We start from the raw sequence: 56,829 nt of genomic DNA, 5'->3' as shown, positions 1-56,829 counted from the left end.
GCGGAAGCGGACTCTCGCCACGCGACTCGACCTGACCGCGCAGGAGCTGCACATCGCCCGTCTGGCGACCCAGGGATTGTCCAATCCGGAGATCGGCGCCGAGCTGTTCATCAGCCCCCGCACCGTGGAATGGCACATGCGCAAGGTGTTCGCGAAGCTCGGGATCAACGCGCGCAGGCACCTGCGCGACGCACTCGGGACGACGGAGTCGGTGTGAATCGCAGCGCCAGGTACAGCGACCTACCGCCGGGCCAGTACGTCACCCACGAGTTCCCGGTGTTCTCCGCGGGACCGACGCCACGCGTGCCACTCGACCAGTGGCGGCTGGAGATCAGCGGCGCCGACGGTGTCGTGCGGAGTTGGAACTGGGACGAGTTCCAGTCCCTCGACGCCGTCCAGATCACGGTGAACCTCCACTGCGTGACCAGGTGGAGCAAGCTCGACACGACCTGGACCGGCGTCCCGGTCGACGCGCTGCTCGCGGATGTGAACCTCCCGGGTGACTTCCTGGTCGCGTCGTCGTACGGCGGGTACACCACCAACCTCCCGCTCCAGGACCTGCTCGGCGGCAAGGCTTGGGTGGCCTTCGAGTACGAGGACCGGCCGCTCGCCCTCGAGCATGGTGGTCCGGCGCGGCTGCTCGTCCCGCATCTCTACTTCTGGAAGAGCGCCAAGTGGCTGCGCGGCCTGCGCGTGCAAGAGCGCGACGAACTGGGGTTCTGGGAACAGATCGGCTACCACGAGTACGGCGACCCCTGGCGGGAGCAGCGGCACTGGGACGACTGACGACCAGACCAGGGACTCGTGCGGGCGCGAAGATCGCCGTACCCGGGCCACCCTGCCGTTACGGAGAGACTCATGACGGCAGAGGAGATGACGATGCGCGTTTTCGTCGCAGGGGGCACGGGGGTTGTAGGCCGGCCGGTCGTCGAAGCCCTGGCCGGTCAAGGTCACCACGTCGTGGCCAGCACGCAGCGACCCGACAACCTCCGGATCGCGGAGAAACTCGGGGCGACCGCAGTCCTCATGGATGGGCTCGACGACGCATCCGTGCGGCAGGCGGTTCTCGATGCCGAGCCGGACGTCGTGGTCAACCTGATGACCGCGCTCTCGGTGCCGTCGAACGACTACGGCAAGTGGCTGACGATCACCAACCGCCTGCGGAGTGAGGGCACGAAGGTGCTGATGAGTGCAGCGCATGACGCCGGCGCTCACCGGGTGGTCGCCCAGAGCGCGAGCTTCATGACCCGGCCCGGATCGGGGCCGACCGACGAGACCGCACCGCCGTACCTGGACGCTCCCGGACCGATCGGGAGCCACATTCAGGCGAACATCGCGGCCGAAGAGATGGTGCTGGACACCCCGGGCGTCGACGGCGTCGTCCTTCGCTACGGCTTCCTGTACGGCGACCACACGGCGATCGGACCTGGCGGGGACATCGCGAAGGCGGTCGAGGCGGGCACGATGCCGATCGTCGGCACCGGAGCCGGCTACTACCCGTTCGTCCACGTCGACGACGCGGCCTGGGCCACGGTACGGGCGGTGAGCGCCGGAGCGCCTGGGGTCTACAACATCCTCGACGACGAGCCTGCGCCTCAGGCGGAGTGGTTGCCGTACCTGGCCGGGATCCTGGGCGGTCCGGCGCCGGACCGGATATCCGAGCAGGAGGCCGCCGAACGGTTCGGGATCCAGAGCGTGTACTACGGCAGTCAGTTGCCTGCAGCAAGCAATGCGAAGGTCAAGGCGGAGCTGGGATTGGTCTTCGCGTATCCGTCGTGGCGGGCGGGCTTCGGTTCGGTGTTCGGCGGTCGGGAGGCGTCCTGAACGCGCTGCAGTTCATCGACGGACGGCTGGTGGGGTCGGCGCACGAGACCAAGTCGATCGCCCCGGCGGACGGTACGGCCTGGTCGCGTCCGTCTGGACCCGCGACGTCGATCGGCCGCGGAGAGTCGGGCGCCGGCTACGGGTCGGCACGGTCTGGACCAACACCTGGGCCGTGGTGACCGACGAGTTCGAGGAGGGCGGTTTCAAGCAGAGCGGGATCGGCCGGCTCAACGGTCTGCGGGGATTGGAGGAGTTCCAGGAGTACAAGACCTACGCACACTTCACCGGCTGACCCCGGCGACCAGGGGTTTCGACGGGTGCGAGCGCGACTGCAGGGTTGGAGGGTGGACACAGGAGCCGTGGGGGAACCGATTGAGCTTCGCTGCCGGCGGGCGGCGCGGAGTGATTGAGGAGGCATCGTGAGAGGCGAGGCAGTGGTCGCGGAGGCTCGGACGCAGTTCGTCGTCGACGAGGTGTCACCGTCGTACTGGAGGGTGACGTTCTGCAACGGGCCGGTCAACCTGCTGGACGCGGAATCGGTCGAGGAGTTGGCCGGCCTGGTCAGCCGGATCGAGGAGGCGCCGGCGCTGACCGTGGTGGTCTTCGGCAGCGCCAATCCCGAGTACTTCATGGCGCACTGGGATCTGCGCGCCGATCGCGCCCGGCTGGCGGCGATGCCGCCCGGCCCGACCGGCCTGCACCCGTTCCTCGACGGTCTGATCCGGCTGAGCAAGGCGCCGGCGGTGACGATCTGCGCTATCCGGGGCCGTGTCCGTGGGGCGGGCAGCGAGTTCGCGCTGGCGACCGACGTGCGGTTCGCCGGTGACAAGGCGGTCCTCGGGCACTTCGAGGTCGGCGTGGGCACGGTGCCGGGCGGTGGGTCGATGGCTCGGCTCGCCCGGCTGGTCGGACGGGGGAGGGCGGCGGAGATCCTGCTCGGCGCCGACGACATCCCCGCTGACTTGGCCGAACGGTACGGCTACGTCAATCGTGTGCTGCCCGACGCCGAGCTGGACGCGTTCGTCGACGGGTTCGCCCGGCGCATCGGCGGCTTCGACAAGACTGCGGTCGCCGACACCAAGGCCTTGCTGGACTTGGCATCGCTGCCACCGGACGACGAGTTCGCCCCCGGACTGACCGCGTTCTTCCGTACGTCACGCCGCCCGGAGAACGCAGCCCGCATCCGCTACCTCTTCGACCACGGCCTGCAAACCCCCACCGGAGTCGAGCAGAACCTCGGACAGGTAGTAGGCGACCTCCCGAACGCAATCCACCACTGGCTCAACGACTGAGGCCCCGCTGACGAAAGCGGGGCCCCTCCGGTCACACGCGTTCGTAGGTGACGCGCCAGCCTTCGGACGGGTCGGGTGGCGTGAGGACGAGCTTGTCGCCCGTGACCTCGAAGACCCGGGTCAGGCGCTGTCCGATGAGGTCGCGGACCAGTGAGGACTCGACGGTCACGTCGAACGTCCCGGCCGGGCGGTCGACCTCGAAGGTCCCGTAGAAGGCTTCGTACCCGTTCAGCGTGTACGGCGTGTCCGCGGCGTCGGCATCGGGGTTGAGTGCCTGCACGGACATCGTGCCCGCCTTGGTGAACACGATCTGACCGGAGTACGGCACCGGCTGAAGGTTGCCTTCGGCACCGGTCTCCAAGGAGGTCATGCGCCACGCACCGATCAGCGCGCCGGCACCGCGATCAGCCACGCTCTGCTGGACGAACGGAGGCGCGAGCCCCAGCAGGGCAAGCGCGAGCAGGACCACCACCGGAAGTCGAGCGCTCTTGAGCTTTGTCGTCATGTTTGATCAGTTCCTCTTCTTCAGGGGCAGGGAGAAGGTTCGCCGCCGCGGTCGTGATCGCTGCCAGTACGGCGGCGATCAGCAGGCTGGTGTGAAGTCCGGCGAGAAAGGACTCGCGGTCGGTGAGAAGGGCTCCGAAGACGGCCACCGCGAGGGCGCCGCCGAGTTGGCGGCTGGTGTGAAAGATGCCGGTGGCAACGCCGGCCTGGGTTGGTGGGACGTGATCGAGCAGTACGGCGGTGGCCGGCGGGATGATGAGTGGTCCGGCGAGACCGATCAGCACCATGAGCGCTGCCAGCGCCGGCGTCGGCGCCGAATCGGCCGTGACACCGAGGATGAGCAGGCCGGCGGACATCGTCGCCAGCCCGGTCACGATGACTGCCCGGGGACCCGCGCGCTCGACGATCCGTGCTGCACAAGGCGTGAGCAGTGCTCCACTGATCATCATCGGCAAGAACGTCGCGCCGGTCGCGAGCGCGGTGAGACCACGCTCTTGCTGCAGATACAAGCTCATGACGAAGGGCAGCCCGTAGTAGCCGACCATGAAGGTGAAGCCGACGAGCATGGTGACGGCAACGGTGCGGTCCTTGACGACTGCCGGCGGAACCATCGCGTGGACGCCGCGGCACTGAGCGACGACGAAGGTCGCGGTTGCGACGGCCGCTATCGCGAAGGCCGCCAGTACGTGAGGCGAAGTGATCCCGGCGGCGCCGACCTCGATCACGCCGTACGTGAGGGCGCCCATCGCCGGCACCACGCTGAGTTGACCCATCCAGTCGAACGGCACGTGATGCCGAGGCGAAGCGTCCGTACGGGCGAGCAGCACGAGCGCTGCGATGCCGATCGGGAGGTTGACGAAGAAGATCAGTCGCCAGGAGATTTCGCTGAGCAAACCACCGATGACCGGACCGGACACCGAGGCGACGGCCCCGCCCATCGCCCAGACACCGATGGCGCGCGCCCGCTGCGCTGAATCGCCGTAGGCGTGGCGGATCAGACTCAGTGACGCCGGCATCATCACCGCAGCCGCAGCGCCCTGCAGGAATCGTGCCGCCACCAAGGCAGGCATCGTCGGCGCAAGGCCGCACGCTGTGGATGCAATCACGAACACCCCGACGCCGACGGCGAATGAGCGGCGTGCGCCGATCCGGTCCGAGATAGATCCGGCGGACAGCAGCAGGGCCGCGAACATCAAGGTGTAGCCGTCCACCACCCATTGCAGGCCGCTGATTCCGCCGCCGAGGTCGGCCTGGATCGGCGGCAAGGCGACGTTGACGATGACCGCATCCAGCGTGATGACGAAGAAGCCGATGACGGCCGCGAGGAGTGCGCTCACTACGCCGACACCTGGTGCGATCGGCGCCTCGCGACGACCAGGAGCCCGATGATCGAGGTGGCGGCACCGGCGATCATCAACGTGGCCATGGGTACGGCGGTGTGCTCGCCGCCGAGACCGGCGATGGGCGCGATCGTGCCGGCCGCGACCCATTGGACGAAGCCTTGGACAGCGGATCCAGTACCGGGATGATCCGGTACGGCGGCCGACGCGAGCGCACCGCCGTTCGGAATGATCAGGCCCTGGGCGGTCATCAGGACGAAGAAGCAGATCATCGCCAGGCCCAGTGGGGTGTCGAACCACAACGCGCCGATCAGCATCGCGAGACCTGCGGAGAGGGCGGCGAGTTGGCCGGTGAGGATGACCTTGCGCGTGGAGACGCGTCCGGCGAGCCGGGCCGCGGCGAGGGCGGCGAGGGTCATGCCACCGGCGTTGGCGGCGAAGTCGATCGAGTAGGAGACCGGAGACAGGCCGTTCATGGACTGCAGGACGAAGGCCGACGTGGCGACGTACGCGAAGAGGGCGCCCATGGCCGATCCGGCGACGATGACGTAGCCGACGTACTCGCGGTTGCCGAGGACGACCCGGCCTGCGGCGCGGAAGTTGCGCAGCCCGCCACCGTGGCGGCGCTCAGGTGGGAGTGACTCGGGTACGGCGACCAGGACCGCCAGGATCATGGCGACACCGAGGGCGGCGACAGCCCAGAACGAAACGCGCCAATGTGACAGTTGCAGGATGGCGGCGCCGAGCAGCGGACCGACGATCGGAGCGATGCCGCCGACGGCGGCGATGAGGTTGAGAACGCGGACCAGTTGGGCGCCGCGGGCGAGGTCGACGATGACGGCGCGGCCGATGACCATCGCCCAGCCGCCGGCGAAACCTTGGACGAACCGCGCCACGGTCATCACGCCGATGGTGGGGGTGAGGGCGCAAACGATCGAGGCGACGGTCATCGCGAGGATCGCCGCGAGCAATGGCCGACGGCGGCCTCGTTGATCCGAGACCGGCCCGCCGACCAGCTGTCCGACCGCCATCCCGACGAAGAACGTCGTCAGCGTCAGCTGGACCTGGGTCGCCGTAGTGCTCAGCTCACCGGCGACCTGAGGAAACGCCGGCACATACATGTCCGTGGCCAGCGGTGCGATCGCGGTCAAGAACACCACGGTCGCCACCAGCCCCGCTGTCAGGCGAGCCTCGCGCCGCACACCAGGTGGAGTCGCCAACGAAGTGGTCACGGGCGGAGCAGGACCTTGATGGCCTTGCGAGTGTCCATGGCCTGGTAGCCGGCGGCCGCATCGTCGAGCGGGAGCTCGAGATCGAAGACCCGGCCGGGGCGGATGACGCGGTTGGAGATCCGGTCCATCAGGTCCGGCAGGTACTGGCGCACCGGGGCCGGTCCGCCGTGCAGGTGCACGTGGGAGAAGAACAGTTCGTCGCCGTTCAGGGTCACGTCGTGGGTGACGCCGACGTACCCGACGTGACCGCCCGGCCGGGTCGAACCGATCGCCTGGTGCATCGACTCCTGGGTGCCGACCGCCTCGATCACCGAGTGCGCGCCCAGCCCGTTGGTGAGCGCCTTGATCTGTTCGACCCCGGCGGCACCGCGTTCGGTGACGATGTCGGTGGCGCCGAACTCCAGCGCCAGCTTCTGCCGGTCCGCGTGCCGGCTCATCGCGATGATCCGCTCGGCACCCAACTGCTGAGCAGCCAGCACCCCGAGCAGCCCGACCGCGCCGTCACCCACGATCGCGACCGTCTTCCCCGGACCGACCTGAGCGGCGACGGCCGCGAACCAGCCCGTCCCGAGTACGTCGGAAGCCGCCAGGAAGTCCGGCACCAGGTCGGCGTCCGGGACCTCCGGGGTCGCGACCAGCGTCCCGTCGGCCAGCGGGACCCGCATCCGTTGCGACTGCGCGGCGCCCGAGGTGCCCAGGATCTCCCGGTTGACGCAGGACGTCTGGTACCCGGACCGGCAGATCTCGCAGGTGTTGTCCGAGGCGAAGAACGATCCGACCACGAACTGGCCGGGCTTGACCGTGGTCACGGCGGAGCCGACTTCCTCGACGATTCCGGCGTACTCGTGACCCATCGGCATCGGCTCGTCGAACGTGTCCGCGCCGCGGTACGGCCACAGGTCGGAACCGCAGATGCAGGTCGCCGACAGCCGGATGATCGCGTCCGTCGGTTGCAGGATGGCCGGCTCGGGCCGGTCCTCGACCCGGACGTCGCCGGGTGCGTACAGGACGACACCACGCATGGGTGGAACTCTCCTTGGATCAGGTGGGGCTTGCCGATTCCAGGCAACCTGACCTCACCGCGCTGAGGGAGTCTCTGTCGTGAGGTGTACTGACAGTGCATCCCAGCCGGCCGGAGTACGTCGTACCGTCGTTGCTATGGACAATCGTGCCGAGGTCCGCGAGTTCCTGGTCTCGCGCCGAGCCAAGGTGACCCCGCAGCAGGCGGGGCTGCCGGACGTGGGCTCTCGCCGGGTGCCGGGACTGCGCCGGGTCGAGGTGGCGGCGCTCGCCGGGGTGAGCGTCGAGTATTACTCGAAGCTCGAACGCGGTGCGCTCGGTGGTGTCTCCGCGTCCGTGCTGGACGCGATCGCCCGGGCGCTGCAGCTCGACGACGCCGAACGGGCGCACCTGTTCCACCTGGCCCACGCGGCCGATGGCACCAGCGCCGGCATGCGTCCACGCCGCCGCGCCGGCAAGCGTTGGACCCCGCGACCGAGTCTGCAATGGGTGCTCGACAAGTTCACCGCGCCGGCGATCGTCCGCAACGGCCGGATGGATCTCCTGGCCTGCAACCACCTCGGACGGGCGATGCACGAAGCGGTGTACCAGTCCGCGGCCGGTGCGCCGCCGAACTTCGCCAGGTTCACCTTCCTCGATCTCGACGCCGCCCGCGACTTCTACCCGGACTGGGACACCGCGGCCGACACCTGCGTCGCCATCCTGCGCACCGAAGCCGGCCGCGACCCGCACGACAAGGAGCTCCACGACCTGGTCGGTGAGTTGTCCACCCGTAGCGAGGTCTTCCGTCGCCTCTGGAGTGCTCACAACGTCCGTCAGCACGGCGCCGGCACCAAGCACTTCCACCACCACGACGTCGGCGACCTCGAGCTCGCCTACGAGAGCGTCGACATGATCTCCGATCCCGGCCTGACGCTGACCCTGTACGCCGCCGAGCCCGGCTCCCCGACGGCTCAAGCCCTCGACCTGCTCGCCTCCTGGGTCGCCCCGGCGACACCCGCACATCCGGCCGGCTGAGGCCGGGCCGCCCGCGTGACGAGCGTGTTTCCGGCGGATTTGTTTTGCGCTGAGCCCTTGACCTGACCCCTCGATGCGCGTCACCTTTGTCCGCATCGGATTTACGAGTCACTTCCGAACCTAGTTCGTAAAGGGGTGCCGTGGCGATTGTGATCGGGGTCGTGACCCACTCGACCCACCGGGTGCTGTTCCGGGAGGCGGCCAGCACGCTCGGTGGCGTCGACCTGGAATGGGTCAGCTACGACCACGAGGAGGAGATCCGCGACAAGGTCGCCGAGTTCCTCGCCAGCACGCGCGTCGACGGCTTCCTGGCCGGACCGGTTCCGTACACGGCCAGCCGCGAGCTCCTGCCACCCGGCCTACCGGTCGGCGTGATCAGGTCGTCCGCGCTGGACCTGACCCTGGCCCTCTACCGTGCGCAGGAACGCGGTTGGGGGCGTACCCCGGTCAGCATCGACACGTTCCCGGCCGAGGCGGTCGAGGCGGTGGCCACCGCGCTCGAGCTCGACCAGGACGCGATCGACTGCTTGCCCTACGCACCGACCCAGAGCGTCGAGGACATCGTCGACTTCCACCGGACGGCGTTCCACCGGTTCGGTGACCGCAGCTACGTGATCAGCGTGCGGGCCGCCGTCCGGGAGCAGTTGCGCGACGAGATCCCGATCATGAGCGGGATGCCGGTGCCGGCCACGATCCGGACCGAGCTGCACGAGCTGGCGTTGCGGATCGAGTCGGAGCGGGCGAGCGCGCAGCGGTTCGCGGCCGGGGTGTTCCTGATCGCGCGCTCGGCCGACGAGGAGCGGGCCCGGGTCGGCCTGATGAACCTGCTGCTCAACACCCCCGAGTTCGCCGGTGCGTGGATCGAGGACCGGGGGCCGCGGGGTGTCGTCGTGTTCGCCCACAAGGCGTTGTTCGAACGCGTGACCCGCAACTGGGTCGCCGTACCGGCACTGGCCGAAGCTGCCACCGCGCTCGGTGTCCAGGTGTCGGCCGGGTTCGGCGTCGGCGTGTCCGCCCGCAACTGCGTGCTGCTCGCGGAGCAGGCCGCCAAGCGCGCGGAGGTCGAGGACGAGCCGTGCGCGTACCTGATCGAGGACAGCGGCGTGATCATCGGCCCGATGGGGCCGGTGCGGGAGGCGCCGCTCAGCTACTCCTACCGCGAGCACGGGGACGAGGTGGAACAGCTCGCGAAGAACGTCGGCCTCAGCGCCGCCACGGTCTCCCGGCTCGCGGCGCTGGACCACGAACTGCAGGGTCGCGCGATCTCGCCCGGCGAGCTCGCCGACCATCTCGGCATCACGGATCAGAGCGGGCGCCGGCTGATCCGCACTCTCGACGCTGGGGGCCTGGTGAGCGTCGAAGGCACTGCTCAGCACCACCCGAAAGGACGCCCAACGCGTCTGTACCGGCTTCGCATCTCCCAAGCATTGAAGGGAAAACCATGGAGCTCAACCGCCGCCAGGTCCTGAAGCTCGCCGGCCTCGGCATCGCCCTGCCCAGCGCGTCAACACTGCTCTCCGCCTGCTCCAACGACGACTCCTCCGGCGGTGGCGCCGGCGACGGCACCGTGAAGTTCGAGGGCTGGGACTACGAGGCAGCCCTGGTCCAGAAGAACCTCGACCGGTTCAGCCAGCAGAACAGCATCAAGGTCGACTACACCCCGATCACGAGTGCGCAGTACGTCCAGAAGGTCGTCGCCGAGTTCACCGGTGGCGGCGGGCCCGACGCGCTCTACGTGTACGACGACTCGCTCGCGGCCTGGGTCGAGGGCGACTACCTGCAGCCGCTGGACGGGATGCCAGGGGTCGACGAGGTGTACGACGCGATCTACCCGGGCAACGCGACCGCGATGACGTACCAGGGCAAACGGTACGGCCTGCCGTACTACACCGACGCGAACTCGCTGACGTACAACTCCGAGATCCTGGCCAAGGCCGGGATCACCAAGCCGCCGGCCAGCCTCGAGGAGCTGGAGGCGCAGGCGCTGAAGATCAAGAACGCCGGCCTGCTCGAGTACCCGATCGGCGTGCCCGCGCAGCTGTCCGACACCTGGTGGTCCTGGGTCTGGGCGCTGGTGTTCGCCAGTGGCGGCAACATGTTCGACGACCAGCAGAACGCGGTGATGAACACCTCCGACACCGTGGTGAAGGACGTCTTCGCCTGGTTGCAGCAGGCAGCGAACAAGTCGAAGGTGATCGACCCGGCCTGCCTGCAGCTGCTGCCGGTCCCGATCGACAACGCGATGAAGGCCGCCCGGTACGCCTATACGATCGGCGCCCGGTACGCGAACCGCGACTACAACGACCCGGCCAAGTCGAAGGCGGCCGGCAAGATCAAGATGGCGCTCGTCCCGAGCCTGGACGGCCAGGTGCACGGCACCGTCAGCAACACCCGGCTGTACGGGCTGGCCAAGGACACCGAGGTCAAGGACAACGCGTTCAAGCTGCTCACCTACCTCGGCGGGCTGGACGCGGACAAGAAGCCGTACACCGCGCGGTACTGGTTCCTCGAGCGCGGCCTCGGCTTCGCCTACAAGTCGATGGCGACCGACCCGGAGATCGTCGCGTCGCTGAAGAAGTTCGCCGACCCGGCCGTCTACGCCCAGCTGGCCGAGATCGCCAAGCCCCGCAACGTGCTCGGCGTGCCCTGGTACACCGAGTTCGAGACCGAGATGCACAAGGTCGTGCAGGGCGTGCTGAGTAACCAGACCCAGCCGTCCGCGGCGGTCGGCAGCCTGGCCCAGACGGTCGACACCCTGAAGAAGAAGTACAACTGAGGATGAGTGTCCTCGCCGAACGACGGCCGCTGGACGACAGCGCCAAGGCCTGGGCGCTGAACGCGCCGGCCATGATCGTGATCGCCCTGCTGGTCGCCTACCCGATCATCTACTCGTTCTGGGTCAGCCTGCAGCGCAACAACCTGAAACGCCCGCGGGCGAAGAAGTTCATCGGGTTCGACAACTACAAGGCGCTGCTGTCGGACCAGGCGTTCCTGTCCGCGCTCAAGGTGTCCGCACTGTTCGTCCTGGTGGTGCTCGGGCTGACCGTCGTACTCGCGCTGATCCTGGCGCTGGTGCTGAACGAGCGGTTCCGCGGCCGCGGGTTGCTGCTCAGCCTGGCCTTGTTGCCCTGGGCAATGCCGGGGGTGGTGAACGGGCTGATGTGGCGGACCATCTTCGACGCGAAGACCGGTGCGCTGAACGGGTTGCTCACCCAGCTCGGGCTGATCGACAGCTACCACGCCTGGCTGACGTCCGGGACCGGCGCGTTCCTGTTCACCGCGCTCGCCCAGGTGTGGAACACCTTGCCGTTCTCGGTCATCATTCTGCTCGCCGGATTGTCGACAATCCCATCGGAGTTGTACGACGCCGCCACCGTCGACCGGGCCGGGGCGTTCCAGCGGTTCGCCCAGGTCACGGTGCCGTGGTTGCTGCATCCACTGCTGATCGTGCTGATCCTCGAGACGATGAACGCGTTCCGGGCCTTCGACACGATCTACGTGCTGACCGGTGGCGGTCCGGGGGACGCGACCACCACCATCGCCCTGCTCGACGTGCAGACCGTGCTCACCTTCACCGACTTCGGCCTCGGCTCCGCCTACGCCTGGGTGATCACCGCGATCACACTGCTGATCTCCGTCGGCTACATCGGCCTCCTCTACCGGAAGGGAAACTTCGAGGTTTGACGTCCTCCCCGCCCTGAATGGCGAGGATTCCCACTCGGCTACGCGGAGGTAGTGAGTTGAGGTTCACGCTTCACAGACAGCGCTCCAGGCCTGTCTCGGCGCGCACTGACCGCCCGTCCGGCGGCGATGTTGACAGCGGCATTCACGTCGGCGTGGTCACTGTGCCCGCAGGACTGGCAGCGGAACGCTTGGTTCTTGCGATTTCCGGGTGCGCAATGCCCGCACAGCGAACAGGTCTGACTGGTGTACGCAGGGTTGACCCGTTCGACTCGGCCTACAGCTTTGTGCTCGAGCCGTTGCGCGAGCAAGCCCCAGCCCGCGGCCAGGATGCCTCGGTTGAGCGCGGCCTTGGCGTGTCGCTGGTTCGGCAGGTAGCCACCCTTCTTCGCGGGGTCCGGCTTCGGCCTCGGCCGTCTGGTCAACTGCGGGATGCGGAGGTCTTCGACGCGGATCATGTCGAATCGGCGGGCAAGGTCGGTGGACGTCTTCTCGACCCAGTCCTTGCGCCGATCCGCTGCTCTGGCGTGCAGTTTCGCGATGGCGGCCTTGACTCGCTGCCGACGGTTCGAGCCGCGCTGTGCTCTGGCGAGTCGCCGCTGAAGCTGCCCCAGTCGCCGGTGTTCGAACTCGGACAGTCCTGGGCAGTCGAGCAGTTCCCCGGTGGAGAGTGCGGCGGCCACGCTCAGACCGCGATCGACGCCGACGACCCGACCGGTGCCAGGCGGAGGGATCGGCTCCGGTACGACGGCGAAGGCTATGTGCCAGCGGCCCGCACTGTCCCGGGTGACTCGGTACGACCTCGCATCGGGCGGTCTGCGGGTGACGCGGAGTCGCACCCACCCGACCTTGGGGACATTTACTCTCGCCCACTTGCGACTCAATCGCTCAACACGACCTGCCTGGGGGCCAACGATCCGGAACCCCTCGCGCCGGCCTGCTTTCCGCCAGCGCGGGCGGCCGTGGCTGCCGGCGCCGAAGTTTCGCCGCGCTTGATCGAAGTCGCGCAACGCCTGCTGCTGCACGGTTTGCGACCCACCGCGCAACCAGTCGAACGCGGCGCGCGCTTCAGTCAGCTGCCGGGCTTGCTCGACGTATCCCGGTGTGGCGCCCTTGTCGCGCTTCCACATCGACCACTGCTCGAGGGCAAGATTCCACACATAGCGCGCATGCCCGCACTGCGTCAGCAGCCCAGCGGCCTGCGCCGGCGACGGATACAAGCGATATCGGGACACGGCACGTATCCAACCAGCCACCGCCGACAGTTTGGCAATCACCGTGAAGGGAGGGAGTCGGGGTTTCTGCCCAGCCGGAGGGGCGAGCGATCTTGGCGACCGGTCCGATGACGACGACCACCATCGCGACACCAAAGTCACCGACGACCCGAACGCGTTCTGTTGTGAAAGCTCCGCTCCGGTACCGGGTTCCGTGGAAGAAGATTGTGTTGTACGTGCTGGCGATCGGGTTCGCGCTGTACCTGGTGCTGCCGTTCTACTGGATTGTCGCGATGAGCTTCATGCACGAGGTGGACGCGATCTCGGTGCCGCCGCACTGGATCCCGACCAGCCCGACGCTGGAGAACTACCTCGGCTTCGTCAAGCCGACCGAGGCGCAGGCCCTGGTCGGTGGGCGGGCGATCGAGGAGACGCCGTACTCGTTGCGGAACAGCCTGATCGTGGCCACCGCGACGGCGGTGCTGAACCTCGCGCTGGCGACGTTCGCGGCGTACTCGTTCAGCCGACTGAAGTTCCGCGGCAGCCAGGTGCTGCTGGTGCTCTACCTGCTCACCCGGATGGTGCCGGGGATCGCGATCATCATCCCGTTCTACCTGCTGATGCGGTCGTTCGGGCTGCTGGACACCTACCTGGCGCTGATCCTGTCGTACACCACGTTCGCGCTGCCGATCACGATCTGGATCCTGAAGGACTTCTTCCGGTCGGTGCCGCGCGAACTGGAGGAGGCGGCCCGGGTCGACCGGTGCGGCTGGTTCCGGACCATGTGGTCGGTGTTCCTGCCGGTGGCCGCGCCCGGCCTGGTTGCCGCCGCGGTCTTCGCGTTCATGACCGCGTGGAACGAGTTCATGTTCGCGCTGTTCCTGACCAGCACCAAGGCCGCCAAGACGATCCCGGTGGTAGCGGCGAACTTCGCCACCGACTTCAACACCCAGTTCACCGTGATGGCCGCGGCCGGTGTGCTCGCGGTCGTCCCACCCCTGGTACTGGCCCTGCTCTTCCAGCGCAAGCTGGTCCAGGGCATGGCCGCCGGATCCGTGAAGGGCTGACAGATGGCAGAGGTACAACTCGAAGGCGTGACCAAGTCGTTCGGCGGCAAGGTCGCCGTGAACGACCTGAACCTGACCATCCAGGATCAGGAGTTCCTCACCCTGGTCGGCCCGTCCGGCTGCGGGAAGTCCACCACGCTGCGGATGATCTGCGGCCTGGAGCGGGCCACCGAGGGCAACATCTTCTTCGACGGCAAGCCGGTCAGCTGGCTGCCGGCGAACAAGCGGGACGTCGCGATGGTGTTCCAGAGCTACGCGCTCTACCCGCACAAGACGGTCCGGCAGAACATCGGCTTCGCGCTCAGGATGATGCGGGTGCCGAAGGCAACGATCGCCGAGCAGGTCCAGCAGGCGGCCCGCACGCTGGACATCGAGGACCTGCTGGACCGCAAGCCGCGCGAGCTGTCCGGCGGCCAGCGGCAACGGGTCGCGCTCGGGCGGGCGATCGTCCGCGACGCCGGCGCGTACCTGCTCGACGAGCCGCTGTCGAACCTGGACGCGCAGCTGCGGGTGCTGATGCGGGCCGAGATCAAGCGGCTGCACGTCGACGTCGCCCGGACCTTCATCTACGTCACGCACGACCAGGTCGAGGCGATGACGATGTCGGACCGGATCGCGGTGATGCGCGACGGCGTCGTCCAGCAGTGCGCGACCCCGGAGGAGATCTACGAGCGCCCGGCGAACCGGTTCGTCGCATCGTTCATGGGGTCGCCGCCGATGAACTTCGTCACCGGTGAGCTGGTCGATGCCGACGGCAAACGTTCGTTCCGGAGCAGCGCGATCAGCCAGGAGATCCAGTTGTACGGCGCGCTGCCGGACGACCCCGCGGTCGTCCTCGGGGTCCGGCCGGAGGACGTGTCGCTGTCGCCGGAGCCCTTGCCCGGCTATCGGCCCGGCAAGGTCTTCGTCTCCGAGCCGCTCGGGCCGGATGTGCTGGTCACGGTGCGGATCGACGGCGAGCTGATCAAGGCCCGGGTCCCGGTTCCGTTCCGGCTCGGGCACGACAGCACGGTGTACGTCGGCTTCAACCCGGAGCGACTGCACTTGTTCACCGCCTCCGACGGCGCCGCTCTGCACGCACCCCAGGCCGTGTAAGCACCCGAATCGAGAGGAATGCTCTTGAGAGACCCTCAGAACGCGACCGTCGAGGTCGAGCGGCCGGCTGATTTCGACGACTTCTGGGCGGCCGGCCTAGCGGACTGTGCGTCGTACCCGCTGGATCCTTCGCTGACCGAGATGCCGTCGCTGTCCACGGAGAAGGTGATTGTCTACGACCTGCGGTACACCAGCTACGGCGGTCTGCGGGTGGCGGGCTGGTACACCGTGCCGCGGGGCGGGTCTGCGCCGTACCCGGCCTTGATCACGATCCCCGGGTACATCTCCGAGCCGACGATCCCGAAGGAGTGGTCCGAGCTCGGGTATGCCGCGCTGGCCGTGGCGCCGCGGGGGAAGCTCCGGTCGAACAGCGTGTTCAACCCGGGGTATCCGGGGTTGCTGACGCACAACATCGTCGACCACAACACCTACGGGTATCGCGGGTTCTACCTCGACGTGGTGCGGGCGGTCGACGTGCTGCTCCGTCGTCCCGAGGTCGACGATCAGCGGATCGGCCTGCAGGGGTCGAGTCAGGGCGGTGGGCTCGGGATCTCCACGGCTGCTTTGCGATCCGAAGCGATCGCGTGCGTCGCGGCCGGGGCGCCGTACCTGTGCGGGATCATGACGGCGCCGACGCTGACCCGGTCGTACCCGTACGAGGAGATCAACGAGTACCTGCGGGTGCATCCGAAGGATGTGGACCGGGTGCGGGAGACGGTCGCGTACTACGACGGGCTGAACTTCGCGGCGCAGGTGACGGCGCCGGCGTTGCTGTATCTCGGGCTGGAGGACGACGTGTGCCCGCCGGAGACCGGGTTCGCGCTGCATCGGGCGTTGACCTGCGAGAAGACGCTGCACACGTTCCCGCACTGCGCCCACCACGCCGGGCTGCCGGGCGTGATGCGGATCGTCGAGGACTTCCTTGCCGACCACCTGAAGCCGGGACGGTGACTCTCATGGACTTCGACGGCTACTGGACTGCGGTCGACGCCGAACTGGACGCGATTCCGTCCCGTCCGGTCCTCGATCTGGTGCCGGCGCGGACGACCAAGGAGGCGACCAGTTACACCGTGCGACTCACCAGCACCGGGCCGTACCGCGTCTTCGGCCACCTCAGCATCCCGACCGGTGACGGGCCGTTCCCCGCGCTGCTGCAGACCCCGCGCTACGGGAGCGTCAACCACGTCCCGCATCCGAACGACCGGAGCCGGTACGTCGTCTTCGGCCTGATGCACCGTGGTCAGCGGCTGGCCGACGAGGGGTTCTCGGCGGCGTACCCGGGATTGTTGACGATGGGCATCGACGACCCGGCGTCATACATCTACCGCGGGATCGCGGCGGACTGTCTGCGGGCGGCCGAGTTCCTGCTGGGGCTCGCGGAGGTGGATCCGGCGCGGGTCGCGGTGAGCGGGGACGAGCTGGCGGTGCTGACGGCTGCGCGGCGGCCCGGGTTCAGCGCCGTACGGGTGGCGGAGTTGCTGTTCTACCGGGCACTCGAGGCGCGGTTGATGTCGTCGTTGTATCCGCTGGAGGAGCTGAACGATCACCTGCGCGCAGGTTCGTCGCCGGAGGTCGTCGAGCGGACGTTGTCGTACTTCGATCCGGTCCGGCACGCGTCGGCGGTCCGGGGACGCACAGTGTTGGCTGTCGACAATCCGACGTGGGCGGCGCCGCTGGCCGAGGCCTTCCCGGCGGCGACCGTCTACCAGTTGACGCATCAGGACGGGACGGACAACGACTTCCTCGATGCGTGGCTGGCGGAGTTGTCCGGCGTACCGGCGATGTCGAGGTTCGTCACGCATGGGTAATCCGCTCGGGGTGCGGCCGGTGATCAACGCGTCGGCGACGCTGACCGCGTTGGGCGGTTCGTTGATGGCGCCGCCGGCGGTGAAGGCGATGGCCGAGGCGGCCGCGCACTTCGTCGACCTGCACGAGTTGCACACCCGGGTCGGCGAGCGGCTGGCGGCGCTGACCCGGAATGAGGCTGCGTATGTGACGTCTGGTGCCGCGGCCGGGATCACGCTGACGGTAGCGGCATGTGTCGGCGAGCCTGGGCAGGCGTTCCCGGTGGACTCCGAGGTGGTGATGTTCGCGAGTCAGCGCAACGGCTACGACTACTCGGCTCGCCTCACCGGAGCGCGGATCGTGGAGATCGGTCCGTCCGCCGGCGAGTTGCGTGATGCGCTGTCCCGTCGGCCCGCGTGTGTCCTCTGGTTCGCCGGAGCTCACTACGCGACCGGGGCGTTGCCGGTCGAGCCGGTTGTCGAGGTCGCGGCGTCGTACGGCGTGCCGGTGATCGTGGATGCGGCCGCGCAGGTTCCGCCGGTGGCTTCGCTGTGGCGATTCACTGAAGAGATCGGCGCGGATGCGGTGATCTTCAGTGGGGGCAAGGGGCTGCGGGGACCACAGTCGAGTGGGCTGGTGCTCGGGCGGCGGTGGATTGTCGAGCGGTGCCGGGCGCATGCGTCGCCGTACCAGGAGATCGGGCGCGGGATGAAGGTCGGCAAGGAGGAGTTGCTGGGCCTGCTCGCGGCGGTCGAGTGGATGCTGGAACAGGATGAGGACGCGCTGCTCGAGGGATACGAGCAGATGGTCGCGCGGTGGATCGAAGGCTTGCGCGCGGTGCCCGGGGTGGAGGTCGGACGGGGATACCCGAGTGAGGCGGGGCAGCCGCACTCGCGTGCGGTTGTCCGATTGTCGACAACCTCCGGATGGACGCGGGACGGATTGGTGGCGGCGCTGTGGGACGGGGACCCGCGGATCGCGGTCGGCACGATCGGGGTCCGGGAGGACGAGATCGCGCTGAACCCGCAGACGATCGAGCCGGGCGAGGATGGTGTGGTTCTCGAGGTGCTTCTTCGGCTGCTCGGCACCGGTCGCGAGGACCCGTCGCGAGTACGCTCTGGGGATGGCGAGGAAGCCGGACGAGACGCGTGACGGGGTTGAGCTGACCAACCTGGATCAGCCGTTGTTCGACGGTGCGGACGCGACCAAGCGGGATCTGGTCGACTACCTGGACGCCGTGCACCAGCGGATCCTGCCGGAGTTGCGGGAGCGGCCGTTGTCGGTGATCCGGATCCGGCCGGGGCAGCCGGCCTTCATGCAGAAGAACGTGCCGAAGTACACGCCCGAGTGGGTGAAGACGGTCTCGGTCTGGGCGGAGGCGTCCAAGCGGCAGGTGTCGTACGCGTTGTGCGACGACCGGCGGACGCTGCTGTGGTTCGCCAACCAGCGGGCGGTCGAGTACCACCCGACGCTGATGCGTGCCGAGCGCTGGGATCGGGCGACGCATCTCGTGCTGGACCTGGATCCGCCGGAGGGGGAGACGTTCGCGATGGCCGTTCAGGCGGCGTTCCTGGTCCGGCAGGCGCTGACCGACTCCGGGCTGGCCGGGGCGGTCAAGACGAGCGGGGCCAAGGGGGTGCACGTCTTCGTGCCGATCGACGAGTCGGTGTCGATCGAGGACGCGGCGGCCGCGACCCGGGCGATCGCCGCGCGGGCCGAGCGGGTCGACCCGGAGGTCGCGACGACGGCGTACATCAAGGAGGACCGGCACGGGAAGGTGTTCGTCGACTCGACCCGGTCGGGCGGTGCGACGGTGGTCGCGGCCTACAGCCCACGGGTCAGGCCTGGTACGCCGGTGTCGTTCCCGGTCGGCTGGGACGACCTCGACCGGGTCACGCCGCGAGACTTCACCGTCCGCACCGCACCAGACCTGCTGGGCGACGCCGACCGCTGGGCCGACCAGCTCCCCGCACCCCAAACCCTCCCCGAAGACCTACTCGAGGAAGGCCGCGCCATCCCCGTCGCCCGAGTAGCCGCAATGCACGAAGGCAAACGCCGCAAACGCGCGAAGGAAGCCGCCGAAAACCAGACGAGCGAGCGCTAGCGTCGGCGTCGGCGTCGGCGAGATGTTGGAGGGTTTTCCTGCGCATACGGGGTAAAACCCGCCAGGGTCTGCTGCAAAACCCTCCACGGTCAGTGCTCGGGGGCGGTGGTCAGGGTGAGGGCCTGGTGGCGGACGGCAGGGGCCGGGTGGTTGCGGAGGGCAATCAAGAGGATGCGCCACTCGGTTGGCCAGCCGGTGCGGGGGCCAGCGGCGCGCAGGAGGGCGTGGGCCAGGAGGCCTGAGGCCGCGTCCGGCGGCTGGTCGTCGGCGGACCGACCGTCGGCGGGCGTCACCAGGGACTCGGCTGTGGGGAGGAGTTCCTGCGGGGTCCAGGTTGGTTCGGTGGTGGAGAGGCGGTGGTAAAGGAGGTCGGCTGCTGACAATGCGGCGATTGGATTGTTGACAATCGTGCGCTGTAGGGCTGCGAGTTCCTGGGGGAGTTGGTCGGGCTGCAGGGAGGTGATCTGCAGTTGCAGGTAGAGGTGGAGGAAGTCGGGGTCGGTCAGCTCGGCGGCGACCTGCTTGAGGTGTTGGCGGACGGCGGCCGAACGGTTGGCCAGGTGCGTTGTCAGCTGGTTGACCAGCCGGGTGAGGCGTTGGCGGGCTGGGTGGTCCCGGTCGGGGGTTGCGTCGGGGAGATCGGGAGCGGCTTCCAGCCTTACGAGGAGGCGGACGGCGTCGAGCAGTTCATCGAGGCCGTCTGACGGGTTCGTGGCGACGATGGACACCAGCGACGCAAGGGCATCGCTCCAGATCCGGCTGCGGATGGAGAGGTCACTGATGAAATCCGCGCACACCCGAGCGGCCGCACTGTTGTACCCCGCCCACTGCCGCAACGCGAGCAGTGCAGGCCCGACGACATCCGGCTCGCTCCTGGTCGTCACCGCGATCAACAGATCCGCATACCGCGCCCGATAGACCAGCGGTACGTCGTACGCCCGCCGCTCAGTCAGCACCACCGCCGTAGCCGCGGAGTCATGCACCGCCTGCTCCAGCACAGCCCAAGCGGCCGGGTCATACAGCAGGTACTGCGACATCGTGCTGGCGATGGCGGCCCGCACGTCCCGATGAGCAGGCGCCCAAGCCTCAGTCAGTACGGCGCCCGCGCCTGGTGCACGCAGCTCGCCCAGCAGTCGCACCGCCGCCTTCCGCGACGTGATCTTCGCGCCGGACCCCACGAGCACGGGCTGCAGCAGGCCAGGCAACAGACTCGGCCGCACGTACCGTGCAGCCCGCGCCGCTGCGTACACAGCAACCCGAGCGCGGTCGTCACCCGCATGCGAGAGCAGCACCGGCAGCGCAAGGTCAGGCCGAGCGGACCAGGCCAGCCCCGCGAGCGCAGCCTCCTGCAACAGCACCTCGTCACTGCCGAGGAACTCGTCCAGAGCAGCCCCCGGCACCCGACCGAGCGACCGCACCGCCAGCGCCCGGTACCACTCATGCATCCGGGCGTCCCGAGCCGCCTCGACGAGCAGTTCGCCGTACCGGGCCTGCTGGCGCGGCAACCACGTGCGCAGCGCATAGTCAGGCACCTGCCACGACGTGCTGCTGCGATCGAAGCGCCGGATACGGTCTGCAGCAGCGAGCACTGGGTCGAGCAGGTCGGTGTAAATCTCAGTGACGAGCCACCACACCGGGTGGAAGCGAGCCAACGTGACGTCGCGGTCAATGATCTGCCGGAGCCGCTTGGACCGGGTCCGCAGCGGATCGAGCCAGTACCTGCAGGCCAGGTCGGCAGTGGACTCGTTGTCCGACCAGACCGCCTGCTCCAGCACCCCATGCAAATGCTCCAGCGACCAACCACGCTTACCCAACGCCGCGGCCACCGTGAACGCAAGCATGTACTCGTCCCGCTTCGCAGCGGCCTCGATCGCCGGCCGCAAAGCGTCGTACACGGCCGTCTCCCGGCCGCGCGGCAGATTGTCGACCAACCGGTCCAGATCGATCCGCCCGCGGTTCTCGGTCAGCCGGGCATGACCCTGCAAGCCCCAGTCCAGCAAGGCGGACCGGTTGCCGAGGGCACCTTGTACGGCGGCATGCTCGGCCAGACTGGTGAGCGCGCGCCGGGTCGCCTACGACGTGTCGCGCGCGTTCAGCGCGTCGGTGAGCAGCGTCTCCAGTGGGCCCGTCAGCGGATCCGTGAGCAGTGTCGGCGGCACGTCCGCAGCGGCCTGCAGGAGACTGCAACGCACGGGGTCCTTGTCGTTCCGAACCCGGCCCGCAGCCCAGCCAAGCGCCCGTACGACGAGCTCAGGATCCCGCGAGTGGCCAGCCGACCGGACAATCGACCGATACACCGCCGACCGCACACCCGCATCCGGAGCGCGGACCTCGGGCTCGAGCAGGGCGAACGCTTCCTCGTAGGGCAGATAACTACTGATGCCACGACGCAGCGAGTCGTCCTCGCGGATGGCCGGCAGCTCCAGCATCCGGCGCGCCTGGTCGACGCGCACCCGATGCGGCAGCACCTGGAGCAGATCGTCGCCGAGCACAGCCTGCCCGAGCTCCACGTCCTTCGTGACCGCTTCGAAGATCGTCGTACGACGGGACGGCGCCAGGTCGGCCAGCAACCCGGCCAGGTCCGGCCAGACCAGTCGGCCGAGCGCAGCCAGCTCGTCATCCGAGTAGCGGTGCAACCGCCGACGGAACCCGGGAGTGAGCGCCCGCCGGACGACGCCCTGCCGATCCGGCGCAAGCAGCAGAGCGAGCACAGCGGCCGGGTCATGGTCGGCAAGGCGCCCGAGGATGTCGAGTACGGCGACCGGCAGCTCATGCGCCGGGATTGCCCGCTTGATCAGTGCCAGCACCGCATCCGGGTCGTGCTTCAGTGCCGCGGTGACGCCGTGCCCGACCGCGTCCCACCACTCGTCCCGGTCCTCACCAGCAGGCAACGTGCGTTCCGCGAACGCGAGCACCTCGTCGGGATGCCGCCTGGCCAGACCACGCCAACCGGCCGGTGTCACGCAATACGCCAGCTCGGGCAGCAAACGTGCCGCGGTCGCAGGCGAGGTGGCTTCCAGCAGCCCGACCGCGGCCACGTCACCCCACCGAGCCCGGTGCTCGTCGATCAGCCGATTGGCGAGGTGCTCTCGACGCGTGCGCCGCACCAGAGCCACCAACCGCGACCGCAGTGCCGCGGGTGCGTCGTCGTACAGGATCCGGAGGTCGTCGTCCGACACCGGCACACCACGCCAGACCGCCGCCAGTGCGCGGGACTGCACGGCCGGCTCGGGGGCGCGGAGCATTCGGGTGACGTACGGCGTGTCCCGCACGACCTCAGCGATCTGGATGCCGACCACCCGCTCGAACGCGTCACCCCGACCCAGCTCGTCGAGCAGACCGCTCAGCTCCCGCGCCCGGTCCGCGACATACCGCACCCGCTGCCCGTACGAGAGCCCGTCGATCGACTGCAGTAGGTCACTCGCACGCATGCGCCCAATCCTGCCGAGCGCGGGTGTCAATCAGCGCGGCAGGGTGGCGTCGAGGAGGAGTACGGCGGCCTCGCGGGCCCGACTGGCGGGGTCGGGGGAGCCGGAGATGGCGGAGCGGGTGATGGCGCCCTCGCTGAGCAGTATGAGGTGGTCGGCGAGGCGCTCCGGGTCGGGGGCGTCGGCCGCTTTCGATAGCTGGGTCAGGGCCCGGCGGAAGCCCTCCTTGTGCTCGAGAGCGAGCTCCGCGACTCGGGGTGAGACCGTGCCGAGCTCACCGAAGGAGTTGATGAACGCGCAGCCGCGGTAGTCCCGCTGCCGGAACCACTCGTCCAGGAAGTCGAACACGGCCAGGATCCGGTCCCGTGGATCGGTCGCCGCGTCGACGTGCTGGGCGAGCATCGACTTCCACAGCGCGTCGCGGCGGTCCAGGTAGGCCTCGATCAGGGCGTCCTTGGACGGAAAGAGCTGGTAGAGCCGTTTCAGCGAGACCCCAGACGCGGTCCGGATCGCGTCCATCCCGACCGCTTGTACGCCGCGCTCGTAGAACAACTCGTCCGCCGCGTCCAGCACCTGCTGCTGCGCGGTCGCCGTGTCGATCGCCATCCACCAACCTCCGAGTGATCCGCGCCACCTTGCGCGGAGAACCATCGTTCTCCTAGAGTACATGACATCGCGGAGAACGCCCGTTCTCCACTCTGAAGGAGACCAAGATGACCGTGCTCGAACCCGCTGCCCAGGCCTTCGCCGACGCGACCGCCAAGCCCCCGTTCCTGTTCCAGGTCGCGCCCGAGGAAGGCCGCAAGCTGGTCGACGAGGTGCAGACCACCGACTACCCGAAGCTCGAGGTCGACGAGGAGTGGGTGACCGCGGCCGACGGCACCAAGGCCCGGATCGTCAGGCCCGAGGGCGCGACCGGCATGCTGCCCGTCATCCTCTACATCCACGGCGCCGGCTGGGTGTTCGGCAACGCCCACACCCACGACCGCCTGGTCCGCGAGCTCGCCGTCGGCGCCGGCGCGGCCGTCGTCTTCCCGGAGTACGACCTGTCGCCCGAGGTCCGCTACCCGCACGCGCTCGAGCAGAACTACGCGGTCGCGCGCTGGATCCTCGCCTCCGGCAAGGAGCACGGCCTGGACCCGAGCCGGCTCGCGATCGCGGGCGACTCGGTCGGCGGCAACATGACCGCCGCGGTCACGCTGCTGGCCAAGGAACGTGGCGACGTGAAGTTCGTCCAGCAGGTGCTGTTCTACCCGGTGACCGACGCGTCGTTCGACACCGACTCCTACAAGCAGTTCGCCGAGGGCTACTTCCTGATGCGCGAGGGCATGCAGTGGTTCTGGGACCAGTACACGACCGATGAGCAGGAGCGGAACCAGATCACCGCGTCCCCGCTGCGCGCCAGCACCGAGCAGTTGACCGGCCTGCCGCCGGCGCTGGTGATCACCGGTGAGGCCGACGTGCTGCGCGACGAGGGTGAGGCGTACGCCGCCAAGCTGCTCGAGGCCGGTGTCCCGACGACCGCCGTACGGTTCGCCGCGATCATCCACGACTTCGTCATGCTGGACGCGCTCCGCGACACCTACGCCGCCAACGCGGCCATCAACCTGGCGATCTCCACCCTGCGTACGGCGCTCAACTGACCCGCTCGAGCTCCGCGAAGGCGGCCGCGAGCTTGGGCAGCGTGTAGTGAGCGTTCAGGCCACTCGGGTTCGGCAGGATCCACACCCGGGTGTCGCCGATCAGGCGGTCCTGCTTGCCGATCTTCGCCGTACGCTCGCCGAAGGCGTCCCGGTACGCCGTGACTCCGACGACGGCAAGCCACTCCGGCTGGTGGCGGAGGACCTTGGCGACCAGGTTCTCCCCGCCGGCGACGTACTCCGCGCGGGTCAACTCGTCGGCCCGCGCGGACGGACGGTCGACGACGTTCGTGATCCCGAGCCGGTGGGTCAGCAGCGCACCCTGCTCGGCGGGCGCGAGCTGCCAAGGCGTGAACCCGCTCAGGTGCAGCGCCGGCCAGAACCTGTTGCCGGGCCGGGCGAAATGGTGCCCGGTCTCCGCAGACATCAGGCCGGGATTGATGCCGCAGAACAGCACCCGCAAGCTGTCGTCGATCAGATCCGGGAGAGGTTGCACGGGGGCACGGTACCGAAGGACGGGAGGTAGTGGGCCTACGGGCCGGGGCGGACGCCTCGGACACGCTCGGCCACGGCACGACAGGCGGAGTACCTCCTGTCGATCGGGCCGACTCCGGCTGACGTAGGTTGGCCGCATGGCTGACTGGGCTGGGCGGTTGCGGGAGTTGGCGGAGGCGGCAGAGGTTCCCGGGGCGGTGCTCGGGATCTGGCACGACGGTGAGACGACGATCGCGCCGTACGGCGTGCTGAACGCGGCGACCGGGGTCGAGACGACCGCGGACTCGGTGTTCCAGATCGGGTCGGTCAGCAAGCCGTGGACCGCGACGATGATCGTCCAGCTGGCCGCCGAGGACCGGCTGTCGCTGGACGACCAGGTGGTCAAGCTGTTGCCTGAGGCACCGATCGACCCGCGGGTCACGGTCCGGCACCTGCTCACCCACACCAGCGGGATCGACGGCGACGTCTTCACCGACACCGGCCGCGGTGACGACTGCCTGGCGAAGTACGTCGACCTGCTCCGCGACGTGGACAGCCTGTTCGAGCCCGGTACGGCGTACTCCTACTGCAACGCCGGATTCGTGCTGCTCGGCCGGATCATCGAGGTCCTCGACGGCCGGACCTGGGACGAGTCGCTCACAGCCCGCCTGATCGAACCACTCGGGCTGACACACACGGTCACGCTGCCGGAGGAGGCGATCCTGCACCGGGCGGCCCTCGGGCACCTCCTGACCGACGGGTCACCGGTCAAAACGTGGCAGCTTCCGCGCAGCATCGGACCGGCCGGGCTGATCACGCAGAGTGCGGGCGACCTGCTCGAGTTCGCCCGGATGCATCTGACCGACGACCGGTACACCGCGATGCACGAGCCGCAGGTCCCGTTCGCGAGGGGCATCGGCGGGTTCAGCAACCTCGGTCTGGCCTGGCGGATCTACGACTGGGACGGTCGCACGTTGTTCGGCCACGACGGTTCGACGATCTCCCAGCTCGCGTTCCTGCGAATCGACCCCGCGGCCCGGCTCGTGATGTGCCTGTTGACCAACTCCGGCAACGGCACGAGCCTGTTCGAGCCGCTCGCGACCGAGGTCTTCAGCCAGTACACCGGCGTCGCTCACCCGGAGCCGCCGCAGCCGATCGACGAACCGATCGACGATCGCCACGTCGGTCGGTTCGAACGCGCCAGCGTCCGGCTGGATGTCGTACGGCGGGAGAACCAGCTGGTGATGATCTACCAGGCCACGGGGGACCGGCTGATGTTCGCCGAGGATCCGGTGCACGAGTACGAACTGCGACCGACGGAGCCCGCCGACGGCGACCACTTCGTCACCCGGGAGTCCCCAACCCATCCCTGGGTCCCCGTCACCTTCACCCCCACGCACGTCTTCACCTCGGGGCGAGTCACGCCCAGGCGCTGAGATAAACGGGGTGCGATTTGGGGTGACCGAGCTAACGTCATCAGGGTGACTAGTGCACCTGCTGAACTTCCCCGTCAGGCCGGTGACCTCCGGGCCGCCGGGTATCTCCCACGGTCGATCAAGGCCGAACTCCGTGACAATCTGCTGAAGGAACTCCGGGCCGGACGTGACCCCTGGCCCGGGATCGTCGGATTCACCCGGACGGTGATTCCGCAACTCGAACGCGCCCTGCTCGCCGGGCATGACGTCGTACTGCTGGGTGAGCGTGGCCAGGGCAAGACCCGGCTGCTGCGCACCCTGGTGGGCCTGCTGGACGAGTGGACCCCGGTGATCGAGGGGGCGGAGCTGCCCGAGCACCCGCTCGACCCGATCACGCCGGAGTCGAAGCGACGGGCCGCCGAGCTCGGGGCCGCGCTTCCGGTCGCGTGGCTGCATCGCGACCTCAGGTACGCGGAGAAGCTGGCCACGCCGGACACCTCGGTCGGTGACCTGATCGGCGACGTGGATCCGGTGAAGGTGGCCGAGGGACGCAGCCTCGGTGATCCGGAGACCATCCATTACGGCCTGGTCCCGCGGTCGCACCGCGGGATCGTCGCGATCAACGAGCTGCCGGACCTGGCCGAGCGGATCCAGGTCGCGCTGCTGAACGTGATGGAGGAGCGCGACATCCAGGTCCGTGGGTACACGCTGCGGCTGCCGCTCGACGTGTTGCTGGTGGCAACGGCCAACCCGGAGGACTACACCAACCGGGGCCGGATCATCACCCCGCTGAAGGACCGGTTCGGGGCCGAGGTCCGGACCCACTACCCGCTCGACATCGACGCCGAGGTGGACGTGATCCGGCAGGAGGCCGAGTTCACCGCCGAGGTCGGCGAGCCGCTGCTGGAGGTGCTGGCCCGGTTCGTCCGGCACCTGCGGGAGTCGAACGCGATCGACCAGCGGTCGGGTGTGTCCGCCCGGTTCGCGGTGGCCGCGGCCGAGACGATCGCCGCGGCCGCGTTGCGCCGTAGTGCGATCACCGGTGAGGAGCCGGCGGTCGCGCGTCCGGTCGACCTCGAGGCAGTGCCCGCCGTACTGCGGGGCAAGCTCGAGTTCGAGCCCGGTGAGGAAGGACGCGAGATCGAGCTACTCGAGTACCTGCTGCGTCGCTCGGTGGCCGACACAGCGCGGGAGCGGTTCGCCGGTCTCGACCTCAGTCCGCTGGCCCACGCTGTTGCCGACGGCAACTTAGTGACGACGGGTGAACGGGTGCCGGGCCGGGACGTGCTCGCGGCGTTGCCCGAGCTACCAGTGCTGCACGACGTCGCCGCCCGCGCCGGCGTGGACCCGGACGAGTCGCCCGGCCGGATCGCGGCCGCGGTCGAGCTCGCCCTGGAGGCGCTGTACCTGTCGAAACGGCTGGCCAAAGACGCCGACAACGACACCACGGTGTACGGGGCCTGATCGTGACCGCGTCGATTCCAGAGGGCTGGTCGTACGGGCCGTGGCATGACGGCCCGGATCCGCTCGCCGCGCCGGTGGACCTGCGCGACGCGCTGGACGAGATCGGCCGCGACGTGATGAACGGCTCGTCGCCGCGGTCCGCGCTGGAGGAGATGCTCCGGCGCGGCACCCGGAGCACGCAGGGCCTGGACGACCTCACCCGCCGGTTGTGGGAGCGCCGCCGCGAGATCCAGCGGCGGCACAACCTCGACGGCATGTTGCGCGACGTCCAGCGGTTGCTCGACGAGGCGCTCGAGGCCGAGCGGCGGGAGCTGTTCCCGAACCCGTCCGACGACGCCCGATTCAAGGAGGCCGAGCTCGACGCGCTTCCCTCCGGTACGGCGGCCGCCGTACGGGAGCTCGCCACCTACGAGTGGGAGTCGTCGGAGGCGCGGCAGAAGTACGAGCAGATCCGGGAGTTGCTCGGCAAGGAGCTGCTCGGGTCGCGGTTCGAGGGCATGAAGGAGGCGCTGCAGCAGACCACGCCCGAGGACGTTGCCCGGATCAACGAGATGCTGACCGACCTGAACGCCTTGCTCGCCGCGCACGCGCAGGGCCGGCCGGACGTCCCGCAGCTGTTCGACGAGTTCATGGCCAAGCACGGCGAGTTCTTCCCGGAGAATCCGCGGAACGTCGACGAGCTGATCGACGTACTCGCGCAGCGGGCGGCCGCGGCCCAGCGGATGCTCAACTCGATGACGCCCGAGCAGCGGGCCGAGTTGATGGAGCTGTCGCAGCAGGCGTTCGGCAGTCCGCAGCTCGCTCAGCAGTTGGCGCAGCTGGATTCCCAGCTGCAGGCGCTGCGGCCGGGGGAGGACTGGAGCGGTTCGAACCAGATGAGTGGTGACGATCCACTCGGGCTCGCCGAGGGTGCGCGGGCGATGTCGGATCTGGCCGAGCTGGACGCGTTGGCCGAGCAGCTCGCGCAGTCCTACCCGGGTGCGCGGCTGGAGGACATCGACCTGGAGGCGCTCACCCGGCAGCTCGGCGACGAGGCGACGGTGGACGCGCGACGGTTGACCGAGCTCGAGCGGCAGCTCCGCGACCAGGGGTTGCTGGAGCGGGCGCCGGACGGGTCGTTGCGGTTGTCGCCGAAGGCCTTGCGGCAACTCGGTCAGACGGCGTTGGCCGACGTACTGCGGACTGCTCGGGGCTCAGGTGAACGGGACGCGGCGAACGCCGGTGCAGCCGGTGAGCTGAGCGGGTCGAGTCGGCCGTGGGAGTTCGGGGACACCCAGCCGTGGGACGTGCCGCGGACGGTGCGGAACGCCGTACTGCGGACTGCCTCACGGAGTGGCTCGGTCAAGCTCGATGTGTCGGACGTGGAGATCGCCGAGACCGAGCACCGGGCCCGGGCCGCGGTGGCGTTGCTGGTGGACACCTCCTGGTCGATGGTGCAGGAGGGCCGTTGGCTGCCGATGAAGCGGACGGCGCTCGCGCTGCACCAACTCATCTCGACCCGGTACCGCAACGACGCGCTCCAGCTCATCACCTTCGGCCGGTACGCCGGAGTCGTCGAGCTACCGCAGTTGATCGGGATGGAAGGCACCTGGGAGCAGGGGACGAACGCGCACCACGCCCTGCTGCTGGCCGGCCGTCACCTGCGTCGGCACCCGGACGCGCAGCCGGTCGTGCTGATGGTGACCGACGGCGAGCCGACCGCCCACCTCGAGCCGGACGGCACGGCCGAGTTCTCCTACCCACCCGAGCCGGCCACCCTGCGCAAGACGATCTTCGAGGTCGACCGACTCGCGAAGCTCGGCGCCTCCCTGACCGTCTTCCGCCTCGGCGAAGACCCCCGCCTCAACGCCTTCGTCGACCTCATGGCCCGCCGCAGCGGCGGCCGCGTCCTCGCCCCCGACCTCGACGGCCTAGGTGCCGCCGTAGTCGGCGACTACCTGCGAACCCGCCGGAAACTCTAGGCTCGGACACCTTCTCGGGACCGCGGACATCTGATCAGATGTCCGCGGTCCCGTCTTCTTGATCGAGCTCCTGCGATTCCTCGCCAAACACGCCGGCTGTCTCGCGTTGTCAATAGGGGAAGGGTTTTCCGGCCTTCGACCTGTGGGCAGGGTCACGTCGACATCGTGAGACCAGTGTTCAACTGGACTGGTTTTTGGGCTTACTCTGAAAACACGCCCCCGCCGCCGGAGTCGATGGGCCAGCGGGTCATCTCCCCGCGCCTGAAACGCCACCTGAAACCCAGGGAGTGATCGTGCCGAAACTCGTCTACGACTTCGCCGAAGGCAACAAGGACATGAAGGAGCTGCTCGGCGGGAAGGGGGCGAACCTGGCCGAGATGACCAATCTCGGCCTGCCGGTTCCACCCGGTTTCACCATCACCACGGACGCGTGCCGGGCGTACCTGGCGACCGGTGCGGTGCCGTCGGAGCTGGCCGAGGAGATCGACCACCACGTCGACCTGCTGCAGCAGAAGATGGGCAAGAAGCTCGGCCAGGCCGACGACCCGCTGCTGGTCTCGGTCCGGTCCGGCGCGGCGGCGTCGATGCCCGGCATGATGGAGACGGTTCTCAACGTCGGCCTGAACGACGACTCGGTGAACGGACTCGCACACCAGTCGGCCAACCCGCGGTTCGCCTGGGACGCCTACCGGCGGCTGATCCAGATGTTCGGCAAGACCGTGCTCGGGATGGACGGCGACGTGTTCGAGGACGCGCTCGACGCGGCCAAGGAGGCCAAGGGCGCCCGGACCGATCTCGACCTCGAGGCCGACGACCTGAAGGAGCTGGTCGCGACCTTCAAGCGGGCGGTGCACGAGCGCACCGGCCGGGAGTTCCCGCAGGACCCGCGGACCCAGATGGATCTGGCGATCGAAGCCGTCTTCGGCTCCTGGAACGCCGAGCGCGCGGTCCTCTACCGCCGCCAGGAACGGATCCCCGCGGACCTCGGTACGGCGGTCAACATCTGCTCGATGGTGTTCGGCAACCTCGGCATGGACTCCGGCACCGGCGTCGCCTTCACCCGGGACCCCGCCACCGGCCAGCCCGGTGTGTACGGCGACTACCTGCAGAACGCGCAGGGCGAGGACGTGGTCGCCGGCATCCGCAACACCGTCCCTCTCGCGGACCTGGAGCAGCTCGACAAGACGTCGTACGACGACCTGATGGCGATCATGGCCAAGCTCGAGGGGCACTACCGCGACCTGTGCGACATCGAGTTCACCGTCGAGCGTGGCAAGCTGTGGATGCTGCAGACCCGGGTCGGCAAGCGGACCGCGGCGGCCGCGTTCCGGATCGCGACCAGCCTGGTCGACGAGGGCGTGATCGACACCGACGAGGCGCTGAAGCGGGTGACGGGCGCCCAGTTGGCGCAGCTGATGTTCCCGCGGTTCGACGCGGACGCGGACAAGGAGCGGATCACCAAGGCGATCGGCGCGTCGCCGGGTGCGGCCTCGGGCAAGGTGGTGTTCACCTCGGCCGCGGCGGTCGAGGCGGCCGAGAGCGGCGAGAAGGTGATCCTGGTCCGGCGCGAGACCAACCCGGACGACCTGCACGGCATGATCGCGGCGCAGGGCATCCTGACCAGCCGCGGCGGCAAGACCTCGCACGCGGCCGTGGTCGCCCGCGGCATGGGCAAGACCTGCGTCTGCGGCGCCGAGGAGCTCGACGTGAACGTTGCCCAGGGCACCATCAAGGTGAACGGCACGGTGATCGAGGCCGGCGAGCTGATCTCGATCGACGGCACCACCGGCGAGGTGTTCCGCGGTGAGGTCCCGGTCGTCCCGTCCCCGGTCGTGCAGTACTTCGAGGGCACGCTGGCTCCGGACGCCGGCGACGAGCTGGTGGCCTCGGTACACCGGCTGATCACCCACGCGGACCAGGTACGGCGCCTCGGCGTACGGACCAACGCGGACACTGCCGACGACGCGGCCCGGGCCCGGCGGTTCGGGGCCGCGGGGATCGGGTTGTGCCGGACCGAGCACATGTTCCTGGGGGAGCGGCGGGAGTCGGTGGAGCGGCTGATCCTGGCCGACAACGACGCCGACCGCGAGGCCGCGCTGGCCGAGCTCGAGCCGCTGCAGCGCGGTGACTTCCTCGAGCTGCTGGCCGCGATGGACGGGCAGCCGGTGACGATCCGGCTGATCGACCCGCCGCTGCACGAGTTCCTGCCCTCGATGGAGGAGCTGGCGGTCAAGGTCGCGCTGGCCCGCGAGCGGGGTGAGGAGCCGGGGCATGACGCCGCGCTGCTGACCGCGGTCGAGCGGCTGCACGAGGAGAACCCGATGCTCGGGCTGCGCGGGGTCCGGCTCGGCCTGGTCATCCCCGGCCTGTTCGCGATGCAGGTCAGGGCGATCGCATCCGCGGCTGTCGAGCTGCGGGAGCAGGGTAAGGACCCGCGGCCGGAGATCATGATCCCGCTGGTCGGCGCGGTCCAGGAGCTGCACCTGGCGCGCGACGAGGTGGAAGGCGTGCTCGCCGAGATCGGCGTCGAGTGGTCGATCCCGATCGGCACCATGATCGAGCTGCCGCGGGCGGCGGTGATCGCGGACCAGATCGCCGAGGCGGCCGACTTCTTCTCGTTCGGCACCAACGACCTGACCCAGACCACCTGGGGCTTCAGCCGGGACGACGTCGAGGGCGCGTTCTTCTCCAGCTACCTGGAGAAGGGCATCTTCGCGGTGTCGCCGTTCGAGTCGATCGACCGTGAAGGCGTCGGTGCGCTGGTGCGGACCGGAGCCGAGCGTGGCCGGGTCACCAAGTCCGACCTCAAGCTCGGGATCTGCGGCGAGCACGGCGGCGACCCGGACAGCATCCACTTCTTCCACGAGGTCGGCCTGGACTACGTGTCCTGCTCGCCGTTCCGGGTCCCGGTCGCGCGACTCGAGGCGGGTCGCTCGGCACTCGACTGAAATTCAGCATCGCTCCCGGCTCATGCCCCGTGTCTGCGGGCATGAGCCGGGCCTTGACAATCAAGCGGCGTGACGGACTGTGCGACTGCATTGGCGCCAGGATCGACGCGGCCAGGGGTTCGATCACGAAGCGTTACGTGACTCAACTGTCTGCAGTAATTTCCTTAACGAACCCCTTGCATCCGGGCTCGCCGACCAGTGAGAATATCCGGGCGGGAAGGGCGATCACCGTCGACTTTCGGGTCTGACCTGAACCAGCCGCTGTGGCGGCTCGTGGCGCCCTTTCCGCACCAAACCCCTTGTATTGCAGGCCGTGTAGGGTTTTCGGCATGGCCCTCTACGTCGTGCAGTTGCGCTTCGACCTCGCCGAGACCGACCGCCGGTTGGAGGTCCGTCCGGCGCACCGCGAGTACCTCAACTCCTTGAAGGAAGCCGGCAAGCTCGTCGCCGCCGGCACGTTCACCGACCAGACCGGTGCACTGCTCGTGTACGACGTCGCCGACGAGGCCGAGCTCCGCGACATCCTCGCCAAGGACCCCTACACCCCGGCCAACGTCTACGAACTCGCCACCCTCGCCGAATGGCAGCCCCTCTTCCCCTTCAGCTGACGCCTTCTGCCCCTGCCGCGTTCGAGGGGATATCCGGCTCTTGTGTTGGATGTGTGGGTCGCAGAAGTCCTGCTGTCCCCGTGCGGGTTAGTGCGCTCGCCGCAGCAGTCCTGCCTGTCCCCGCGCGGGGTTCGTGGACCTACCCCAGCAGTCCTGCCTGTCGCCGCGCGGGGTTCGTGGCTCGCTCCAGCAGTCCTGGAGCCGCTGGTTGGCGGGTTGTTTCACCGCTGCCCTGTTGCAGAGCCTGTTGCACAATGACCGCGCACTCGAGCTCGGTGGGGGACAGGCCACGGATCTGGCCCGAAACTACAACCCGGGTGGGGCGAGACAGCTACATCGGCCAGAAAAGTCACGGCGTGTTGGTGTGGACAGAGAGGCCCAAATCCATTTTGCAACAGGCTCTGCATCCCGCCAGCGACCACCACAACCCGCCAGCCGCAACTGGAGCCGCGAGCCGCAGCCGCGCGAGCCGCAGCCGCCGGCCGCGATCGGCTCGCGTTCAGCCGTGGGGTGTGAGCTGGAGGGGTACCGCGTGAATCCTGGCGGGGCGGCCGGTTGTCCGGATGCTGGCCGGTGCGGGGGGAGAAGGCGGGGGAAGGCGGGGGCTTGACCACCGTCTGGTGGGTGGGGACAGGAAATAGCAGGTCCCCGCCCACGGCTTTCTGTCCAAGCCCCCGCCAGCTGCCCAACTCCCGGCAACTGTCCAACTCCCGGCAACTGTCCAACCCTCCGGCGCCTGTCCCAGCCCCTCGGCGACTGTCACACCACTTGGGGCCGGCAGCGGGCAAGGGGGCGGTTGGACAGGTGGTGTCCGGGGCTGGGTAGTGCACCTGAGCGTGGCCGTCTGCGGGGTGTACGGCGTCACGCGGTGCACTACCTGTCGAGCTGCACGCTGACCCGACGTGCCCGCAGCACCCACACATCCAACACAAGAGCCGGATAACCCCGCGGCTTGTGCCTTCTCTGCTCCTCTATCAGGGGAGAAGGCTGCATTCGAACGGATATCCCCTCGAATGCGACAAGGGTCGGGGGAGGGCCGGGGTTAGGCGTCGGCGGCTTCGAGGTTGAGGTAGTCGACGTAGGCCCAGAGCCAGACGATCGGGGCGAGGACGAGTTCGGGGTCGCCGTCCTCGTCTTCGACGAAGATCATTGAGGCCTCGCCGTTCGAGATGTCCTCGATGACCGCCTCGCAGACCTCGACGGCGGCGTCGAACGGCAGCATCCGGGGTCCGTGCTCCCAGTGCGGCGCGGGCAGCGGCAGCACCGGCGCCTCGTCGGTGCCGTCGAGGTCGACCGACACCTTCTGCAGTTCCTCGTAGAGGTCGAAGGTGATCAGCCCGGCCAGCGGCCGGCCGTCGAGGCCGATCAGGTACGGGTCGTCGGAGCCGCCGCGGAAGTTGTCCCGCAGCTGCGGCAGCGCCGCCTTGAGATCGGTCGCGTCCAGGTACGGCGCCTCGCCCGACTCCTCCTCATCCTCGATCTCGACCTGCCCGCTGCGCATCTGGTCGAACTGATGCAGCAGGTCGTTCAGCTCGTCGTACGCACCGCCGCCCGGCGCCTTCTCCGCCCGCGCCTCCAGGTCGCGCAGGTGCTCGACCAGGTCGTCCTCGAAGTGCAGCTCGTACCGCGGCAGGCCCGGCTCGCGGCCGGCATTGATCTGCGCGACCAGCTGGGTCGCCACCGGTCCGAGTCGCTCGGCCAACACCTCCAGCGGAGTGGTCGGCTTCTCCTCGTCGTCGTGCACGCAGGAGTCGTCGTCGACCTTGCCTTCGCTCTCCATCGCGAGCAGCACCTGGAACGCCGGGAAGGCGAGCAGCGCCGCACTCGCCATCATCCCGTCGCCGATCAGCATCAGCGGGTTCCCACCGGCTTCGGTCCGGCGCAGATGATCAGGCATCAGTACGGCGGCCTGCTCGACGTTGACCTGGCTTGCCAGCGAGGACAGGCCGTGGTCGGTGTCGACTCCGAGCAGCTCGACCAGCCGCTCGGAACTCATGTCGAAGTTCGACTGCAGGTAGTAGCGCAGCCAGCCGGCATCGACCGGGTTCGCGAGCAGTTCCGCGATCCGGGCCCGGAAGTCGGCCAGGTCGGCGATCGCGAGCACCACCAGCACCGGCTGGTCGCCGTCACCGATGACGAGCGGCCGGGTGTCGCCGTTGTGGAACCCGTCGATCACCTGGTGCAGGCTGTCGGCGGCTGCCTCCAGCGGCCATGACTCCGCCTCGAACTCGTTCACCACCGCGGCGGAGGTGTCGTCGGCCATCTGCAGGGTCCTCTCCGGGTGGCGGCGGGAGTTGGGGTAACTCTAGGCGGCGGGAGTCTCGACAGTCTGTAGAGGGCGAGACTTTGCTATGCGGTCAGGGGCCGAGGGGGCGGTGATCGGGGCGACGTGACATTGGCTACGCTGGGCACGGCGGGTCGGTGCTGGGGTATCTCACATGTGAGATAAGGTCCCGCGCATGACTGATGACTACCTGAGCCGGATCGGCAATCTCATCCGGGACGCCCGCAAGCACCGCGGGTGGACACAGGCACAACTCGCCGACGTACTGAACACCAGCCAGAGTGCGGTGAACAGGATCGAGAAGGGTCATCAGAACCTCACCCTGGAGATGCTCGCCCGGATCGGCGAGGCACTCGACTCCGAAATTGTCTCTCTCGGCGGCGGCCCGGTCCACCTGCGTGTGGCCGGTGGCCGGCGGCTGTCCGGCTCGATCGACGTCAAGTCCAGCAAGAACGCCGGCGTCGCGCTGCTGTGCGCCAGCCTGCTGAACAAGGGCCGCACCACGCTGCGCAAGGTCGCCCGGATCGAGGAGGTCAACCGGCTGCTCGAGGTGCTCAACTCGATCGGTGTCCGGACCACCTGGCTGAACGACGCCGGCGACCTCGAGATCGTCCCGCCGGCCCATCTCGACCTGGCCGCGATGGATGCCGAGGCGGCCCGCCGTACCCGTTCCATCATCATGTTCCTCGGCCCGCTGCTGCACCGCGAGGACACCTTCCAGCTCCCGTACGCCGGTGGCTGCGACCTCGGCACCCGGACGGTCGAGCCGCACATGGCGGCGCTGCGGCCGTTCGGCCTGGACGTGAAGGCGACCGGCGGCGAGTACCACGCGATGGTGAACCGGGCGGTGACGCCGGGCAAGCCGATCGTGCTGACCGAGCGCGGCGACACCGTGACCGAGAACGCGATCATGGCCGCGGCCCGGTACGACGGCGTCACCGTGATCCGGAACGCGAGCTCGAACTACATGGTCCAGGACCTGTGCTTCTACCTCGACCTGCTCGGCGTGAAGATCGACGGCATCGGGACCACGACGCTGACGGTGCACGGCATGGCCGAGATCGACGTGGACGTCGACTACGCGCCGTCGGAGGACCCGATCGAGGCGATGAGCCTGCTCACCGCGGCGATCGTGACCGGGTCGGAGATCACCATCAAGCGCGCGCCGATCGAGTTCCTGGAGATCGAGCTGGCGCTGCTGGAGGAGATGGGCCTCGACTACAGCCGCAGCGCGGAGTACCTGGCCGAGAACGGCCGGACCCGGCTGGTCGACCTGACCACCCGGCCGTCGCGGCTGCACGCGCCGATCGACAAGATCCACCCGATGCCGTTCCCCGGCCTGAACATCGACAACCTGCCGTTCTTCGCGGTGATCGCGGCGACCGCGACCGGGCAGACGCTGATCCACGACTGGGTCTACGAGAACCGGGCGATCTACCTGACCGACCTGAACAAACTCGGCGGCCGGGTCAAGCTGCTCGACCCGCACCGAGTGATGGTCGAGGGCCCGACGCACTTCTCCGGTGCCGAGATCATGTGCCCGCCGGCGCTCCGCCCGGCCGTGGTCACGCTGATCGCGATGATGGCCGCGAAGGGCACCTCGGTGCTGCGCAGCGTCTACGTGATCAACCGCGGCTACGAGGACCTGGCCACCCGGCTCAACTCGCTAGGCGCCCAGATCGAGACGTTCCGCGACATCTGACGGGTCATCGGAGTCCTGCAGGAAGGCGACGGTCTCGGTGATGACCTCCGGGTCGATCATGATCCGGCGGTGACCGAGGCCGGTCGTCGGCAGGAAGTGCGCGTGCGGTCCGTAGGCGCGCAGCAGAATCGGGGCCTGGCCCGGATCCACGACGTCGTCCTCGTCGTTGTGGATCACCAGGAGCTCCGCCTTGCCGGTCGACACCGAGAACCTCGTCCAGATCCGGTCGTCGCCGTCGAAGTACTTGCGCTCGATCGACCGCCGTAGCGTCCTGTTGATCGTCGGCCCCAGCCCGAGCTCGCGGCAGAACGTGTCGGCCAGGTATCCGAACTCGGCGACGCCGCTGATCATCACCAGTCGCCGGGCGGCGATCCCCTCGCGGACGGCGTACAGCGCGAAGGGGACGCCGAGCGAGTGCGCGATCACGCCGTCGAACGGGCCGTGGCGATCCTCCAGGTCACGCATGATCCGCTGGTGGCCGAGGATCGAGACGATCGGGCCGGCCGAGTCGCCGTGCCCGGGAGCGTCGTACGAGACCGGGCTGTAGCCGAGGTCGAGCAGCCGCTGGACGAAGCCGGCGTACCGCGATGCGCGTGAGCGCCAGCCGTGTACGAGCAGCACCGGGCGCTGCCCGTCACCCCACGCGTACGTGACCACGCCATCGACGATCTCGACCCGCGCGGCGGCGTGGATCGCCTGCTCGGACTCGCGGACCTTCCCGCGCATCAGCGGCCGGCGCCACAGCTCGAAGGCCAGCCGCCCCGCCAGCCAGGGCGACAACCTGCCGATTGTCGACAATCCGATCCTGAACAGATTCTTCATGGCGCTCCTCGATCCCTGACAAACTATACGAACGGTCGTATTATTAGTTTGTCACGGCAGTGACGTCAACCAGGACCTAGGATCGGGACTCGTGGAGAAGGTCGACGGACGGTTGGTGCGGGGTGATCAGACCCGGCGGGCGGTGCTGCGCCGGTCGGTCGACATCGCGTCGGTCGACGGGCTCGAGGGGCTGTCGATCGGGCGGCTGGCGACCGAGCTGGGGATCAGCAAGAGCGGGCTGTTCGCGCACTTCGGGTCGAAGGAGGAGTTGCAGCTCGCGACCATCCGGGCCGCCCGGCGGATCTACGCCGACCACGTAGTGACGCCGGCGTTCGAGGTGGAGCCCGGACTCGGGCGGGTCTGGTCGGTCAGCGATCACTGGCTCGAGTACTCACGGCGCCGGGTGTTCCCCGGTGGCTGCTTCTTCCAGAAGGTCTCGCACGAGTTCGCCGGTCGCACCGGGGCAGTGCACGAGTCGCTGCTCACCGTCCACTACGAGTGGATGGAGCTGATGGAGACGACCGTCCGCGAGGCGGTCGAGCGCGGCGAGCTCGCCGCCGACCCGAAGCAGCTGGCCTTCGAGCTGAACGCGTACTACGAGGCCGCCAACTTCGCGTCGCTGCTGCAGGGTGATTTCGCGGCCTACGACCAGGCTCGTCAGGCCATCTGCTCCCGGTTGGAATCGGTCCTCACGCCAGGCACGACGGCACCCTGGTAGGTCGGTAGATCGCGTCGTCCCCGCATCGGCGAACACAGTAGGACCAGGCCGGCCAAGGGGACGCCCGCCGTGGTGATCCACAGGGCCGGACCGAGGCCGAGTAGCTCGCCCAGCGTTCCGCCGAGCAGGGCGCCGAGCGGGATCGTTCCGTAGTTGAGGAACGAGGCTGTTGCGGTCAGTCGGCCGAGCAGTTCCGGCGGGCAGTAGGACTGCTGGAAGGTCGCCTTGATGACGTTGCCGCCGACCACGCCCAGGCTGACGCCGAAGCCGCCGACGAGGTAGAGCCACGGGCTCACGCTGCTCAGCGGGATCAGCAGCGCGAGCGTCGGCAGGCCGAGCTCGCACAGCAGCAGTGCCCGCGCGGTGCCGAAGCGGGCAGCTAGGCGGCGGCCCAGGAACGCGCCGAGGATGCCGCCGCTGGTGGCCGCGGCGATCAGGGCGCCGACCGTGCCGGCGGACAGCCCGGCCTCACGGACCAAGAAGACAACCACGATGGCCTGGTAGCCCATCAGCGCGAGGTTCGAGACCGCTCCGAAGATCGTGAGTGTCCGCAGCCACACGTCCCGCGCCACCAGCTGGATCCCTTCCCGGATCAGGCCGGCTCGGCGGGCTTCCGTCGTACGGCGCTCCCGGAAACGGATCGCGGCCAGACAGGCGAGCGCGACCAGGAACGTGGTGGCGTCGACCAGGATGGCGTTGGCTGGTCCGGCGTACTGGACGACGAGGCCGCCGCCGCCCATGCCCGCCAGTTGTGCGGCCGATGCGCTGCCGTGCAGTTTCGCGTTGCCCGCGGCATGGTCGGCCGGGTCGAGGAGGGTCGGCAGGTAGGCGGTGTAGGCGGTCTGGAAGAGGACGGCTGCTGCGCCTGTGAGGAGGGCGACCGCCAGGAGCAGGTGGATCGTGAGTACGCCGAGCCAGGCCGCAACGGGCAGCGTAGCCAGCAGCAGGAAGGATGCCGCGGAGCTGCCGAGAAGGAGGGGGCGGCGGTGGTTTTGGTCGACCCAGGCGCCGACCGGGAGGCCGATCAGGAGCCAGGGTGCCCACGCGGCTGCGGTGAGTACGCCGACCTCGAACGTGCTGGCGTCGAGCAGTGAGATGGCGACCAGAGGCAGTGCCACCGCCGAGGTCGCGCTGCCGAATCGGTTGACGGTCTCGCCGATCCAGAGCAGGCGGAAGTCGCGATGCCGCCGAAGGAGGCTCATGACCGGTCCGCTTCGTCGTTGGCCGACCGCCGCGGGAACGACTGGAGCTGGACGATGACCCGCTCCGCGTTGTCGCCGGCCGGTGCGACCTTGGTGTAGCGGTCGATCACCTCGCCGATCTCCTCGTTGAGTGCGGTGAGCTGCTCCGGTGTGAGGCGGAGGTCGCGCCAGTCGGACAGCGCCGCCGCGTGTTGCCACTCGCCGGGCCAGTTCTCGTCGACGTACGCCCGGACGCGGTCGAAGTACCGCTCGACCAAGTGCTGAAGGTAGACGTCGAGCGCGCCGCTGGTTTCGGGGTCGTCGCGGAACTCGGCCGGGTCCAGCACGGTCCGGCCCGGGATCCGCCACCAGCGCTCGCGTTTGGTGCCGCGCTCGACGTCCTCCTCGATGTAGCCGTGTTCGGCGAGCAGGCGCAGGTGCCAGCTGATCGTGCCGGTGTTCTCGCCCAGCCGCGCGGCCAGGGTGGTCGACGTGGCCGGGCCGTCGAGCTCGAGGGCCTCCAGGATGTTCATCCGGAGCGGGTGAGCGAGTCCGCGCAGGCTGCGGGCGTCGATTCGTCGCATAGTTGCAGAGTAATCTCTGCAGAGAAGTCTCTGCAAGATTCGATGTGTCGGAGGCCTCACCTAGCGTGGGCGGCATGCGACCTCATGTGGTGGCTCAGGTGGCCGTCTCGCTCGACGGGATGACGTCGGGATTCGACGTGGATCTCGCGCGGTTCTACGCGCTCGCGACGCTGTGGCAGGAGGACGTGACGCTGACCGGCGCGGACACGATCCTGGCTCAAGAGGACGCCGTACGGTCCGCTCCGCATCCCGGGCCGCGGCCGGACGGTCCGCTGCTCGCGGTCGTGGACAGCCGGGCGCGAGTCCGCTCGTGGGAGGGACTACGGCAGCTCGGCTACTGGTCCGACGTACTCGCCCTGTACGCCGACCAGACGCCGGCCCGCCCGGCCGACAGCGCGACCCGTGAACTCGTGACCGGCTACGACCGGGTGGATCTGGTCGAGGCTCTGGAGATCCTCGGACGCCGGGGCGCTCGGGTCGTGCGGGTCGACTCCGGCGGCGAGTTGCTGCGTGCGCTCTTCGACGTGGGCCTGGTTGACGAGCTCGCGTTGCTCGTCCACCCGGTCGTCGTCGGCTCCGGCCGCCGCTGGTCCGATGGCCATGCACTCGACCTCGAACCAGCGGGGACCGAAGTCTTCGAAGGTGGTGTCGTGTGGCTCCGCTATTGCATCCGCCCTAGTGGTCTGCGGTGAGGTCGTCGTTGCGGCCGGCCTCGAGGCGGGACCACTGGGAGATCGGGCGCCCGTTGGTGATCAGGCCGCCCGGCTCCCATTCCTGCGGCCAGCCCGCGGGGGAGTCCTCATGCGTCTCGCGGCGGCCGTAGACGGTGAGGTCCATCAGCGAGTAGCTGTTGTCCATCACCTCGACACCACGAACCGTCGTCCACCAGGTCTCGAACACCCGATCGCCGTCGCGGGCGTACGACACCAGATGCATGCTGTTCTTGACCCGGCCGACCAGGAGGGTGTCGAGGGAGTCGGCGGCGGAGTACCACGGCATCGTCCAGCCCATGAAGTCGTGATAGCGGCGGCTCTCGTCGTACGGGCCCTGCGCGAAGACGGCGTACGTGATGTCGCGGGAGTGCAGGTAGGACAACTCCGAGACGTGGGTGCTGCACCAGGTGCAGCCCTGGCACTGCTCGGCCGCGGGGTGGCCGGGGTTCCACATGAAGTAGTAGGCGAGGAGCTGCTTGCGGCCTTCGAACGCGTCGAGGAGGGTGAGCGGTCCGTTCGGGCCGATCAGCGGGGTGCTCGCGTCCACTTCGACCATCGGCAGCCGGCGCCGGGCCGCGGCGATCGCGTCACCTTCGTGGGTGTGCGCCTTCTCGCGGACCCGCAGTTCCTCGATCTCGGCCTCGAAGGCCTCCCGGTCGACGATGGCAGGCAGGCTCGTTGTCGTCGCGTCCTTCATGACTGCTTCCTCTCTCTCGGTCATGATCGGGACGTCGGAGCGGGTCCGGCGGACTCGACCTGACCCTCGCTCTGTTTCTGGTTTCCTGTTGTGGTGTTCACGAAACTGTCCGTGGTGACGGCTACTGTGAGCTGTGATGAGGAAGCAGCATGAGTGGTACGACGAGCATGACGCAGAGCGCTGGGTGCCGGAGCCGGTCAAGCGACCGGGGCGGACCGCGTTCGCTCGCGACCGTGCGCGCGTGCTGCACAGTGCCGCGCTGCGCCGGCTGGCCGCGAAGACGCAGGTCGTGACGGCGGGTAGTGACGACTTCGTCCGGAACCGGCTGACCCACAGTCTCGAGGTCGCGCAGATCGGGCGAGAGCTGGCCTCGACGCTCGGGTGCGATCCGGACATCGTCGACGCGGCCTGTTTGTCGCATGATCTCGGGCATCCGCCGTTCGGGCACAACGGCGAGCGGGCGCTCGATGCGGTCGCCGCCGAGATCGGCGGGTTCGAGGGGAACGCGCAGACGCTGCGCCTACTCACTCGGTTGGAGTCGAAGACGTTCGACGCGGACGGTCGGAGCGTGGGGCTGAACCTGAGCCGGGCCACGTTGGACGCCGCGACGAAGTACCCGTGGGCCCGGCGCGCGGGGGAGCGCAAGTTCGGGGTGTACGACGACGATCTGGCCGTCTTCGAGTGGTTGCGCCCAGGGGTCGGTGAGCGGCGTTGCCTGGAGGCGCAGGTGATGGACTTCGCCGACGACGTCGCGTACTCGGTGCACGACGTCGAGGACGGGATCGTTGCCCATCACATCGACCTGGCCGCGGTGGATGCGGAGCGCGCGCCGTACTGGGAGATCGTCCGGCAGCTGTACTTGCCTGAAGCAACCGATGCGGAGCTCGACGAGGGGTGGCGGCGGCTGACCAGCCTGCCGTACTGGCCAGGGGCCGCGTTCGACGACAGCCGGCGGGCGCTCGGCGGGTTGAAGGACCTGACCAGTCAGTTGATCGGCCGGTTCTGTACGGCGGCCGAGCAGGCGACCCACGCGGTCTTCGGCCGCTCCCGCCTGATCCGCTACGAGGCCGACCTCGTCGTCCCCGGCGGCACCCGCCTCGAAATCGGCCTCCTCAAAGGCGTCGGCATGTTCCACGTCCTCAACTCCCCGGAACGCCAAGCCCGCCGAGCCTCCCAACGCGAACTCCTCACCGAACTGGTAGAAGCCCTCTGGAAGTCGGGCCCCTTCCACCTCGACACCGCCTTCAAAGCCGACTTCACCGCGGCGGCCGACGACGACGCCCGCCTGCGCGTCGTCGTCGACCAGGTCGCATCCCTCACCGACCCTTCAGCCGTGGCTTGGCACGCTCAGTTCGTCGGCCCGTCAGCCGACTGAGGTGAACGGAAGGTCGAGGCCCAGTTGGGCTGGGATGGGTTTGTTGGTGAGGCGGATCTGGTCGAGTTCGGTGGGGGAGAGGGCTCGGCGGTAGACGCGGACCTCGTCTACGGTGCCGTTGAAGCGGTTGGCGCCGTCGACGCGCTGGCCAACGTGGATGCCCTGGATGCCGAACTCCTGGCCGGCGGTGACCGATCCGGGCGGCGCGGTCGCCGAGCTGACCTCGGTGCCGTCGACGAGCAGGCGGAGCTTGCCGTCTGCGCGTTGGAGGACGACGTGGTGCCACTGGTTGTCGTTGTACGCCGACGCCGACTGCACCGTGATGTTGAAGCGGTCGACCGCCATCAGCGCACGGATCCGGTTGCTCTGCGGTTCGGCCCGCAACCACACCTGTGGCGTCGTCCCCGAACCGGTGCGGAAGGCCCAGAGAATCGCGTGTGATCCGGTGGTCGCGCCGTACTTGATCCACGCCGTCATCGTGAAGTCCTCCGCACCGACGTCGATCGACCGGTCGAACGGCACCTCGACGCGATCGTCGACCCCGTCCAGCGCGAGCCCGGTGCCGAACTTGCCCTCGGCAACCGTCGCCCCGCCACGCACATACGCCGGGTTGGCGGCCGGCCCGAGGTCAGGCGTCGTCGGACCCGGTGCGGGCGGACCGGGGATGCCCGGGGGAGTGCCGTTCGGCGTCGCCAGGTAGGCCTCGTTGAACCGCGCGTACCGGATCGACTCGTACGGCGTCGCGACGCCGGCCTCGTAGAGCAGTCCCGCCTGGTCGCCGTCGAGCCGGACCAGGTCCGAGTACGCCGTCGGACCCCAGTAGAAGACCTTGCCCTGCTGCCAGGTGTCCCACGTGCGCGCTTCGTCGTACGACGATCGGATTGTCATCACCTCGCGCGCGGCCGGGTGTGCCGGTGCGGAGAACAGGATCCGGTCGCGATGATCGCCTTCGTTCCGGGCACTGAACCGCAGCAGCGAGCCCTGGACGTCGGGCATCACGAGCCGGGGGAGAGTCCGGAACGGCCGGTCGAAGGTTGCGCCGCCGTCGCTGCTGACCGCGTACGCGCGGCTGCCCGGGTCGGTCCCGCGCTCCCGGGCCAACGCGTAGATCCTGCCGTCGGTCAGCTCGACCACGGTCACCTCCTGGGCGATCACCGTGCCGTCGTCGCGTGAGGTGGTCGCGCCGATATGCCAGGTCTGCCCGGAGTCGTCGCTGTAGAGCAGGTGCGTGCCATAGACGTGCGCGCCGGTGCCGTCGTACGACTCGAAGCTGGCGCCGACAATCAGACGACCCGCATGTTGACCATGTTGGAGCTGAATGCCGTGCATGGGTCCGGTCGCGTACCAGAAGTTCCAGCTCGGCAGCTTGCCCTCGGTCATCTCCCGCGGCGCCGTCCAGGTCGCGCCGGAGTCGTCGCTGGTCTGGACGTACGGGTCGCGGTCGCAGCCGTTCGGACAGGGCGCCGCGCCGTTGTGGGTCGTCACGAGGACAATCCGGCCAGTCCGATTGTCGACAATCGGCACCGGGTTGCCGTGGGTGCTCCCGTTCCCTTCGGAGACGACCTGCAGCGGGCCCCACGTCTTGCCGCCGTCGGTCGATCTCCGCAGTACGACGTCGATGTCGCCGTCGTCGCCGCAGTCCGCCACCCGGCCCTCGGCGAACGCGAGCACTGTGCCGTCGGCCGCCCGCACGATCGCCGGGATGCGGAAACACGCGTATCCGTTGGTCTTCTGCTCGAACAGCGCATTGTCTTCGTGGAGTGGCGCAGGGTCTGGTGCGGCGGCAGCCGCTGGGCCGGTGAGGGATGGCAGCAGCGCGCCGGCGGCGAGCAGGACGGTGGCCGCGAGGCGACCGTAGAGGGTCATGCGCATGGGCTCTCCTGGCAGGACATAGGACGTATGATGTCCTGCGAAAAGGTACGCCCTGCGTCGCGAGCGCCACAAGGCCCCGGCCACTAGAGTCTGGGTATGACCGATGCAGAGCAGATTGTCATCGTCGGCGCGAGTCTCGCGGGTGCGACCGCTGCCGAGGAACTCCGGAACGACGGCTGGACCGGCGGCATCGTCCTGATCGGCAGCGAAACCAAGCTGCCGTACGAGCGACCACCGCTGTCCAAGGGCGTCCTGCTCGGCAAGGACCAGACCGACGTCGCGCAACTGCACGACCAGCAGTGGTACGACGACAACACCATCGACCTGCGACTCGGCACGACCGTGACCGGCATCGACACCAAGGCCCACACGGTCACCCTCGACGACGGCTCCCAGGTGTCCTACAGCAAGCTCCTGATCGCAACCGGCAGTCGCGTACGGCGCCTCGACGTACCAGGGGCCGACCTGCCGGGCGTCCGCTACCTGCGGACGGCCGAGGAATCACAGGCTCTGACCGACGCGTACGCCGCCAAGCCGCGAGTCGTCGTGGTCGGCGCGGGCTGGATCGGCCTCGAGGCTGCGTCGGCCGCGCGGGAGCGCGGCTGTGAGGTGACCGTGGTCGAGCCGCAGTCCACGGCGCTGGCCGGCGTACTCGGTGAGCAGGTCGGCGAGTTGTTCGCCAACCTGCACCGGCTGCACGGTGTGACGCTGAAGTTCGGCACCGGAGTCGAGGCATTCGAGGGCACCGACAAGGTGACCGGGGTGCGGACCTCCGATGGTGAGGTGATTCCGGCGGAGCTGGTGATCGTCGGCGTCGGCGTACAGCCGAACACCGAGCTGGCAGCGGAGGCCGGGATCGAGGTCGCCACCCCGGACAACGGGTCCGGCATCGTGACCGGGCCGGACCTGCGGACCTCGGTGGAGGACGTGTACGCGGCCGGCGACGTGGTCCGGTGGGAACACCCGCTGTTCGGCCGGCCGGTCCGGGTCGAGCACTGGCAGAACGCGAAGGACACCGGGAAGTCCGCGGCCAAGGCGATCCTCGGCCAGGAGGTCGCGCACGACGCGATCCCGTTCTTCTTCACCGACCAGTACGACCTGGGCATGGAGTACGCCGGTGACGTGCCGCGCGGGACGTCGTACCAGGTGGTGCTGCGGGGTGATCCGGCCTCGGGCGCCTACCTGGCCTTCTGGCTCGGCGACGACCGGCGCCTGCTGGCCGGGATGCACGTCAACACCTGGGGCGCGATCGACGGCGTCCAGGACCTGATCCGCTCCGGCAAGCAGCTCGACCCCGAGCGCCTCGCCGACTCCTCGATCGACCTGGCCGACGTCTAAAGCGGATACTCGACGTACGCGAAGGAGCTGCTGTCCGGCGACCAGCTCGGCACGTTCATCGTGCCCTGGCCGCCGAACAGCGTCGCGACCTCGCGGATCTCACCCTGCGGCGACAGCAACCGAAGCCGCACGTCCTCGATATCCGCGGGATGCCCTTCGGTGCCGGGCGGGAAGCTGACGTAGGCGATCGCCGACCCGTCCGGCGCCGGGTGCGGGAACCAGTTGACCCGCTCGTCGACCGTGAGCTGCTCGGCCTCGCCGCTGCTCACCGGGATCCGGAACAGCTGTGCGTGCCCGGCCCGCTCGGAGTTGAAGTAGATCCACTTCCCGTCCGGGCTGTACTCCGAGCCGTCGTCGGCGTACTCGTCGTTCGTCACCTGGACATCGGCGCCACCGGCGGACGGGATGGTCCACACGTTCGTGATCCGGCGGCCGTCCACGTGCTCCAGGCCGATGTACGCAAGCGTCCGCCCGTCCGGCGAGACACCGTGCAGGTAGTGGTGGAACCCGGGTCCGCGATCGTTGCTCACCCGGCGCGAAGCGCCACCGTCGAGCGGTACGGCGTACAGGTGCCCGTCGTCCGCCGACACGAAGATCGTCGCTCCGTCCGGGCTCAGCACATGATCGTTGTTGATCGACGGCACCCCACCGAGGTCGATCTCGGTCAGGCCGTCGTGGACCCGGAACAGCCGCCCGTCTCCGTTGACGAGCAACTCACCACCCGGCGTCCAGTTGGGTGCTTCGAACAAGACCGTCGACGAGTTGAACACCAACCGCCGCTCACCACTCGCGACATCGACTGCATAGAGCTCGGACCGTTGACCAGGGCGAAGAGTACGCGGCACACGCCCATCTTGCCGGACTCCGGCCCGGCCCACGGCAGCCGATGCCTTGACGGCCCGGCGAATCCGGGACCTCCGGCCCGGCCCACGGCAGCCGATGCCTTGACGGCCCGGCGAATCCGGGACCTCCGGCCCTGATCGGCAGGCTGGAGCGTTCCTAGCGTTGCAGTTGTGAGCACGAAGTCACCTGCACGCGAGCAGCGTCCGCGCACACCGCCGGGCAGGACCACCGGGCCAGGCATCGCGGTCCGCGCGGTTGCCTTCCTGGCCGGCTGCGTCGCGACTGCGGTGGGTGTCGGCCTCGGTCTGCCCCACCTGGCCAAGACGGGAATCAGTCCGACCGCCATTGCCGGAATGGTCTGTTTGACGACCGGATTGGTCCTGGTCGGAGCTGGTGGAATCTCCCTCGTCCGCGCGGTTCCCGGCTGGTGGCGGGTTCTCGCCGTACCGGTGCTGTTGTCGGTTCTGCTGATCAGCTTGACGGCGCTCGGCCAGGCGGTCGCGGCGACGAATGTTCCGCACACCGCCGTCGGCGCGGAGACACCGGGTAGCCGCGGCCTGGCGTTCACCGAGGTGGAGTTCGCCACCGCGGACGGCGTCACCTTGTCGGGGTGGTACATCCCGTCCGCGAACCGCGCGGCCGTGGTGGTGCTGCACGGTGCCGGATCGACCCGGTCGGATGTGCTCGACCATGCCGTCGTACTGGCTCGGCACGGGTACGGCGTCCTGCTCTTCGACGCGCGCGGACACGGCCGGAGCGAGGGTCGCGCGATGGACTTCGGCTGGTACGGCGACCTCGACGTCGGCGCCGCCGCGACGTACTTGGAGACGCGGCCCGACGTCGACGGCTCCAGGATCGGTGTGCTCGGTCTGTCGATGGGAGGCGAGGAAGCGATCGGGGCGGCGGCTGCGGACACGCGGATCCGCGCGGTGGTCGCCGAGGGGGCGACCAACCGGACCACGGCGGATCGTGCGTGGATGTCGGACGAGTACGGCTGGCGGGGAACCGTGCAGGAAGGCCTTGAATGGCTGACCTATCAGACGACCGCGCTCCTGACGCCGGCGAACGCGCCGATAGGGCTGCGGACCGCGGTTCTTGCGGCGGCTCCCCGTCGGGTGCTGCTCATCGCAGGCGGTGCGATACCGGACGAGGAGCACGCGGGCCGCTACATCCGGTCGGGCTCGCCCGGCACTGTCGGGCTATGGGTCGTCCCGCAGGCAGGCCACACAGCGGGTCTCCGGACCGATCCCGGCGAGTGGGAGCGGCGGATCACTCGCTTCCTCGACGAGGCGTTGACCTGAGCTTCCCGGTGCGGTTCGCCGTCCCGCGGGGACGGATCCTTGGTGATGATCGTAGACTCGCGGGGTGGCAGGCAGGATCAAGGACGAGGACATCGCGCTGGTGCGCGAGCGGGCCCGCATCGACGACATCGTCGGTTCCTACGTGACCTTGAAGAACGCCGGCGGCGGGAACCTGAAGGGGTTGTGCCCGTTCCACGACGAGAAGTCGCCCTCGTTCAACGTCACCCCGTCGCGCGGATTCTTCTACTGCTTCGGCTGCCAAGAGGGCGGCGACGTCATCGACTTCATCCAGAAGATCGACCAGATCACCTTCCACGAGGCCGTCGAGACGCTGGCCGCGAAGGTCGGGATCCAGCTCCGGTACGACGAGTCCGGACTGCCGGTGCAGCGCGGTCCCGGGAACCAGCGGCCACGGCTGGTCGAGGCGCACAAGGTCGCGGCCGAGTATTACGTGGAGCAGTTGTTCGGTGCGGCCGACGCGAAGCTCGGGCGGCAGTTCCTGGACCAGCGCGGGTTCGACAAGGACGCGGCGGTGCACTTCGGGGTCGGGTTCTCGCCGCGCGGCGGTGAGGCGCTCACCAACCACCTGCGCGGTCGCGGGTTCACGAACGCCGAGCTGGTCGCGTCCGGGCTGTCGGCGGAGGGCCAGCGCGGGCTGTACGACCGGTTCCGCGGCCGGCTGATGTGGCCGATCCGGGACGCCACGTCGGAGGTGATCGGGTTCGGCGCCCGGCGGCTGTTCGACGACGACCGGATCGAAGCGAAGTACCTGAACACCCCCGAGACCCCGATCTACAAGAAGTCCAAGGTCCTGTACGGCGTCGACCTCGCCCGCCGCGAGATCGCCAAGGGCCGCCAGGCGGTCGTGGTCGAGGGCTACACCGACGTGATGGCCTGTCACCTGTCCGGCGTGCAGACCGCGGTTGCGACCTGCGGCACGTCGTTCGGCGACGACCACGCGCGGGTGCTGCGGCAGTTGCTGCTGGACCACGACCAGTTCCGCGGCGAGGTGATCTTCACCTTCGACGGCGACGAGGCTGGGCAGCGGGCGGCTCTGAAGGCGTTCGCGGGCGACCAGGCGTTCGCCTCGCAGACGTACGTCGCGGTGGAGCCGGATGGACTGGATCCGTGCGACTTGCGTTTGCAGAAGGGTGACGCGGCGGTCCGGGAGCTGATCGGGCGGCGGGTGCCGCTGTACCGGTTCGTGCTCTCGAACGTGCTGTCGAAGTACGACCTGGACCGTGCGGACACCCGGATCGACGCGCTCCGCGACGCGGCTCGGCTGGTGGTGAGCATTCGCGACCGGTCGAAGGTGGACGCGTTCACGCGTGAGCTCGCCGGGCATCTCGGGATGGAGGTCGACCAGGTCCGCACGGAGGTGTATCGCGCCGCGTCCAGGCCGGCTCCGGCTACAGATCGGACTCCGGGTGGGGCGCAGGCAGCCGAGGCTCCCGCGCCAGTGCGTGTGGACGTGCCGTCGCCTCGGGACCAGCGGTTCGTGATCGAGTGGGACGTGCTGAAGGTCGCGATGCAGCACCCGGCGCTGCTGGGGATGGCGTTCGACGAGCTCGACGACCACGACTTCACTCACCCGTGGCTGGCCGCCGTACGATCCGCGATGGCGAAGGTGGGTGGCCCGTCCGCTGCGCCTCCCGGTGAGGCGTGGGTGGTCGCCGTACGCGATGCCGTAGGCAACGATCCCGCCGCGGCGGTCGTCGGTGCGCTGGCCGTGGACCCGTTGCGCCTGGGCCGTGAGCCCGACGCGGCCTACGCGTTGGCGCTGCTGGCGCGGTTGCAGGAGCTGACCTGTGCCCGCCGGATCCAGGACCTCAAGTCCAAGCTCCAGCGCACCAACCCGATCGACCGCGCCGACGACTACAACCGGATGTTCGGCGAGCTGATCGCCCTCGAGGCGTACCGCTCCGACCTCCGCAAGAAGGCCATCTCCGGCGCACTCTAAGGTTCTGTTCCATGACCCAGCCATCAGGGCAACTGCCTCGCCCGCCGCGCGTGTTCCGTGCGGACCACGTCCTGAGCGGTCAGGTCCGCCTGGACGGCTACCCGTTCCGCTACATCGCCCTCACCGCGGAGGGCCACCTCGGCAACCAGGCGTTCGACGTGGTGCTGAGCGCCGTCGAGTTCCTCGAAACCGTCGGCTGGGAACTCGTCAACTTCACCGACAACGCCCACTTCGACCCCATCGCCTACCTCCGCCGCCGTCTCTGACACTTGTTCGGTGTGGAGAACAGCCGCGGTGCTCGCCTGGCTCCCGGGCTTCGGCTTCGGTCTGCCGTGCTTGTACGCGATCTGGCATCTGGCTGAGTCCGGCACGGTGTGGACGTTCCTCGGCTTCCCGACGTACGGCGGCGGGCCCTTCGAAGCCCTCGGTCTCGAGACCGGCGTGCCGCTGCTGGTGGGCTTCCTGGCCGTGTGCGTCGCCGAGGTCGTTCTCGGCTGCTTGCTCTGGACGCGTCGGGGCGCGGTGCTCGCCTTCGCGCTGCTCCCGATCGAGCTCGCGTTCTGGATCGGCTTCGCCCTTCCGATCGGTCCGCTCACGGCGCTGCTCCGAAGCGCCGCGCTGATCCGCCGAAGCCGTTAGGCGCTTTGGGGGTCGTGGCGGCGTTGGACGACGAGGGTGATGCCGAGGGCGGCTCCGCCGAGTGCGATTCCGCCGAGGGCGCCGAGGACGACCGATGTGGTGTCGAGGGCAGACGCTTGATTGATCGACTCCGCCGGCGGTGCGGCGCTGTCGGCGTACCCCGGATACCCGACCCCTTCGTCCGGCCACGGCTCCACCATGTTGGTCGGCTGTGGGTCCCGCGGAATCACGACCTCCGGTACGTCGGCGAACGCGAAGGTGAACGGGACGAGTGCGATGGCTGCGACGGTGAGCTTCATGATTCCTTCTCCTGTTCGGTGGTGACTTCTCCGTTGTCGCGCACGCAGGTATCACGGCGCCTGAGCGCGGTATCACGGCGGTAACAGCGCCGTTGACGGCGCGCTCGACGAGGCCGACAGTCGAAGAGTGGGCATCGACGTACTGGGCCCGCTCACGATCGAGGGGGATCAGAAGGCCCTCGGGCGGCGTGACCGGGTCGTGGTCGCAGCACTGGCGGTGCACCCTGGGGAGGTCGTCAGCGCGGAGCAGCTCGCCGACGTGTTGTGGGGCGAGCAGCTGCCGCCGTCGTGGCCGAAAGTCGTGCAGGGCTGCGTGGTCCGGCTCCGCAAGGTGCTCGGCACCCATGCGATCGAGACGCTGCCGCTCGGCTACCGGCTCGTCGTACCACTCGATGAGATCGACGCCCAGCGGTTCGATCGCGCGGTGGTCCGGGCGCGCGAGTTGCTGGCAGCGGACGAACCCGAGCGTGCAGGCGTGGTCTTGGCCGACGCGCTCACGTTGTGGCGCGGCCGGCCACTGACGGAGCTGGATGGCTGGGACGCAGCCCGCGTCGAGACGGCGCGACCGGCCGCGTGAAATGGGAACGGCCAGACCTCGAAGGTGGTCCGTTGATCGCCATGAGCATCGGTATGCCCCTCGTCGAGATCTCCAAGAAGGGGGACTTGCTGGCCTACTTGCACCCGGGACCGATCCGGAACGAGCGGACCACGACGACTGTTGTCGATGCGCGGACCGGAAAGACCGTGCGGGTGCTGCGCAGTGCATCGGATCCACCGCGTGACGCTGCCTTCTCGCCCGACGGCAGGATGTTGGCCACGGCTCACTACGGCGGCGAGGTCGCCATCTGGGACCTCGCCACAGGGCGCGCGCTGCAACGGTTGCGCACCGTGGAGGTGTCATGGGCCGTCGCCTTCAGCCCCGACGGACAGACGCTGTACACGGCCGGCGACCAGGGATTGCTGCGTGCCTACGATCTCGGCGGCAAGCAGCGGTACCTGCACTGGACCCAGGTCGCCCCGGCGCGGCGCTATCTGCACGTGCTTGCCTCGGGCAACGGAGAACGGATCGCCTACGTCTGGAACGAGGCAGGCACCTCCTGGGTGCGTATCGCGGACCGTACGACCGGCAGGATGACACCGCCGCAGCGACTCGGTCTCGAGCTTCAGCAGGGTCAGTCGCATGCACCTGTGTCCTGGCGTTCCGACGGACAGCGCCTCATTGTCAATGACCTGAACTCGTTCGTGGTCCTCGACGCCAGGACCGGTGCGGTCGTGCAGCGGAAGGCATTCAGGGGGCTGCTGTCTGCCGCGTACGTCGACCGCAGCGGCCGGATCGTCGTCGGCAACATCGACGGCACCTCCTACCTCGACTCCGATCTGCGTCAGACAGGTCGGACGGCGGACTGGTACCTGGACTGCTGCACCGCGGTGTCCCCGGACGGCAAAACCGCAGTGCTGTTCTCGGAGGGGCACGACGGGGCCACCATGGTGTGGCGCATCGTCCGGGCAGCGACAGGCGAGGTCGTCCGGGAAGGCGGCCTGCCGACGTGGGTCAACGCGGCCGCCTACTCACCCAACGGTCAGCTGATAGCCGTCACCGGCACGGAAGGCGTCTACACCATCGACACGAGGTCCGGCGCGGTCAAGGTCGCTCCGAGTACCAGTCACAGGTCCGAGGTCGTCAGTGTCCGCTTCTCCCCGGACGGTAGCCGCATAGTCTCGGGCGCCGCGGACGGAACCGTCACCCTCTGGGACGCCGAGTCCCTGGATGGCCTGCTCAGCGTCAGCGCGGCCACCCCGGTCCCGGTGGCCCCGATCTTCACCCGAGGCGGTGACGTCCTCGCCATACCGTCGTACGACGGGAAGGCCTATCACTGGGACACCAGCACCGGACACATCCTCGGGCAGGCTTGCGCGATGGCCGGCCGCAATCTGACCCAGGCCGAATGGGAGCGATCCTTCGCGGGTCGCGCGTATCAGAAGACGTGTCCTTGAGGGTCAGGTCTCGACCTTGAAGGGGTCGTGTTCGGTGAGGAGTTTGTCGAGGCGGGCCTGGTCTACGCGGTTGGTGACTTCGGAGAGTTCCTGGCGGTCGCGGATGACTTTGGAGAGCGTGATCGTCGAGGTGACGACGTACAGGAGGCCGAGGGCGAGGAAGGCGCGCACCCAGCCGGCTGCCGGTAGGTAGACGAGGGCGACGACCATGGCGATCAGCGAGATGGCGAAGGACAGCACGGCCTGGACGTAGTAGGCCGCGGTCTGCGACGCCTGAATGGGTTTCGTCATGCGTGACATCGTCGTCGCCCGCACACGCACGGCACATGCGGTGAACTACTCATTTAGCGACGAAGGACGCGGACAGTCAGGAAGAACGGCGTTGTTTGGGTGTGGGCGTTGTAGATGCTTCCGCTGGCCCGTTCGGCAAAGTACGTGCCCCGCTCACCTTCGTACGCCGCAGTCATCCGGCCATCCTCGCACCGTCGCGGCTGAGCCCACCTGCGGTTTATGGGCGAAGCTGGCGGCGGGAGGTGATACCGAGTTTGGTGAAGATCTTGCGGAGGTGCCATTCGACGGTGTGCTGGCTGAGGAACATTTGCGCGCCGATCTCGGCGTTGGTGAGGCCTGCGCCGGCCAGTTCGGCGATGTGGGCTTCCTGTGCGGTGAGGGTGTCGCGGGCGTTGCCGGCGCGGCGGCCGACCAGTTCTCCGGTGGCCGCCAGTTCGCGGCCTGCGCGGTCGGCGAAGGCGTCGGCGCCGGAGGTGCTGAAGATCTTGTGTGCCGTACGCAGTTGCTCACGGGCGTCCTGGCGACGACCCTCGCGCCGAAGCGATTCGCCGTACAGCAAATGAGCCCGCGCGAGGTCCATCCGCATCCGCGTCCGGCCGAGTCGCTCGATGGATTCCTGGTACGACGCTTCCGCCGCTGAGTGATCCGTGGTCAGCAGAGCCGTCGACCGGGCGAGCACGCCGAGCCCCCAGTCCGTGCCACACGCTTGCGTCATCACACGCAGCCGATCGAGCCCCTCGGTCGCCAGGTCCGTCCGGCCACTCCGCACCGCCGACTCGACCAACTCGGGCAGCGCCCAGCTCGCGACGCTGAGCTCGATCGGGTAGGCAGTCGCGTCGCGCGCCGACACCAACGCCTCCTGGTACTGCGTGAGTCCGTTCAGCAGCACCGCATGCGCGAACTGGGCGATCGTCACGCCGAGGCCTTCCCCGCGGATCTCGGCCTCCTCCTTGCTCCTCTTGATCAGCGCACGCGCCTCGTCCCAGTCGCCACGCCAGGCCGCCAGGCGAACCGCGCCGTACGGGACCAGCGATGCTCCGGTCGTCTCGTTGATGGTCTGGATCTCGGCGACCAGCGCAGCGGCCAGGGAGATCTCCCCGGCGAACAGGTTGAGCATGACCCGGTGGTGCAGTGCGTACGGGAGTTCCTTGAGTTCCCCGCGCTCGCGGGCGATGCCGACGTTGCGCGCCGTGAGCACATCCCAGTACTCGTCGTCCCAAAGGTTGATGGCCAGGAGCGACGCATGCCCGAGCCAGCGCATGTCGTCCGCGTCCGGCGGGCCTTGCTCACGAGCGAACGCCTCGACTGCCGCCCTCGTGGGCGCAACCGCCGCCGGATATCCGTCGGTGAACAACGCCGCGGCGCCTTCCAGCACAAGGTCACGCTTGCGACTGAGGTCCGGCTTCGGCAGTGCCCGGGCGGCGCGGGACACCTCGGCCAGTCCGGTACTTCCGGCCATCCGGCCAAGGAACCGACAGGCCGCGATCGCATCGAGGTAGGTGTCACGGGCGAGGTCGAGTTCGAGCGCCTCGAGCCGGCGAGCGGCCTCGACGAGCAGCGCCGGAGCATTCACGCTGTGCCCGGAGAAGAACGCGACCTGCGCCCGGACGAGATCCACCCGAGCCTGATGGGCGGCGTCCATCGGTCCCTCGGTGGCAATGGCGAGCAGCCGCGACACGGTCTCGAAGTCGCCTGCCCGGAGGGTGGCTTGGGCAGCTTCCAAGGCCCGTTTTGCGCGCTGCTCAGGGTCCGGTGTGAGTTCTGTCGCCCGTTGCAGGAATGCTGCCGTGGCCGCGTGTCCGCCGCGGCGTTGCGCCCGCTCGGCCGAACCGACGAGTTCGGCGGCCACGTGCTCGTCCGGACCGCTGGCGCCGTACGCGCGATGCCAGGCCCGCCGGTCGGGATCCCGTTCCGGGTCGGTGGCCTCGGCGAGCGCCTGATGGGCTCGGCGGCGATCGTCGACGTTCGCCAGCCGGTACGCCGCCGATCGCACCAGCGGATGCCGGAAGCGGACCCGCGCGCCGATGTCGATCAGGCCGGCGGCTTCTGCGGGCCCGGCCGCGGTCACCGGGATGGCCAGGATCTTCAGCGCACGCAGCAGGAGAGGTACGTCGCCCACCGGGTCGGCGGCGGCAGTCACCAGCAACTGCTGCGTGTCCGGCGGAAGCTCCTGCAGCCGTCGGGCGAAGTTGTGCTCGATCTGAGTCGTCAGCGGCCGAGCGTCCAGGCGCTCGAAGCCGCCCGCCAGCTCACCCGCGGTCAGTCCGCGGGGGAGTTCCATCAGGGCCAGGGGGTTGCCTCTGGTCTCCGACACGATCCGGTCCCGAACTCGCTCGTCCAGCCGGCCGGGGAACACCGCATCGAGCAGGTCGCCGGCATAGTGATCGGCCAGGCCCTCGACCGCCAGCTCCGGGAAACCCCGCCAGTCAGGCCCGGTCACGGGCTCACGTACGGCGAACACCATGCCGATGCGGTCGGCGAACAGCCGCCGCCCGACGAACGTCAGCGTCTGAACTGACGCCTGATCCAGCCATTGCGCGTCGTCGATCACGCATAGCAGCGGACTGCTGTCGGACACAGCCGACAGCAGGCTCAAGATGGCCGCACTGACCAGGAAGCGATCCGGTGGCCCGCCGAACTCGCGCCCGAACGCGACCGCGAGCGCGTCCCGCTGTGGACGCGGCAGATCGTCGTTGCGAGGCAACAGCGGCGCGCACAACTGGTGCAGACCGGCATACGGGATCTCCATCTCCGACTCGACCCCCGCCGCCCGTGCGACGCGGCAGCCTTCGGCCTGTTCGACCAGGTACTCGAGCAGGGCCGACTTGCCGATGCCCGCCTCGCCACGGACGACCAGCACCTGCCCCTCACCAGAGCGCACGCCGGCGACCAACTGATCCAGCCGCGCACACTCCGCCCGCCGCCCCCGCAGCCCGGGCTCCTGCCCAACGATCGCCATGCCATCACCCCTCAGCCGAGGCTAGCCCCGGAGATCCGCGCGGGACAGCTAGTAGTACTTTGTTAGGTCGGCGTGGTTGCGTTGTTTTGCGTGGGTTTTCGTGTTGGATCGGGGCGTGGATGCTGCTGACTTCGTTGCGGTGG

Annotated in this window: 52 protein-coding genes (1 of these 52 only partly in view); 32 read left to right on the top strand and 20 right to left on the bottom strand. The window is 68.8% G+C overall.

Translation table 11 applies throughout. The annotated features are described in order from the left end of the window. The 5 genes from ACIBL3_RS41715 to ACIBL3_RS41695 all read left to right on the top strand — a co-directional run. A protein-coding gene (locus ACIBL3_RS41715; RefSeq protein ID WP_396359536.1) for an AAA family ATPase crosses the window boundary here: on the top strand, nt 1-217 show its end. Its footprint begins 2,552 nt before the window's first position; only the last 217 of its 2,769 coding nucleotides appear in the window; its start codon lies off the left edge, out of view; the stop codon is at nt 215-217. Then, nucleotides 214-786: a molybdopterin-dependent oxidoreductase gene (locus tag ACIBL3_RS41710; RefSeq protein ID WP_396359535.1), complete on the top strand. Its 573-nt coding sequence runs from the start codon at nt 214-216 to the stop codon at nt 784-786. Before ACIBL3_RS41715 ends, ACIBL3_RS41710 begins: the two co-directional genes overlap by 4 nt. 72 nt (nt 787-858) lie before the next feature. After that, the gene (locus ACIBL3_RS41705; protein WP_396359534.1) at nt 859-1,824 is read left to right on the top strand and encodes an NAD-dependent epimerase/dehydratase family protein; all 966 of its coding nucleotides are present in this window, start codon (nt 859-861) and stop codon (nt 1,822-1,824) included. Then, nucleotides 1,730-2,116: an aldehyde dehydrogenase family protein gene (locus tag ACIBL3_RS41700; RefSeq protein ID WP_396359533.1), complete on the top strand. Its 387-nt coding sequence runs from the start codon at nt 1,730-1,732 to the stop codon at nt 2,114-2,116. The genes ACIBL3_RS41705 and ACIBL3_RS41700 overlap by 95 nt, the downstream gene beginning before the upstream one ends. A 127-nt stretch (nt 2,117-2,243) precedes the next feature. Next, nucleotides 2,244-3,116 (top strand): enoyl-CoA hydratase/isomerase family protein, encoded by an 873-nt coding sequence (locus tag ACIBL3_RS41695; protein WP_396359532.1) that lies wholly within the window; start codon nt 2,244-2,246, stop codon nt 3,114-3,116. 31 nt (nt 3,117-3,147) lie between these two features. On the opposite strand, the gene ACIBL3_RS41690 is transcribed toward ACIBL3_RS41695, so the two are convergent. Genes ACIBL3_RS41690 through ACIBL3_RS41675 form a run of 4 tightly spaced genes read right to left on the bottom strand, consistent with a single transcriptional unit; the run spans nt 3,148 to nt 7,214 of the window. Continuing rightward, on the bottom strand, nt 3,148-3,486 hold the full coding sequence (locus ACIBL3_RS41690; RefSeq protein WP_396359531.1) for a lipocalin-like domain-containing protein: 339 nt from the start codon (nt 3,484-3,486) through the stop codon (nt 3,148-3,150). 34 nt (nt 3,487-3,520) lie between these two features. After that, entirely contained in the window at nt 3,521-4,957 is a 1,437-nt protein-coding gene (locus tag ACIBL3_RS41685; RefSeq protein WP_396359530.1) for an MFS transporter, read from the bottom strand. Next, nucleotides 4,957-6,192 (bottom strand): multidrug effflux MFS transporter, encoded by a 1,236-nt coding sequence (locus ACIBL3_RS41680; RefSeq protein WP_396359529.1) that lies wholly within the window; start codon nt 6,190-6,192, stop codon nt 4,957-4,959. Before ACIBL3_RS41680 ends, ACIBL3_RS41685 begins: the two co-directional genes overlap by 1 nt. After that, entirely contained in the window at nt 6,189-7,214 is a 1,026-nt protein-coding gene (locus ACIBL3_RS41675) for a zinc-dependent alcohol dehydrogenase family protein (RefSeq protein WP_396359528.1), read from the bottom strand. The genes ACIBL3_RS41680 and ACIBL3_RS41675 overlap by 4 nt, the downstream gene beginning before the upstream one ends. 136 nt (nt 7,215-7,350) lie before the next feature. Here ACIBL3_RS41675 and ACIBL3_RS41670 point away from each other — a divergent pair, with 136 nt between their 5' ends. The 4 genes from ACIBL3_RS41670 (at nt 7,351) to ACIBL3_RS41655 (ending at nt 11,913) form a co-directional block, all read left to right on the top strand. Next, nucleotides 7,351-8,229 (top strand): helix-turn-helix transcriptional regulator, encoded by an 879-nt coding sequence (locus tag ACIBL3_RS41670; protein WP_396359527.1) that lies wholly within the window; start codon nt 7,351-7,353, stop codon nt 8,227-8,229. 140 nt (nt 8,230-8,369) lie between these two features. Beyond that, the gene (locus tag ACIBL3_RS41665; RefSeq protein WP_396359526.1) at nt 8,370-9,698 is read left to right on the top strand and encodes a hypothetical protein; all 1,329 of its coding nucleotides are present in this window, start codon (nt 8,370-8,372) and stop codon (nt 9,696-9,698) included. Further along, nucleotides 9,671-11,005, top strand: coding sequence for an extracellular solute-binding protein (locus ACIBL3_RS41660; protein ID WP_360531475.1), 1,335 nt, complete (start codon nt 9,671-9,673; stop codon nt 11,003-11,005). Before ACIBL3_RS41665 ends, ACIBL3_RS41660 begins: the two co-directional genes overlap by 28 nt. A 2-nt stretch (nt 11,006-11,007) precedes the next feature. Then, nucleotides 11,008-11,913 (top strand): carbohydrate ABC transporter permease, encoded by a 906-nt coding sequence (locus ACIBL3_RS41655; protein ID WP_396359525.1) that lies wholly within the window; start codon nt 11,008-11,010, stop codon nt 11,911-11,913. Between the two features lie 38 nt (nt 11,914-11,951). Here ACIBL3_RS41655 and ACIBL3_RS41650 read toward each other — a convergent pair whose 3' ends face one another. Beyond that, nucleotides 11,952-13,145, bottom strand: a complete 1,194-nt coding sequence (locus ACIBL3_RS41650) for an RNA-guided endonuclease InsQ/TnpB family protein (RefSeq protein ID WP_396359524.1) — start codon at nt 13,143-13,145, stop codon at nt 11,952-11,954. Between the two features lie 206 nt (nt 13,146-13,351). Here ACIBL3_RS41650 and ACIBL3_RS41645 point away from each other — a divergent pair, with 206 nt between their 5' ends. From ACIBL3_RS41645 to ligD, 6 genes are read left to right on the top strand one after another with little or no spacing between them, the layout of a single operon-like run. Then, entirely contained in the window at nt 13,352-14,191 is an 840-nt protein-coding gene (locus ACIBL3_RS41645; RefSeq protein WP_396359523.1) for a carbohydrate ABC transporter permease, read from the top strand. 3 nt (nt 14,192-14,194) lie between these two features. Beyond that, nucleotides 14,195-15,286, top strand: coding sequence for an ABC transporter ATP-binding protein (locus tag ACIBL3_RS41640; protein ID WP_396359522.1), 1,092 nt, complete (start codon nt 14,195-14,197; stop codon nt 15,284-15,286). 24 nt (nt 15,287-15,310) lie between these two features. Beyond that, on the top strand, nt 15,311-16,237 hold the full coding sequence (locus ACIBL3_RS41635) for an acetylxylan esterase (protein ID WP_396359521.1): 927 nt from the start codon (nt 15,311-15,313) through the stop codon (nt 16,235-16,237). A 5-nt stretch (nt 16,238-16,242) separates the two neighbouring features. Then, nucleotides 16,243-17,094, top strand: a complete 852-nt coding sequence (locus ACIBL3_RS41630) for an acetylxylan esterase (RefSeq protein ID WP_396359520.1) — start codon at nt 16,243-16,245, stop codon at nt 17,092-17,094. Continuing rightward, a complete protein-coding gene (locus tag ACIBL3_RS41625; RefSeq protein ID WP_396359519.1) occupies nt 17,087-18,223 on the top strand; it encodes an aminotransferase class V-fold PLP-dependent enzyme in 1,137 nt (378 codons plus the stop codon). Before ACIBL3_RS41630 ends, ACIBL3_RS41625 begins: the two co-directional genes overlap by 8 nt. Further along, the gene (gene ligD / locus ACIBL3_RS41620) at nt 18,195-19,175 is read left to right on the top strand and encodes a non-homologous end-joining DNA ligase (protein WP_396359518.1); all 981 of its coding nucleotides are present in this window, start codon (nt 18,195-18,197) and stop codon (nt 19,173-19,175) included. The genes ACIBL3_RS41625 and ligD overlap by 29 nt, the downstream gene beginning before the upstream one ends. Nucleotides 19,176-19,264: 89 nt before the next feature. Here ligD and ACIBL3_RS41615 read toward each other — a convergent pair whose 3' ends face one another. The 3 genes from ACIBL3_RS41615 to ACIBL3_RS41605 form a co-directional block, all read right to left on the bottom strand. Next, nucleotides 19,265-21,160: a hypothetical protein gene (locus ACIBL3_RS41615; protein WP_396359517.1), complete on the bottom strand. Its 1,896-nt coding sequence runs from the start codon at nt 21,158-21,160 to the stop codon at nt 19,265-19,267. An 87-nt stretch (nt 21,161-21,247) separates the two neighbouring features. Continuing rightward, the gene (locus ACIBL3_RS41610) at nt 21,248-22,606 is read right to left on the bottom strand and encodes a hypothetical protein (protein ID WP_396359516.1); all 1,359 of its coding nucleotides are present in this window, start codon (nt 22,604-22,606) and stop codon (nt 21,248-21,250) included. A gap of 30 nt (nt 22,607-22,636) precedes the next feature. Continuing rightward, nucleotides 22,637-23,209 (bottom strand): TetR/AcrR family transcriptional regulator, encoded by a 573-nt coding sequence (locus tag ACIBL3_RS41605; RefSeq protein ID WP_396359515.1) that lies wholly within the window; start codon nt 23,207-23,209, stop codon nt 22,637-22,639. Between the two features lie 107 nt (nt 23,210-23,316). Between ACIBL3_RS41605 and ACIBL3_RS41600 the strand changes: the two genes are divergently transcribed. After that, the gene (locus ACIBL3_RS41600; protein WP_396359514.1) at nt 23,317-24,246 is read left to right on the top strand and encodes an alpha/beta hydrolase; all 930 of its coding nucleotides are present in this window, start codon (nt 23,317-23,319) and stop codon (nt 24,244-24,246) included. On the opposite strand, the gene mug is transcribed toward ACIBL3_RS41600, so the two are convergent. Beyond that, the gene (gene mug / locus ACIBL3_RS41595) at nt 24,239-24,739 is read right to left on the bottom strand and encodes a G/U mismatch-specific DNA glycosylase (RefSeq protein ID WP_396359513.1); all 501 of its coding nucleotides are present in this window, start codon (nt 24,737-24,739) and stop codon (nt 24,239-24,241) included. The genes ACIBL3_RS41600 and mug overlap by 8 nt on opposite strands. A gap of 136 nt (nt 24,740-24,875) precedes the next feature. On the opposite strand from mug, the gene ACIBL3_RS41590 reads away from it, so the two are divergent. From ACIBL3_RS41590 to ACIBL3_RS41570, 5 genes are all read left to right on the top strand, one after another. Then, complete coding sequence (locus tag ACIBL3_RS41590; RefSeq protein WP_396359512.1) at nt 24,876-26,153, top strand: serine hydrolase domain-containing protein; 1,278 nt, start codon at nt 24,876-24,878, stop codon at nt 26,151-26,153. A gap of 45 nt (nt 26,154-26,198) precedes the next feature. Beyond that, a complete protein-coding gene (locus tag ACIBL3_RS41585; protein WP_396359511.1) occupies nt 26,199-27,596 on the top strand; it encodes a sigma 54-interacting transcriptional regulator in 1,398 nt (465 codons plus the stop codon). Between the two features lie 2 nt (nt 27,597-27,598). Next, nucleotides 27,599-29,557: a VWA domain-containing protein gene (locus tag ACIBL3_RS41580; protein ID WP_396359510.1), complete on the top strand. Its 1,959-nt coding sequence runs from the start codon at nt 27,599-27,601 to the stop codon at nt 29,555-29,557. 293 nt (nt 29,558-29,850) lie between these two features. Continuing rightward, nucleotides 29,851-32,505, top strand: coding sequence for a pyruvate, phosphate dikinase (ppdK, locus tag ACIBL3_RS41575; RefSeq protein WP_396359509.1), 2,655 nt, complete (start codon nt 29,851-29,853; stop codon nt 32,503-32,505). 329 nt (nt 32,506-32,834) lie between these two features. Next, nucleotides 32,835-33,113: a YciI family protein gene (locus tag ACIBL3_RS41570; RefSeq protein WP_396359508.1), complete on the top strand. Its 279-nt coding sequence runs from the start codon at nt 32,835-32,837 to the stop codon at nt 33,111-33,113. A gap of 1,042 nt (nt 33,114-34,155) precedes the next feature. Here ACIBL3_RS41570 and ACIBL3_RS41565 read toward each other — a convergent pair. Then, on the bottom strand, nt 34,156-35,376 hold the full coding sequence (locus tag ACIBL3_RS41565; RefSeq protein ID WP_396359507.1) for a hypothetical protein: 1,221 nt from the start codon (nt 35,374-35,376) through the stop codon (nt 34,156-34,158). A gap of 196 nt (nt 35,377-35,572) precedes the next feature. Here ACIBL3_RS41565 and ACIBL3_RS41560 point away from each other — a divergent pair, with 196 nt between their 5' ends. After that, on the top strand, nt 35,573-37,099 hold the full coding sequence (locus ACIBL3_RS41560; protein WP_396359506.1) for a UDP-N-acetylglucosamine 1-carboxyvinyltransferase: 1,527 nt from the start codon (nt 35,573-35,575) through the stop codon (nt 37,097-37,099). Here the strand turns inward: ACIBL3_RS41560 and ACIBL3_RS41555 are convergent. Further along, nucleotides 37,064-37,921 carry an alpha/beta hydrolase gene (locus ACIBL3_RS41555; RefSeq protein ID WP_396359505.1) on the bottom strand — a complete coding sequence of 286 codons (858 nt, stop codon included), beginning with the start codon at nt 37,919-37,921 and terminating at the stop codon, nt 37,064-37,066. The two genes, ACIBL3_RS41560 and ACIBL3_RS41555, sit on opposite strands and share 36 nt — an antisense overlap. Before the next feature lie 91 nt (nt 37,922-38,012). Here ACIBL3_RS41555 and ACIBL3_RS41550 point away from each other — a divergent pair, with 91 nt between their 5' ends. Further along, a complete protein-coding gene (locus tag ACIBL3_RS41550) occupies nt 38,013-38,639 on the top strand; it encodes a TetR/AcrR family transcriptional regulator (RefSeq protein WP_396359504.1) in 627 nt (208 codons plus the stop codon). Here the strand turns inward: ACIBL3_RS41550 and ACIBL3_RS41545 are convergent. After that, complete coding sequence (locus tag ACIBL3_RS41545; RefSeq protein WP_396359503.1) at nt 38,579-39,841, bottom strand: MFS transporter; 1,263 nt, start codon at nt 39,839-39,841, stop codon at nt 38,579-38,581. The genes ACIBL3_RS41550 and ACIBL3_RS41545 overlap by 61 nt on opposite strands. After that, the gene (locus ACIBL3_RS41540; RefSeq protein WP_396359502.1) at nt 39,838-40,404 is read right to left on the bottom strand and encodes a helix-turn-helix domain-containing protein; all 567 of its coding nucleotides are present in this window, start codon (nt 40,402-40,404) and stop codon (nt 39,838-39,840) included. Before ACIBL3_RS41540 ends, ACIBL3_RS41545 begins: the two co-directional genes overlap by 4 nt. A 74-nt stretch (nt 40,405-40,478) precedes the next feature. On the opposite strand from ACIBL3_RS41540, the gene ACIBL3_RS41535 reads away from it, so the two are divergent. After that, a complete protein-coding gene (locus ACIBL3_RS41535; protein ID WP_396359501.1) occupies nt 40,479-41,096 on the top strand; it encodes a RibD family protein in 618 nt (205 codons plus the stop codon). Here ACIBL3_RS41535 and ACIBL3_RS41530 read toward each other — a convergent pair. Then, entirely contained in the window at nt 41,080-41,838 is a 759-nt protein-coding gene (locus ACIBL3_RS41530; RefSeq protein ID WP_396359500.1) for a DUF899 family protein, read from the bottom strand. The two genes, ACIBL3_RS41535 and ACIBL3_RS41530, sit on opposite strands and share 17 nt — an antisense overlap. A gap of 112 nt (nt 41,839-41,950) precedes the next feature. Between ACIBL3_RS41530 and ACIBL3_RS41525 the strand changes: the two genes are divergently transcribed. Continuing rightward, nucleotides 41,951-43,189 carry a deoxyguanosinetriphosphate triphosphohydrolase gene (locus ACIBL3_RS41525; RefSeq protein ID WP_396359499.1) on the top strand — a complete coding sequence of 413 codons (1,239 nt, stop codon included), beginning with the start codon at nt 41,951-41,953 and terminating at the stop codon, nt 43,187-43,189. Here the strand turns inward: ACIBL3_RS41525 and ACIBL3_RS41520 are convergent. Beyond that, complete coding sequence (locus ACIBL3_RS41520) at nt 43,178-45,061, bottom strand: exo-alpha-sialidase (protein WP_396359498.1); 1,884 nt, start codon at nt 45,059-45,061, stop codon at nt 43,178-43,180. The two genes, ACIBL3_RS41525 and ACIBL3_RS41520, sit on opposite strands and share 12 nt — an antisense overlap. Before the next feature lie 96 nt (nt 45,062-45,157). On the opposite strand from ACIBL3_RS41520, the gene ACIBL3_RS41515 reads away from it, so the two are divergent. Beyond that, nucleotides 45,158-46,399 carry an NAD(P)/FAD-dependent oxidoreductase gene (locus ACIBL3_RS41515; RefSeq protein WP_396359497.1) on the top strand — a complete coding sequence of 414 codons (1,242 nt, stop codon included), beginning with the start codon at nt 45,158-45,160 and terminating at the stop codon, nt 46,397-46,399. Here ACIBL3_RS41515 and ACIBL3_RS41510 read toward each other — a convergent pair. Further along, nucleotides 46,396-47,244: a TolB family protein gene (locus tag ACIBL3_RS41510; RefSeq protein ID WP_396359496.1), complete on the bottom strand. Its 849-nt coding sequence runs from the start codon at nt 47,242-47,244 to the stop codon at nt 46,396-46,398. The two genes, ACIBL3_RS41515 and ACIBL3_RS41510, sit on opposite strands and share 4 nt — an antisense overlap. 168 nt (nt 47,245-47,412) lie before the next feature. Here ACIBL3_RS41510 and ACIBL3_RS41505 point away from each other — a divergent pair, with 168 nt between their 5' ends. The 4 genes from ACIBL3_RS41505 to ACIBL3_RS41490 all read left to right on the top strand — a co-directional run bounded on the left by ACIBL3_RS41505 (nt 47,413) and on the right by ACIBL3_RS41490 (nt 51,142). Continuing rightward, entirely contained in the window at nt 47,413-48,543 is a 1,131-nt protein-coding gene (locus ACIBL3_RS41505; protein WP_396359495.1) for an alpha/beta hydrolase, read from the top strand. Between the two features lie 64 nt (nt 48,544-48,607). Beyond that, the gene (gene dnaG / locus ACIBL3_RS41500) at nt 48,608-50,503 is read left to right on the top strand and encodes a DNA primase (protein WP_396359494.1); all 1,896 of its coding nucleotides are present in this window, start codon (nt 48,608-48,610) and stop codon (nt 50,501-50,503) included. A gap of 11 nt (nt 50,504-50,514) precedes the next feature. Next, nucleotides 50,515-50,769, top strand: a complete 255-nt coding sequence (locus tag ACIBL3_RS41495) for a hypothetical protein (RefSeq protein WP_396359493.1) — start codon at nt 50,515-50,517, stop codon at nt 50,767-50,769. A 10-nt stretch (nt 50,770-50,779) separates the two neighbouring features. Next, nucleotides 50,780-51,142 (top strand): hypothetical protein, encoded by a 363-nt coding sequence (locus ACIBL3_RS41490; protein WP_396359492.1) that lies wholly within the window; start codon nt 50,780-50,782, stop codon nt 51,140-51,142. Here ACIBL3_RS41490 and ACIBL3_RS41485 read toward each other — a convergent pair. Further along, a complete protein-coding gene (locus tag ACIBL3_RS41485) occupies nt 51,139-51,441 on the bottom strand; it encodes a hypothetical protein (RefSeq protein WP_396359491.1) in 303 nt (100 codons plus the stop codon). The two genes, ACIBL3_RS41490 and ACIBL3_RS41485, sit on opposite strands and share 4 nt — an antisense overlap. Nucleotides 51,442-51,568: 127 nt before the next feature. Here ACIBL3_RS41485 and ACIBL3_RS41480 point away from each other — a divergent pair, with 127 nt between their 5' ends. Then, entirely contained in the window at nt 51,569-52,018 is a 450-nt protein-coding gene (locus ACIBL3_RS41480) for a winged helix-turn-helix domain-containing protein (RefSeq protein ID WP_396359490.1), read from the top strand. A 41-nt stretch (nt 52,019-52,059) separates the two neighbouring features. Next, nucleotides 52,060-53,436 carry a WD40 repeat domain-containing protein gene (locus ACIBL3_RS41475; RefSeq protein WP_396359489.1) on the top strand — a complete coding sequence of 459 codons (1,377 nt, stop codon included), beginning with the start codon at nt 52,060-52,062 and terminating at the stop codon, nt 53,434-53,436. Between the two features lie 3 nt (nt 53,437-53,439). On the opposite strand, the gene ACIBL3_RS41470 is transcribed toward ACIBL3_RS41475, so the two are convergent. From ACIBL3_RS41470 to ACIBL3_RS41460, 3 genes are read right to left on the bottom strand one after another with little or no spacing between them, the layout of a single operon-like run. After that, on the bottom strand, nt 53,440-53,727 hold the full coding sequence (locus ACIBL3_RS41470; protein ID WP_396359488.1) for a YiaA/YiaB family inner membrane protein: 288 nt from the start codon (nt 53,725-53,727) through the stop codon (nt 53,440-53,442). A gap of 53 nt (nt 53,728-53,780) precedes the next feature. Further along, nucleotides 53,781-53,903, bottom strand: coding sequence for a hypothetical protein (locus ACIBL3_RS41465; protein ID WP_396359487.1), 123 nt, complete (start codon nt 53,901-53,903; stop codon nt 53,781-53,783). A 41-nt stretch (nt 53,904-53,944) separates the two neighbouring features. Then, entirely contained in the window at nt 53,945-56,686 is a 2,742-nt protein-coding gene (locus ACIBL3_RS41460; protein ID WP_396359486.1) for an AAA family ATPase, read from the bottom strand. Nucleotides 56,687-56,829 lie beyond the last annotated feature (143 nt).

The sequence above is a fragment of the Kribbella sp. NPDC050124 genome (assembly GCF_044460355.1).
GTDB lineage: Bacteria > Actinomycetota > Actinomycetes > Propionibacteriales > Kribbellaceae > Kribbella.
Note: the sequence above shows the minus strand (reverse complement) of the source record. Positions and strands in the feature narration are given on the sequence as shown.

What these genes read in the sequence shown, in the direction of transcription:
- ACIBL3_RS41705 (WP_396359534.1), top strand. Translation starts at nt 859, where the DNA reads ATGACGGCAGAGGAGATGACGATGCGCGTTTTCGTCGCAGGGGGCACG.
- ACIBL3_RS41700 (WP_396359533.1), top strand. Translation starts at nt 1,730, where the DNA reads ATGCGAAGGTCAAGGCGGAGCTGGGATTGGTCTTCGCGTATCCGTCGT.
- ACIBL3_RS41690 (WP_396359531.1), bottom strand. Translation starts at nt 3,486, where the DNA reads ATGACCTCCTTGGAGACCGGTGCCGAAGGCAACCTTCAGCCGGTGCCG.
- ACIBL3_RS41675 (WP_396359528.1), bottom strand. Translation starts at nt 7,214, where the DNA reads ATGCGTGGTGTCGTCCTGTACGCACCCGGCGACGTCCGGGTCGAGGAC.
- ACIBL3_RS41670 (WP_396359527.1), top strand. Translation starts at nt 7,351, where the DNA reads ATGGACAATCGTGCCGAGGTCCGCGAGTTCCTGGTCTCGCGCCGAGCC.
- ACIBL3_RS41660 (WP_360531475.1), top strand. Translation starts at nt 9,671, where the DNA reads ATGGAGCTCAACCGCCGCCAGGTCCTGAAGCTCGCCGGCCTCGGCATC.
- ACIBL3_RS41655 (WP_396359525.1), top strand. Translation starts at nt 11,008, where the DNA reads ATGAGTGTCCTCGCCGAACGACGGCCGCTGGACGACAGCGCCAAGGCC.
- ACIBL3_RS41640 (WP_396359522.1), top strand. Translation starts at nt 14,195, where the DNA reads ATGGCAGAGGTACAACTCGAAGGCGTGACCAAGTCGTTCGGCGGCAAG.
- ACIBL3_RS41630 (WP_396359520.1), top strand. Translation starts at nt 16,243, where the DNA reads ATGGACTTCGACGGCTACTGGACTGCGGTCGACGCCGAACTGGACGCG.
- ACIBL3_RS41625 (WP_396359519.1), top strand. Translation starts at nt 17,087, where the DNA reads ATGGGTAATCCGCTCGGGGTGCGGCCGGTGATCAACGCGTCGGCGACG.
- ligD (WP_396359518.1), top strand. Translation starts at nt 18,195, where the DNA reads ATGGCGAGGAAGCCGGACGAGACGCGTGACGGGGTTGAGCTGACCAAC.
- ACIBL3_RS41610 (WP_396359516.1), bottom strand. Translation starts at nt 22,606, where the DNA reads ATGCGTGCGAGTGACCTACTGCAGTCGATCGACGGGCTCTCGTACGGG.
- ACIBL3_RS41605 (WP_396359515.1), bottom strand. Translation starts at nt 23,209, where the DNA reads ATGGCGATCGACACGGCGACCGCGCAGCAGCAGGTGCTGGACGCGGCG.
- ACIBL3_RS41600 (WP_396359514.1), top strand. Translation starts at nt 23,317, where the DNA reads ATGACCGTGCTCGAACCCGCTGCCCAGGCCTTCGCCGACGCGACCGCC.
- ACIBL3_RS41590 (WP_396359512.1), top strand. Translation starts at nt 24,876, where the DNA reads ATGGCTGACTGGGCTGGGCGGTTGCGGGAGTTGGCGGAGGCGGCAGAG.
- ACIBL3_RS41570 (WP_396359508.1), top strand. Translation starts at nt 32,835, where the DNA reads ATGGCCCTCTACGTCGTGCAGTTGCGCTTCGACCTCGCCGAGACCGAC.
- ACIBL3_RS41565 (WP_396359507.1), bottom strand. Translation starts at nt 35,376, where the DNA reads ATGGCCGACGACACCTCCGCCGCGGTGGTGAACGAGTTCGAGGCGGAG.
- ACIBL3_RS41560 (WP_396359506.1), top strand. Translation starts at nt 35,573, where the DNA reads ATGACTGATGACTACCTGAGCCGGATCGGCAATCTCATCCGGGACGCC.
- ACIBL3_RS41555 (WP_396359505.1), bottom strand. Translation starts at nt 37,921, where the DNA reads ATGAAGAATCTGTTCAGGATCGGATTGTCGACAATCGGCAGGTTGTCG.
- ACIBL3_RS41545 (WP_396359503.1), bottom strand. Translation starts at nt 39,841, where the DNA reads ATGAGCCTCCTTCGGCGGCATCGCGACTTCCGCCTGCTCTGGATCGGC.
- ACIBL3_RS41540 (WP_396359502.1), bottom strand. Translation starts at nt 40,404, where the DNA reads ATGCGACGAATCGACGCCCGCAGCCTGCGCGGACTCGCTCACCCGCTC.
- ACIBL3_RS41535 (WP_396359501.1), top strand. Translation starts at nt 40,479, where the DNA reads ATGCGACCTCATGTGGTGGCTCAGGTGGCCGTCTCGCTCGACGGGATG.
- ACIBL3_RS41530 (WP_396359500.1), bottom strand. Translation starts at nt 41,838, where the DNA reads ATGACCGAGAGAGAGGAAGCAGTCATGAAGGACGCGACGACAACGAGC.
- ACIBL3_RS41525 (WP_396359499.1), top strand. Translation starts at nt 41,951, where the DNA reads ATGAGGAAGCAGCATGAGTGGTACGACGAGCATGACGCAGAGCGCTGG.
- ACIBL3_RS41520 (WP_396359498.1), bottom strand. Translation starts at nt 45,061, where the DNA reads ATGCGCATGACCCTCTACGGTCGCCTCGCGGCCACCGTCCTGCTCGCC.
- ACIBL3_RS41515 (WP_396359497.1), top strand. Translation starts at nt 45,158, where the DNA reads ATGACCGATGCAGAGCAGATTGTCATCGTCGGCGCGAGTCTCGCGGGT.
- ACIBL3_RS41495 (WP_396359493.1), top strand. Translation starts at nt 50,515, where the DNA reads ATGACCCAGCCATCAGGGCAACTGCCTCGCCCGCCGCGCGTGTTCCGT.
- ACIBL3_RS41485 (WP_396359491.1), bottom strand. Translation starts at nt 51,441, where the DNA reads ATGAAGCTCACCGTCGCAGCCATCGCACTCGTCCCGTTCACCTTCGCG.
- ACIBL3_RS41475 (WP_396359489.1), top strand. Translation starts at nt 52,060, where the DNA reads ATGAGCATCGGTATGCCCCTCGTCGAGATCTCCAAGAAGGGGGACTTG.
- ACIBL3_RS41470 (WP_396359488.1), bottom strand. Translation starts at nt 53,727, where the DNA reads ATGACGAAACCCATTCAGGCGTCGCAGACCGCGGCCTACTACGTCCAG.
- ACIBL3_RS41465 (WP_396359487.1), bottom strand. Translation starts at nt 53,903, where the DNA reads ATGACTGCGGCGTACGAAGGTGAGCGGGGCACGTACTTTGCCGAACGG.
- ACIBL3_RS41460 (WP_396359486.1), bottom strand. Translation starts at nt 56,686, where the DNA reads ATGGCGATCGTTGGGCAGGAGCCCGGGCTGCGGGGGCGGCGGGCGGAG.